Consider the following 56,277-nt stretch of genomic DNA (forward strand, 5'->3'; position numbering starts at 1 on the left):
TCAGGGAGAGTCCGGGCGAAGTTATAACGTGGGCGCGCATAATGAGTGGACGAACCTCGATCTGGTGTATGCGCTCGGCGATCTCGTCGATCGGCGTATGGGGCGTCCGGCGGGAACGGCACGGCAGATGGTGAGTTTTGTGCAGGATCGCCCCGGCCACGATCGGCGCTACGCGATCGACGCCACCCGTATCCGCAGCGAGTTGGGCTGGGAGCCGCGCTGGAGCTTTGAAGAGGCGCTCGCTCACACCGTGGACTGGTATCTGCGCCATATGGAGAGGATCTGGCCCGGGGGAGGGGGATTGTCAGCGGGCAGGCGCGTTTAAGTTCATCAGAGCGCATGGCGAGGCGAATCGGGCCGCGCGACGCTCCGTTTCATGACCAGACGTGACGAATTCAACGCTCGACAGGATGAGCGAAGCCGCGACATCAGGGGGGACTATGAGGGGAGTGGTTCTTGCGGGAGGGACGGGAAGCCGTCTCTTTCCGCTGACAAAAGTCACCAACAAACATCTCTTGCCGGTGGGGCGCCAGCCGATGCTGGTGCACCCGATCTTCAAGCTACGGGAAGCTGGCATCACGCAGGTGCTCATTGTCACGGGTACCGAACATATGGGCGATGTGGTGGGGCTTCTGGGGAGCGGCCGCGACTTTGGCTGCCAGTTTACCTACCGGGTTCAGGACGAGGCCGGAGGCATCGCCCAGGCGCTCTCCCTGGCCGAGAACTTTGCCGGCGGTGAGCCTGTCTGTGTGGTGCTGGGCGACAACATCTTTGAGGACAGCATCGCCGATGAGGCCAGGCGTTATCGTGAGCAGGGGGGCGGGGCGAGGATCTTGCTCAAAGAGGTGCCCGACCCGGAGCGCTACGGGGTGGCCCGTGTGGAGGGCGATCGCGTGGTGGAGATCCTGGAGAAGCCCCAGCGCCCGCCCGGCAATCTGGCCGTCACCGGGGTGTATTTCTTCGACGGGGAGGTCTACGACATCATCCGGGGGCAGCGCCCTTCGGCCCGCGGAGAGTATGAGATCACCGATGTGAATAACGCCTACATTGAGCGCGAGGCGCTGAGCTGGGGGCGGCTGCGAGGCTGGTGGACCGACGCTGGAACCTTTGCTTCGTACCATCAGGCCAACAGCTGGGTGATGGCCGCTGACCGGGAGCGCTTATGAGCCGTCAGGATGATCAGGAATCTCTCTCGAAGATCGTCGGTGTGGTGGTGCGACCGCTGAGCCGCCACCGCGATGGGCGGGGATGGCTGACCGAGCTCTGGCGTCATGATCAGCTTCCTCGCGAGTTCTGGCCGGCGATGACCTACCTCTCTCAGACCGAGGCCGGCGTGGCGCGGGGGCCTCATGAGCACGTCGACCAGGCCGACTACTTCTGTTTTATGGGACCGGGGACCTTCCGACTGCACCTGTGGGATAACCGCGTGCAATCCACAAGCTATGAGCGCTACGAGTCGTTTGAGCTTGGGGAGGAGCTTCCCGCCGCGGTGATCATTCCGCCGGGGGTGGTGCATGCCTATCAAAATATCAGCCGTGGACCGGGCTGGGTGATCAATTGTCCTAACCGGCTCTACCGCGGCGAAGGGTACGCTGAAGAGGTCGATGAGATTCGTCATGAGGACGATCCTCAATCCCCTTTTCAGCTCGGGAGAGCGCGCTAGTTTGAGGCGCTTCAGGGGGGCGCGCGCGCCGGGGGGAGCGCGCGCAACCTGACCGATACGCGTCGGGAGGCCACCCTGTCGGAGCGATCCGATGGGGCGGTCGCCCCGGCGCGTGTTCATCACCTACGATCATCATCGGGGGAGAAGATGCGGGCTGCGCGCTTTGTGATCTCGCTGGATCTGGAGCTTTACTGGGGCGTTCGCGATCACCGCCGTCTGGAAGATTATCGCGTGGCGCTTCTGGGGGTGCGTCGGGCGGTCCCGGCGATGCTCAAACTCTTTGAGGACTACGGGGTGATGGCCACCTGGGCCACTGTGGGCATGCTCTTCTGCGAGCATCGCGACGAGCTGCTCGCCAGCCTCCCCCGACGCATCCCGGCTTACCGAGACGCCTCGCTCTCGCCCTACCCGCATATTGCCTCCATTGGCAAAGACGAGGTCGAAGATCCCTTTCACTACGGGCTCTCCTTGATTCGTCTGATCGAAGCGAGTCCCGGGCAGGAGATCGCCTCGCATACCTTCTCGCACTACTACTGCTGTGAGCCCGGGCAGGATGCTGAGGACTTTGAGGCCGACCTGGAAGCGGCGGTGGCCGTGGCTGCCAGGCGTGGGATGCGCTTGACCAGCCTGGTGTTTCCGAGAAATCAGGTGCGGCGAAGTTACCTGGATATCTGCCGAAACCTGGGGCTGGAGGTCTACCGGGGAAATCCTCCCGGGTGGCTTTATCAGGCGCACGCCCGCGCCCGAAATACCGGGGTGCGCCGGGCCGCGCGTCTGCTCGATAGCCTCACGCCCCTGACCGGGGCGCGCTGCATCTCGGCGGTCTCTCCGCTGGTGCGTCAGCCGGTGAATGTGGCCGCAACGCGCTTTTTGCGGCCGCTGGCCACGCGAAGTCCCTGGCTTGCACGCCGGCAGCGCGCGCGCATCTGCCGGGAGATCGATGAAGCAGTGCGATGCGGAGGCGTCTATCACCTCTGGTGGCATCCCCATAACTTCGGGGTGGGTCTGGAGGCCCATCTCTCGGAACTTCAGTACATTCTTGACCACATGGCGCGTTGGCGCGAGGCCGGGCGTATGGTCACCGCGACCATGGCCGACGTGGCGCGCCAGGGCCTGGGCTATCAGGAGGGACCATGGGTAAGCCCCGCGTTGTGATGTTGGCCGGTCCGGGCGATGTGACGCCGATGCTCTACCACGAACTGAGCGCGCGTTTTGAAGCCCTGCCCGTCATCATGGAAAGCCCGATGTCACGGGTCGACTTTTTGCGTCGTCGTGCGCGCCGGATGGGATGGCTGAAAGTCGGCCACCAGAGCCTCTTTCAGGCCGCGGTAGCTCCTGCTTTGAGACGCCGTGGTCGCCGGCGCATCGAGGAGCTCTTGCGTTCCCACGAACTGCGCCGAGATCCGATTCCACAAGCTCAGCTCATCGCCGTGCCTTCGGTGAACTCCGAGGAGGCCCGCGCCGCGTTGCGTGAGCTTGAGCCCGAGGTGGTGGTGATCAGCGCCACACGCATCGTCAGCAAAGCGACGCTGGGCTGTGTCGAGGCGCCCTTTATCAACCTTCACACCGGTATCACACCCTATTATCGCGGGGTCCACGGAGGGTACTGGGCGCTGCATCAGGGCGAGCCTGAGCGCTTCGGGGTGACGGTCCACCTGGTGGATGCGGGCATTGATACCGGGGCGATTCTGGCGCAGCGGGTGATCGAGCCTTCGAGTGAAGACAACTTCGCGACCTACCCCTATCTGCAGTTCGCCCACGGGGTGCCCATGGTCGGGGGGGCAGTTGAGGGGGTGCTTAGCGGGGAGCAGCCGCGCTGGCGCGCGCCTGCTGTGAGCGGCGGGCTGTGGTCGCACCCCACGGTGCTCTCGTATCTGCGTGGCCGCCGACGCGGCGTGCGCTGAGCATGGGGGAGGGGAGTGCGGCCGGGGTGTTTGATGTATGTGGATTCATGTGGTTGATTTTAAAGAGAAAAACCGACGCCTTGCGGCGTCGGTTTTTTTATTGCTCGATGTGAGCTGGGTCGAGGCGCGGCTCTACCTTCTCAGCGTCCGTAGTACTCGCGGTACCAGGCGACAAAGTTGGCGATACCCTCTTCGATGGGGGTGTCGGGCTTGAAGCCCACGTCGTTGATGAGGTCTTCGACGTCGGCGTAGGTGGCCTGAACATCGCCGGGTTGCATGGGTAAGAATTCTTTTTGAGCTTCTTGCCCCAGGCAGTCCTCCAGCGCCCCGATCATGTCCATGAGCTGCACCGGGTTGTTGTTGCCGATGTTGTAGATGCGGTAGGGCGCGGCGCTGGTGCCCGGGTCGGGTTCATCGCCCGACCAGCTGGCGTTGGGTTCGGCAACACGGTCGGTCACGCGCACCACGCCTTCGATGATGTCATCGATGTAGGTGAAGTCGCGTTGCATATCACCCTTGTTGAAGACCTTGATGGGGCGGCCTTTGAGGATGGCGTCGGTAAAGAGAAAGAGCGCCATATCGGGTCGGCCCCAGGGGCCGTAGACCGTGAAGAAGCGCAGCCCGGTGGTCGGCAGCCCGTAGAGGTGGCTGTAGGTATGGGCCATCAGCTCGTTGGCTTTTTTGGTGGCTGCGTAGAGGCTGACCGGGTGGTCGATATTATCGTGAATGGAGAAGGGCAAGGAGGTGTTGGCGCCGTAGACTGAGCTCGACGAGGCGTAGACCAGGTGCGGGGTTTGCTGATGCCGACAACCCTCCAGGATGTTGGTGAACGCCACGATATTGGAGTCGATGTAGGCGTGCGGGTTCTCCAGCGAGTAGCGCACACCGGCCTGGGCGGCCAGGTGCACCACCCGGTCGAAGTCATGGGCTTTAAAGAGGGCGGCGACGCCCTGACGATCAGCCAGCTCAAGTTTCTCGAAGCTGAAGTTCGGGTTGGTCTGCAGCCGCTCCAGGCGCGCCAGCTTGAGGTTGGGATCGTAATAATCGTTGATGTTGTCGACGCCGACCACAGAGTCGCCGCGCGCGAGCAGGCGCGTGGCGAGGTGGGAGCCGATGAATCCGGCAGCGCCGGTGACCAGGATCTTCATAGAGAGCTCGTCGGGTCGAAGAGGTGAGACTTCTGAGAATAATGAGGATTAGAGGCGAGCGTCGGAGTCGCCGGTGGGCAGGACATATTTGATGTCGTAGACCACCGCGCCTTCTTTGCCGAGGGCGCGAATCTGCTCGGCGCCCATCTCGCGGAACTCGTCATGGGCCACGGCCAGGATGATGGCGTCGTAGTGGCCCGGCTTCGGCTCTTTGATGGGGTCGATGCCGTACTCGTGGCGGGCTTCTTCGGCGTCAACCCAGGGATCGTAGACGTGCACGCGGGCGTGGTAGGTCTCCAACTCACGGATGATGTCGATCACGCGGGTGTTGCGCAGGTCCGGGCAGTTCTCTTTGAAGGTCAGTCCCATCACCAGCACGTTGCTGTCGACGACCTGAAGTCGACGCTGGGTCATGAGCTTGGCGACCTGGTGGGCGATGTGGCTGCCCATGGAGTCGTTGAGTCGCCGGCCGGCCAGGATCATCTCGGGGTTGTAGCCGATCGCCTGGGCTTTATGCGTCAGGTAGTAGGGGTCGACGCCGATGCAGTGACCCCCGACAAGGCCTGGGCGGAAGGGCAAAAAGTTCCATTTGGTGCCGGCTGCCAGGAGCACCTCTTCGGTGTCGATGCCCAGGCGGTTGAAGATCAAGGCCAGCTCGTTGATCAGCGCGATGTTGACGTCGCGCTGGGTGTTCTCGATGACCTTGGCCGCTTCGGCCACCTTGACCGAGCTTGCCTTATGGGTGCCGGCGGTGATGACGGAGCGGTAGAGCGCGTCGACAAAGTCGGCCGCCTCGGGGGTAGAGCCGCTGGTGACTTTGACGATGGTGGTCAGGCGATGCTGCTTATCGCCCGGGTTGATGCGTTCGGGGCTGTAGCCCACGAAGAAGTCCTGATTAAAGCGCAGCCCACTGGTCTCTTCGAGCAGCGGCACGCAGACCTCTTCGGTGGCCCCCGGGTAGACGGTGGATTCGTAGATGACCACATCGCCCTTGTTGAGCACCGCACCGACCGCGCGGCTGGCGCTCTCCAGGGGGCTTAAGTCGGGGCGCTTATGCTCGTCAATGGGCGTGGGTACGGTGACCACGTAGACGTTGCAATCGGCGATGTCGTTGAGCTCGGTGGTGTAGCGCAGGCGTTGTGCGCTGACCAGATCGTCGGGCTCAACCTCCCGGGTGCTATCTCTGCCTTCGCGCAGTTCGTTGACGCGGCGAGGGTTGATGTCGAAGCCGACGGTGTCAAAGCGCCGCCCGAACTCCACGGCCAGCGGCAGGCCGACGTAGCCGAGCCCGACGATGGCAATCTGAGCGGTGTCGAGGGTGGGGGTGCCCATGAGGTCTCCTGCGAAGACGAAGGTTAGCGAGGTTGGGAGCCCGGACGAGGGTCCAGGGCAAGAATGGTCGCCGGATCGCGATTCTCACTGCTGCGGCCGATGGCATCATAATAGAAACCGGCGGCGCGCATCTGGTGCGGATCGTATTGATTTCGGCCGTCAAAGACGACTTTATGGCGCATCAGCCGGGCCATAGCTCCAAGATCGGGATGGCGGAAAGGTTTCCACTCGGTGACCAAAATCAAGGCGTCGACTCCTTCTAACGCGGCATACTGGTGTTCGGCCAGCATAAGATGCTGACGATCAAACCACTCCTGCGGGAAGTGCTCGCGGGCAGCTTCCATAGCCACCGGATCGTAGGCCTGAATGCGCGCACCGCGCGCGATGAGATGCTCGAGCAGGATGCGAGAGGGGGCTTCGCGAAGATCGTCGGTGCCCGGCTTAAATGCCAATCCCCAGAGACCGAAGCTCAACGCGCTTAAGTCCTCACCGTAGCGAGCGATGATCTTCTGCGCCAGCCGTTCCTTTTGAACCTGGTTGCGTCGCTCCACTGCGTCGAGGATCCCCGGCTCGATTCCCCGGTCGCGGGCCATATGGCAAAGGGCGCGCACGTCTTTGGGAAAGCAGGAGCCCCCGTAGCCGCAGCCCGGGTAGATGAAGTGGTAGCCGATGCGTTCATCGGAGCCGATGCCCAGGCGTACATTTTCCACATCCACCCCGAGCGCTTCACAGAGATGGGCGACCTCGTTCATAAAGGAGATCTTGGTCGCAAGCATGGCGTTGGCAGCGTATTTGGTCATCTCAGCGTCGCGCGTGCCCATAAAGAGCAAGCGCTGGTGATTGCGGTTAAAGGGGGCGTAGAGTTCGGCCAGGCGCTCGCGGGCATGCTCATCTTCGGTGCCGATGATGATGCGGTCGGGCTTCATAAAGTCGTCGATCGCCGCGCCTTCTTTCAAAAACTCCGGGTTGGAGACGACGACCACGCGATGGTCGACACCGCGATGCGCCAGATGATGCTCAATGGTCTCCTGGACCATGCGAGCGGTGCCCACCGGCACTGTCGATTTATCGACGACGATGGCGTCGCGCTTCAGGTGCTCGCCGAGCTGGCGGGCAACCTCCAGCACGTGCTGCAGATCGGCCGAGCCATCCTGGTCGGGCGGGGTGCCCACGGCGATGAAGAACACCTCGTCGGACTCCGAGGTTTCGGATAACGAGGTGGAGAATGTCAGTCGTTTTTGGGCGATGTTACGCTGGAGGAGCTCGTCGAGTCCGGGCTCAAAGATGGGGCTTTTGCCCTGACGAAGTTGCGCTACTTTGCGGGCATCGACGTCGATGCAGGTCACCTGATGGCCCATCTCAGCAAAACAGGTTCCGGTGACCAGCCCGACATAACCGGTGCCGATGATCGTGAGGTTCATGGTCTCTCCTGGGGAGGGCGTGGAGCCCCCGGTGAGGGGGCAGCCGGAGCATGGGGATCACCGAGGTCAGGAGCGACGGTGATCACGAGCAACAAGGGGCTCAGCGCGCGGCGCGAAGGCGAGGAAGCTCAAGAACCGTCGCGTCGGTATGCGGGCTCTGGTAGTCGGGGATCAGGTCGGCAAGTAACGCACGGACCCCGGAGTGATCGCCGCGATCGGCAGCTGCCAGAAGCTCGTGGTAGAGCGCGTCGAAGTGTTCGGGAGGCCCGCTGGATGTTTTGCCCACAAAGATCTGGGCGTGTTCGGTTCGATCGACGTCTTCCTCGTCGAGGGTCAGCTCCTCGAAAAGTTTTTCGCCGGGGCGAATACCGGTGAACACGATCGGAATCATGGCTTCATTGGCACCCGAGAGCCGGATCATATCGCGGGCCAGATCGGCGATGCGCACCGGTCGGCCCATATCGAGGATAAAAAGGCTGGCCTGGCTCTCGAAGCTGGCGGCCTGCAAGACCAGCTGCACCGCCTCGGGGATCGTCATGAAGTAGCGGGTCATCTCGGGGTGGGTCACCGTGACCGGACCGCCGCGGCGGATCTGATCGCGGAAGATAGGCACCACCGAACCGTTGGAGCCGAGCACGTTGCCAAAGCGCACCGCGCAAAATCGTGTATCCGGATGCTCCTGGCCCAGGCGCGCCACGATCCACTCGGTGACGCGCTTGGTCGCGCCCATCACGCTGGTGGGGTTGACCGCCTTGTCGGTGGAGATGAGGACGAAGGTCGACACGCCCATCTCCGCGCTGAGGCGAGCGACGATTTCGGTGCCGCGCACGTTGTTTTTGACGGCTTCAGCCGGGCTTTGCTCCATCAGCGGCACATGTTTGTACGCCGCGGCATGAAGCACCACCTGGGGGCGATGCGTCTCAAAGATCGCGCGCATCCGCCCTGCATCGGCCACGCTGGCGACGCAAGGCACGACGGGGCGATCGTCGTTCGGGTTGAGCTCGCGGTGGATCTCAAAGAGAGGGGTCTCCGCCTGTTCCACCAACACCAGGGTGGAGGGCGAGAACCCGGCGATCTGCCGGCAGAGCTCGCTGCCGATCGAGCCCCCGGCACCGGTGACCAGCACGCGTCGATCTTTGAGAAAGCCAGCCAGCGATTCCAGATCAAGCTCCACCGGGTCGCGGCGTAGCAGGTCGGCGATGGAGACCTCACGCAGGCGATCGAGTGAGATCTCCTGATGCAGCATCGCCTCAACCGCTGGCAAAATGCGGGTGTGAACGCCGAGTGGAGCGGCAAGCTCAATGACCCGTCTCACCTGATGCTGCTCTTCGGGCGGAAGCGCGATGATGATCTCCTCAATATCGTGGCGCTCCACCAGCTGTGCGATACGATCGAGAGGCCCTTCCACCGGGATGCCGTGGAGGCGAAGCCCCCGCTTATAGGGGTCGTCGTCCACAAAGAGCAGCGGGCGCAGGCGCAGGTTGGGGCTGCGGTTGATCTCGCGCACCATCAGATCGCCGGCATCGCCCGCTCCTACGATCATCAGATTGCGCGCTCGCCGTGGAGTGGCGCTCAACGCCATTGCCTCGCGCACCAGGCGCAACGCGCCGCGTACCCCGCCCAGAAGAACCAGACTCAGCGTAAAGTCGAGCAGGTAGATCGAGCGCGGAAAGCTCTCCGGGCGTAGCACCAGCGTGTTAATCGCCATAAAGATCAACGCCGAGATCGCCAGCGCGTACGCCAGCGAGATGATGTCGTAGAGGCTGACGTACTTCCACCATCCCTGGAACATCTTGAGGTAGGCAAAGACGATCGTCTTCACCCCCAGCAAAACGAGCAGCCCGCCGCCCAGCGTGGGCAGGTATTCAGCGGGGATACGAAGATCGAAGCGAAAGAGAAATGACCCCAGATAGGCCGCCGAGAAGAAGGCCAGGTGGGCCAGCGCCAGGATTGCGCTGCGCCAGCCGGCTGGCAGTCGACTCAGAGGTTCCATCCACCGCGACAGCGTGTTCATCGCCATAAGCGATGCTCCCATGCGCTGGCCGAGACAGCCTGGCCCAGAGGCGCGTTGCGGCGCGTTACTGCCCGACATCCGGCAGGTTCGCGCGGTTCGAAAGGTTCCCCCCACGCGTTGGTGGGTGCTACGAGCGCCTCGGTCCCCCGGGGCGTTGGCGTTGGTCGCTGAGGACGAACGCCATTAAAATTCGTATGTGGCAGAAGCTAACCCCCCCTCGCCACGGGTCAACGCGCTCAGGGTTGTCGCGCGCACTCCGAGCGCAGCTGTCGCAGAGCCCGCTGGTGAGGCCCCTGGCCGTGGTCGCGAATCACCGCCGCCAGATCAATGCACTTTTTATGGCGGACGAGAAAACGCCCCAGATCGCGAGGCTCATCGTAGTGGCGGACCAGCCGTTCCAGAAGTACCCGGGCGCGTCGAAGATCGCCCTGCGCCTCGGCGATTGCCGCCTCACTGCGCCAGCATACCCCCTGGTCACGGGCGTGCAGCGGGGGAGCACAGCCGATGGCGTAGATCGCGTTGAGCAAGGCCTGGCGGTCGCTTTCGCCTTCGTCGGGGCGATGGTCGGGCGCGGTGACGCGCAGAAGATCGCGCGCCACATCGGCGCTCAGCCAGCCCCCCCGGAGCGCGCGCTCGGCCAGCGCCAGAGCGGCCTCGGGACGCTCCTGACGGTGGTAGATCTGTATCAGCTCTCGCAGCACCTGATCGTGCACCTCCTGCTGGTCTCCAGGATTCATGGCCAGCAGTTGCCCCGCCCACAACTCGCTGAGCTCCCAGAGCTTCTGTTCGCGATAGAGCTGTATCAGCCCCAGGCGCAACGCCGTGCTCTGTGGCCGCTCATCAAGCATCGCCAGCGCGAGCTCGGCTGCCTGCGCCGGCCCCTCCACCCGGGCGCATTCTCGCAGGGCAAAACTCAGCAGGGACTCGCTGGCGCGGCCCAGGGCCAGCGCGCGATGAGGAATGTCGTGGAGATCGCGAAACAAAAATGCACCCAGCCAGCTGGCCGGTGCCAGATGGGGCTCGGCGTAGAGCTCGCGCCAGATCCGGGCGGCCTCTTCGTGCTGGCCGTCGACGACCAACGTCCGCGCCAGCACCAGCCCCTGATGGGGAAATGGGTTGAGCGCGTAGGCCCGTCGGGCCAGGGCGAGCGCGCGCTCGGTGTGACCTGCCTGGCGCAGCTCCACGCTCCGATCGCCGAGGGCAGCAGCGTCGGTGGGGAAGAGCGCCAGCCGCTGCTTCACCTGCTCTTCGGCGTCAGGCGCGTCCGCATCATAAAGCCCCCAGAGCAGTCCGCAGGCCAGCAGTATACCGGCGGCCAGTGCTCCGACCAGCGCGCGGTAGAGCCGCTGGCTCAGGGGGCGATGGTAGCCTGGAGCGCTCGTTTTGGCGCCGGCCACGCAGAGTTCAATAATCATCAACGCCGGCAGCGAGATTCCCAGCGTGAAGAAAGGAAAGTGAAAGAGAGAGGCCACGCTAAGCCCCACAGCCAGGGCCACTGCGATCGCCCCCATGCGAGGGTTCTCGCTGGCCAGGGCCTGTCGCACGAGCAGCACAAGACTCATCCCGAGCAGCGCGATCGCGGCGATGCCGACCGGCCAGCCATAGGCAAAGATCCACTCCACCGGCTCGTTCTCAATGGTGGGCACGCTGTGCATTCCCACGATATGGGGGTCGAGGTAGGCGGGTAAGCCCATTCCCACGGCGCCAGCGCCGGCGCCGGTCAGCCAGAAGTCGCCAGCGGCACGCAGCGCCGCCCCACTCATATGAAGACGCACCTCGAGGCTGGTCTGTGCCAGGGAGTCGGCCACACTAAAGTGCTGCGGTAAGAGAAGGCCGGCGATGACCAGTGCCGCAGCAAGTCCGCCACCGATCCACACCAGGCGGTGATGAGGCGTCTTCTCCCGGGGGGCATCGGACGTGTGCGTGGCGGCATGGCGAAACAGCACCGCCCCGCCGGCCAGAGCGGCCAAACCCAGCGCAAGCAGCGAGCCCTCGCTGCGATGGGCCAGGGTCAGTACGCCGAAGATCGCGCAGAACACCATCATCGTTGCACTCAACGCGCGTTGGCGCCGCGCCCACATCAGCGCTGCACCGGCGCTTACAAGGGTGGCCAGCGCATAGTAGGTTGCGGCGTGGTTGGTGCTCACAAAGGGGGCCCAGGCTCGGGGATGCAAGCTGGCCTGGTAGAGCCCGAGTATTTTGTCGGTCTGGCTGAGCACCTGCATCGCACCGGCCAGCGCGACCACGATCGCGATGATCGAGGCGGCGGCCAGCCCCTGACGGCGCAGCGCGCGCCAGCGCCCCAGATTGCTCACCGCCAGCGCCCCCAGGCTCAGCGCAAACCACTTGAGCGCCATCGCCGCGCTGGCCGGCGCATCAAGTGAGAGCGGGCGAAACGCCGGCAACGCCCTCTCCCCGAACGCCGCTTCCCAGCTCAGCCTCAACGCCTCGCCACTCGCCGGACTCACGAGGTTGATGAGCCCCACCGGCATCGGCAACGCCTGCAGCAGCGAAACCATCCCCAGCATCGCGAAGACCGCCGCCGGAATAGAGCAGCGCCGCAGCCCGGTTGGCCGACCCTCCATCGCGAACTCGCCGATAAGCACGACCACAAGGGCCAGCGTCGCCAGGAGCGCCGCGCTCAACGCATGCACCCCTCCAACCATCAGCGGACTTGCCAGCAGCAAAATGGCGAGCAAGATCGAGGAGACCTTAAGCCAGAGCGGGCGGGATTTTTGTCGGGCCATCAGGCGCCTCGTGGTGTGGCCAAGCCTAAAAATGGGCGGCGTTGACGCCGCAGACTTGAGTCTCTACGATCGCGCGCCGCGTCGTCAAAAGGCCCCCGGGGCCCCCATGACCTGAGAGCACTATGTCGGACCAGTACGGATTCCAAGAGCCACGCCAAAGCAGCGCGCCCGAAGAGCGTGGCGAGTCGCTCGGTGCCCTTATCGGGCGCTACTGGGCGCTCTTTCGACGTTTTTACTGGGTGCTCATCCTCACCTCGATCGCATGCGTGGCGGCGGCCTATTTCTGGACCGATCGACAGCCTCGCATCTATCAGGCTACCAGCAAACTTATCTTTCATGAGTCGCGCCCCAATGTCTTTGGTAAGCAGTTTGAGCGGGTTGAGCTTGTCGATCCGGGCGGCCGCTGGCAGTTCGAGCAGTTCTGGAACACCCAGAAAGAGGTGCTCGGCTCCAAATGGTTTGCCCAGCGCGTCATCGAACGCGAGGGTCTTCTGGACGCCCCGGGCTTTTTATCCCCTTCTGTGCAGCAGTTAGATGAGGATGAGCGCATGAAGCGCGCCGTCAACACCCTGCAGCGCGTGGCGGTTTATTCTCTGCAGCGCGACAGCCGGGTGGGCCTTGTTCAGGTGCGTTTCAAAGATCCGGAGCTTGCTGCCAGTATCGCCGATGGCATCTCGGAGACCTACGTCGAGTACATCCGCGAGTTTCAGACTGGCGGGCTGCGTCAGCTGGCGAACTGGTTTGACGATTACGTCTCCACCAAGCGCGAGGAGCTCGATGAGTCGCGCTCCGAGTTGCAGAAATACCAGCGCGATAACAACATTCTCTCGCATACCTTCGAAGATCGCCGCGAGATGGCTGCGGAGGGCCTGGCCGCCGTCAGCACGCAGCTGCGCGACGTGCAGGCGCGTCTTTTTGCCGAGGAGGCGCTGCTCAATCAGCTCGAGACGATGGAGTCCCGTGGTGATGATCTGCGCGCGCTGGGCGATCTTGTCGATAACCCGGCGCTTAAACGCGGCCTCGATCGCGAGAGCGAACTTCTGGAGCGTCGCGCCGAGCTCAAGACACGCTATCTCGATGCTCACCCTGAGGTGCGCGCCGTTGATGAGCAGCTCGAAGTGGTACGTCGCTCCATCGAAGAGGAGATCGGGCGGATTCGCACCGCGGTGGCCAACCGCGCTGCCGTCACCCGCCGCAACACTGCCAACCTCCAGGAAGAGATCGAGCGCCACAAGGCCGAGATCGCTGAACTCAACCAGATTGGCTTTCGCTACACCGAGATGCGTGACAGCACGGAGACCCTGCGCCAGCACTATGAGACGGTGCTCGGCCGCACCAACGAGCTCGACCTTAACGCCCTCTATGAGAGCGAGATCATTCAGATCCTTGAGAACGCCGATGTTCCCGGTGCCCCGATCAGCCCGCAGGTGCCGCTGAACCTGGCCGTGGGCCTGCTCCTGGGCCTCTTTCTGGGGGGCTCGATCATGGTGCTTATCGATGCTCTCGATACCACGGTCAAGACCGAGGAGCATGTCACCAAATACACCACACGCCCGATCCTGGGCATGCTTCCGGCGGTCAACGCCGGGGCGGTCAAGGGCGTGGAGAAGTTCGGCGACTCCGCGCTCGATACGCTCACGCATACCGCTCCGCGTAGCTCTTTTGCCGAGGCGATCAAGACCCTGCGCACCAACCTGATGTTCATGGCCCCGGACAACCCCCCACGCGTCCTCCTGATGACCAGCCCGGGCCCCGGCGAGGGCAAGACGCTGACGTCGGTGAACATGGCGATCGCGCTGGCGCAGTCGGGCCAGCGCACCCTGGTGATCGACAGCGATATGCGTCGCCCCCGCGTCCACAAAGCCCTGGGCATGGACAACACGGTGGGCCTCTCCGAGGCCATCACCGGCGAACGCACCTACAAAGAGGCGGTTCGCCCCACGGGTATCGAAAACCTCGAGGTGATGACCTGCGGACCGGTGCCTCCCAACCCCTCGGAACTCTTGCAGACCGAGCGATTCCGTAAGCTGGTGCGCGATCTTCGCGAGGACTACGACCGGGTTATCTTCGACTCCCCGCCCCTGGCCGCGGTGGCCGACGCCCTGGTGCTCAGTCATTCGGCGGATGTGGTCTTGTTGATCCTGAAGTTCGGTCAGACCCGCCAGGAGCTTTTGCGCCGCTCCATCGAGCAGCTGGAGTCCATCGGGGCGCCCTTCGGCGGCACGGTGCTCAACGACATCGACGAGAACGCCGGCTACGGCTACGCGTATTATTACCGCTACCGCTACGACGAGCCGGGCGACTCCGGCGACTCGAAGGGCGGGAAGATGGCCAGCTAAGCGGCCTTCCCGTAGATCATATGAACCTTAAAGCGCCCGTTGCTCGCTCAGAGCGCGGGCGTTTTTTGGTGCATGGCCTCGCGCACCGCGTCGGCGATGGCCTCGCGCTCATCGTCACGAAGCTCCGGGAAGACGGGTAGAGCCAGAACTTCCTCACAGGCCCGCTCCGCGTGGGGAAAGTCGCCCCGCTGGTAGCCAAGTTCGCGTAGCGCCGGCTGGGTATGAAGGGGCTCGGGGTAGTAGACGCCGTGGCCGATGCCCCGGGCTTCCAGGTGAGCGATGAGGCGCGCGCGATCGGCAACGCGTACGACATACTGGTTGTAGACGGGGCGATGGCCCGGTGTATGCCGCGGGAGCTTCAGGCCTTCAAGGCCGGCCAGCGCTTCATTGTAGTAGGCGGCGTGGGCGCGTCGGCGCTCGCAGAAGGAGCGAAGATGGGGGAGTTTGGCCGAGAGGATCGCCGCCTGAAGGGCGTCGAGGCGAAAGTTACCGCCCACCTCCACGTGATGGTACTTGGGGTTTGCGCCGTGACGCCCCAGCAGCCGAAGCCGCTGGTGAAACGCGTCGTCATTGGTGAAGACCATGCCGCCGTCGCCGGCCGCCCCCAGGTTCTTGGTGGGGAAAAAGCTCACGCAGCCGGCCAGCCCGAAACTTCCGGCCTGGTGCCCCTCAAAGCTCGCGCCGAGTGCCTGGGCCAGGTCTTCAATGACGGCCACCCCCGGCGCGTTCTGCACCGCCGCCATCACCTGGTCCATCTGCGCGCATTGACCAAAGAGGTGAATCGGAAGCACCGCCCGGGTCTTCTCACCCAGCGCGTCTTCAACCCTGGAGGCGTCCAGGTTGAACCCGTCGGGCTCAATATCGACAAAGACCGGTCGGCCCCCCAGGCGAAGGATCGAGCCGACGGGAGCAAAAAATGTAAAAGGCGACGTGACGACCTCATCGCCGGGCTTAAGATTTAGCGCCATCAAGCTCAGCAGCAATGCGTCCGTACCGCTGGAGACGCCCACCGCGTGCGCCACACCCACATGGCGGGCCAGCGCCTGCTCAAGCTCCGTGACGTAGGAACCGCCGATGCAGCGCTGCGTCCGCAACACCTCGTCGACGGCCGGGCGGATAAGGTCTTCGAGCGCGGCGTACTGACGCGTCAGATCAAAAAAAGGAACACCCATTGCGAACTCCGGGGGGAAGGCGCCCACCAGGCGCCTCAGCACATCATCGACGTCGCTTAAACTGGCTTGAGCGTACCTTCGCTCAAGGTGTAGCGCTGGCCGCATTCTGTGCAGGTGCACTGCGACTCTGGCGCAGGCAGAGTCAGCCCGCAACGGCAACTCCATCCGATCTGACGGGCCGGCTGACCGACCACCAGCGCATAGGGCGCCACATCGGCGGTAACCACCGCGCCCGCGCCCACAAAGGCAAACTCGCCCACCTCCACCCCGCACACTACGGTGGCGTTGGCACCCAGGGTTGCCCCTCGACAGATGCGGGTGGTCTGGTAGGCATGCCGGCGCGAGACGTGCGCGCGGGGGTGGCGCACGTTGGTAAAGACCACGCTCGGGCCGCAGAACACATCGTCATCGAGGATCACCCCGTCGTAGATCGAGACGTTGTTCTGGATCTTCACCCCGTCGCCGATCTTCGCGCTGGGAGCTACGTACACGTTCTGCCCCAGACTGCATCGCTGGCCAATGGTGGCGCCGGCACACACATGGGCAAAATGCCATACGCGGGTGCCACCGCCCAGGTGGGCCCCTTCATCAATGATCGCGCTGGGATGGGCCCAGGCTTCGGCAAGAGCGTCATGATGCGTCATGGTTCAGCGCTCCAGGCGCAGCGGTTGATGCGCTCGCATCGAGGCATACGCCGCGTCGATGATCGCCAGCGAGCGCAGCCCCTCTTCGCCGGTGACAATCGGCGCGTCAGGGACTCCGTTAAGATGCTCAAAAATCGCCCCGAAGACGTGCGCATGCCCCCCCGAGAGGATGTCTTCGACGGAGCTGGCCAGTTCCGCAATCACATCATCTTGTGGGGTATGTTCTGCAAACTCCCAGGCTTCCACACGGTCGCAGCGCGGGCCCCCCAGCCGCACCGTGCCACGCTCACCGAGCACTGTCAGACTGGTAGTGAGGTTGCGGGGGTAGGCCAACATCGAGACATGCACGCTTCCCAGCGCACCACCGGGCCAACGCAGGCTCAGAAGGGCGGTATCTTCCACATCGATACGTCGCCCCAGCGTGCCCCCGGTCGCATAGACTTCATCGGGCTCGTCGAAGATCCAGGCGAGCAGATCCACATAATGGCTGGCCTGATTCATCAGGGCGCCGCCGTCGTACTCGCGCGTTCCCCGCCAGGAGGCCGCGTCATAGTAGGCCTGGTTGCGATTCCAATAGACTTCCAACCCCACGCTGAAGATGCGCCCGAAGCGCTCGTTGCGCACCGCTTCGCGCAGCGCCAGAAAGAGCGGATGATGGCGCAGTTGCTTGATCACAAAGAGTTTGCGCCCGAACTCCCGCACCTGCATGACCATCTGGCGCGCCTCCTCAAGCGAGGTGCTCAGGGGCTTTTCCAGGATGATGTCAGCACCCGCGCCGGCGACTTTCAGCGCCTGAGTGCAGTGCAGCCCGGTCGGTGTGGCGATGCTCACAAGTTGCGGGGAACGCTCGGCGAGCAGCTCATCCAGCGAGGCGAAGGCCGGCGCTTCAAGGAGTGCGCCCAGCGTTTGCCGGCGGTGCGTGTCAGGATCGACCACGCCAACCACGTCAACACGTGGACCGTGCCATTGCAGCGCGCGCGCGTGGCGCTCGGCCACGTGGCCGCAGCCAACCAGCGCAATACGACGGGGAGCAAGAGGGGAGAGGGGGGCTGTATCGCTCAGGGGAGGCCTCATATCGAACATCGTCGGGGCATCAGCCGGCAAGAGATACACCGAAACACGGTCGGCTTCCAGGATCTTCGCCGGGTTGATGGCGTTCGTTGCTCGGGGGTCGTCTCGGCAGTCGACAAGCTCTCTTCAGGCTCGAATCCCGATCTTCTCCCGCCTCGTCCGTACGTCGGAATAACATCGCCAACGTGGTGTATTCACATCGCGTACCCGCGCCGCTTGAGAACTCTGTCGACGACTTGCGCTTCGGGACGCACTTCCCTAGGGTTCGCTTCTGTCGCAACCTCTTCAGTCGACCGGATGCCGTGTCGAAGTTATCGCCTATGAAACGCATCACCTCACAGCGCCTGCAGCTGCGACGCCCCCTCGGGTGGGCGCTCAGTCTTGTGCTCTGGGCGGTGATGCTGGTTCCGACAGGAGCCTCGGCGATGGAAGGGGTGCCCGTGCAGCCAACCTGCACCGGGGGCTTTGAACACCCGATGCAGGCCGCGGCGTCGTCGCAGGCCCGCGAGGCCTTCGATCGTATGGTGTCCTGGGGATTTGGTCCGTTGACACCGGTCGAGCCGGATAGCTTTGAAACTCCGGCTCCGAGCGCGGAGAACGACAAGCCTTGCGGAGCATCGTCAGGCATCGATCCGACCAACCCTGAATACAACATCTGCTTTGAAGGCACGCGAGAGCCCGTTTCTACGCTCCCCGATCTTCTGGCGCGCTATCAGGCTGAAGAGGCCGCCGGCGCGCTCTTTGATGTGGTTGCGAAGATGGGGGTTCAGAGCACCGGGCATATCCCCCGCCATCAGCAGGCCCCGGCCGCGCTCCCCGAGCGCCCATGGCTGGCCGCGCTGGTCGATTCGATGGAGCGCAGCGCTCCCCTTCAACACGAAAGCCCACTGACCTGCTCGGAGTACAGCGAGCTCTGCCGAAGCCTCCCACCGGCCACGGCCGGCACGGCGTTCATCGGGCTCGTGACTGTACGTTCTCCTGTTGAGCTCTACGCGACGCGTTACCCTGTGCTTTCCTCTCCGCCCACGCAGCCCGCGCTGGAGCGCCTGCGTGTTGGCCCCGCTCTTGAGCACCGACGCCTGCTCGAAGAGCCCCCTCAACATAGCTGAGCGGCCTTAGCTACAGCCTGAGTTCGGCTCTATGCATCAAACGCAGCGTTGCGTTTGACGCTTGAGCCGGCGCGCGCGCTGTGCAACAACCTGCGCCCGCAAACGCTGTGGCCGCATCGCGGCTTGAAATCTTACGTATCAACACGTGTTTGTTTCACGATTCGGCGAGCTGTGCGCTTTGCACGGTTTGCCCCCAAACCTGAACATCAGGAGTAAACCCATGGCAGGACATTCCCAACAGAGCAATGGCGTAGGTGCGCTGATGCTCATCGCCGTGGCCGTGATTTGCCTCGGCATCGGCTTCTTCATCGGTACTAAAAACACCACCCCGACCGCCGGAAGCGCCCCCGGCGCCGCCGTCGCGCCCAGCGCTCAGGCCGGCAAAGACAGCACCAAGATTCCGGTGGGCGACAGCCCGACCTACGGCCCGGCCAATGCGCCGGTCACCATTGTTGAGTTCACCAGCATGCAGTGCCCCTTCTGTGGCCGCGCTGCTGGCACGCTCAAGGAGCTGGCTGACAAGTATCCCAACGACGTGCGTCTGGTCTTCAAGAACTTCCCCCTCTCTTTCCAGGCCCAGGCCAAGGACGCCTCGCGCGTCGTGATGGCCGCCGAGCGCCAGGGCAAGTTCTGGGAGATGAAAGAGAAGATGTTCGCTGACCTGCAGGCCTACCGCTCGGGCGATGTGAAAGATCTGGGCGCGAAGTACGCTGCTGAGCTCGGCATGGACGTTGAGAAGTTCAAGGCCGACTACGACGATCCCGCCATCGTGGCTACGATCGACGCAGATCAGAAGCTCGGCGAAAGCCTGGGCGTTCGCGGTACCCCGCACTTCTTCGTCAACGGCGAAGTTGTCAACGGTGCCCAGCCCCTGGCCCGCTTCGAAGAAATCGTCAAGAAGCAGCTCGGCGAAGTCGAAGAGCTGCTGGCCGCCGGTACCAGCCGCGACGGCATCTACGCGGCGATGGTCGACAAGAACTTCAAGAGCGCGCCCGCCCCTCAGCAGGCTGAGCGTAAGGCTGAGCCGGCCACCGAAGTGCACATGGTTCCGGTGCGCGACGCCGACTACGCCAAGGGTGCCAGCGCCGACCAGGCGCTCGTGACCATCATGGAGTTCTCCAGCTTCCAGTGCCCCTTCTGCGCGCGTGGCTCCGAGACCATCAAGCAGCTGGTTGAGAAGTACCCCAACCAGGTCCGCGTGGTCTTCAAGCACTTCCCGCTTGGCTTCCAGCAGCAGAGCGAGCCGGCCTCGCGCGCTTCGGTCGCCGCCGGTAACCAGGGCAAGTTCTGGGAAATGTACCAGCTTCTCTACGACAACCAGCGTTCGCTGGGCGAAGCGAAGTTCGAAGAGCTCGCCGGTCAGCTTGGCCTGAACATGGACAAGTTCAAGGCGGACTACGCCGCTCCGGCCACCGCCGAGATCGTCAAGCAGGCCCAGCGTGACGGCCAGTCGGCCGGCATTCGCGGCACCCCGGGCTTCCTGGTCAACGGCATCAAGGTTGTCGGCGCCCAGCCCCTGGCTGTCTTCGAAGATCACGTCAAGAAGCAGATCGAGATCGCCGAGAAGATCAAGTCCGATCGCAACCTCTCCGGCGAGGCCCTCTACGAGGCCGTGGTCGAGTACAACAAAGAGAACGTCGCCGAAGCTGCTCCTGCAGCTGCCCCCGAGCGTCCCGCGGCCCCCGCGCCCAAGATCGCTGACGACGCCCTCTCGGTCGGTAACTCCTACACCATGGGTCCGGCCAACGCTCCGGTCACCATCTACGAATTCTCCAGCTTCCAGTGCCCCTTCTGCGCCCGTGGCGCCGAGACCCTGGATCGCGTGAAGGAAGAGTACGGCGACAAGGTGCGCGTGGTGTACAAGAACTTCCCGCTTCCCTTCCAGGCTCAGAGCGAGCCGGCCGCTCGCGCGGCGCTTGCCGCCGGCAAGCAGGGCAAGTTCTGGGAGATGTACCACCTGCTTTACGAAAACCAGCGTAGCTTCCGCGAAGACGGCCTCTGGGAGCGCCTCGCCGGTGAGCTTGGCCTGAACATGGACAAGTTCAAGGCGGACTTCGACGATCCCGCCATCGCCCAGCAGGTTAAGGACGAAGCCGAAGAGGGCCGTTCGGTCGGCGTGACCGGCACCCCGGCGTTCTTCGTCAACGGCACCCGCGTGGTCGGCGCCCAGCCCTTTGAGAAGTTCAAAGAGCTGATCGACGCTGAACTCTAAGAGAAGCCGTAGAAGCGCCGAATCTTCGGCGCTTTGACGCGTCGCACCACTCGCCGCCTCCCACCCGGGAGGCGGCGTTTTTTTTGGGGGATCGAGAAACGCCCATGCCTCGGCGGCGCATAGGCCTTTTGGCATGCGACTTTTGCCCGTATGGCCGCCCGTGCTACGACGGGCCGAGATGATGATACCCCTGTGGCACACTCGAAGCGTTTCCCCCCAGGATGAGAAGAAGATGCGCATGCCGACCCTCTTTGAACCGCATAAAACCTCGACCTCTGGCGCGGCCCTGTGCGCCGCGCTGATCGCGATGCTCGCTCTGGTCGGCTGCGCTGCCAGCCCGGCAACCCCCGAAACCCCGGCGGCACCGGACTGGCAGGCCAGCGAGCTGGTCCCCCTGGGCGAGAGCCCGCGTCAGGGCAATCCACACGCGCCGGTGGTCATTGTGGAGTTCTCCAGCCTGCAATGCCCCTTCTCGGCCCGCGCTCGCCAGACGGTCGTGGAGCTTCTTCAGGCCTATCCCGACGAGGTGCAGCTCGTGTACAGGCATCTTCCGCTCTCATTTCAGCCGGAGTCGCATCCGGCGGCGTTGGCTGCCGAGGCTGCTCGTGAGCAGGGGGCCTTCTGGCCGATGGTCGACAGCCTCTACGCCAGCCAGCGCACCATGACCGAGAGCGGGGCCGACGCCGCCGGCCGACAGCTCGCCGCGCGCATCGGATTGGATGAAAGGCGTTATGCCGAGGCCATCGCCAACTCCTCTGAGCTCGACGCGCGTATCCAGCGCGATGTGGAGCTCGCTCGCCAGCTCGGCATTCAGGGCACGCCGACCTTTATGATCAACGGGGAGCTGGTGCGTGGCGCGCAACCCCGGGAAGTCTTCGAGGCGGCCATCACCCGAGCGCTGGAACGCCACGCTTTGCTCGAAGCCGAAGGCGTACCTCAAGCCGAGCGCTACGCGCGATCCGTTGCGCTCGCCAGGGTTCAGGCCCGCGCTCAGGCGGAGCGCGCCCAGAAGGAAGCCGCTCGCGTCGACACGTCCGGCCCAAACTTCGTCGCTGTGCCTGTGGAGGGTGACGAGCTCATTCACCAATCCGGTGAGGACTTTCTGGTGACGATCGTGGAGTTCTCCAGCCTGCAGTGCCCTTTCTGTGCTCGCGCGCTTCCCACGTTGGCAGCGCTCAAGGAGCGCTACGGCGAGAAGTTGCGTGTTGTTTTTAAACATTTTCCCCTTCAATTTCATGGGGATAGTGAGCTTGCTGCGCGGGCAGTGGTCGCCGCCCAGGAGCAGGGCAAGGGGTGGGAGATGCGCGACGCCATTTACGCGCGTCAGCGCGAACTCGGTCCCGAACTCATCGACGAGCTCGCCACCGAGCTGCAACTCGACCAGGCCGCTTTCGCCTCCGCGCTGCAGAGCGAGGAGGTCGCCGAGCGTGTCGCCCGTCAGCAGGAGCAGGGGCTCGACGCCGGTGTGCGCGGCACCCCGTCTTTTTTCATCAACGGCCGCTTTGTGGTGGGCGCACAGCCTCTTGAGAACTTCGAGGCCATCATCGATGACGAGATCGAGCGCGCCCAAAGCCTGCGCGAACAGAGCCCCGAGCTCCAGGGCCAGGCACTCTACGAACGCCTGATCGAAGCTCGTCTGGAGTCGGCCGGCGAATGACGCATGCCGCCCGGTTGCCGGCCTGAATCCAACCAGGATGAACCGGCGTCCGAACGTGAATGGAGAAGATATGCGACATCGCTTTGAATTCAGACGTGGATTTCTCACTCTTGCCTTGAGCCTGACGCTGGCCGCATGCGGCACCACGCCGCCCGCCGACACTCAGGAGCAAAGCGCCGCCGAACGCCCGACCATCGAGATGGTCGACAGCGAACTCTTACCCGTGGAGGGGAGCCCCGTCCGCGGGGCCCCCGACGCCTGGGTCACCGTGGTGGTCTTTGGCGATTTCCAATGCCCCTTTTGCGGGCGGCTCGCGGCAACGCTTGACCAGGTGATGGCCGAACAACCGGAAGGGAGAGCACGGGTCGTCTTTAAACATGTCCCGCTGGACTCCCACCCTCATGCCCGGCTGCTGGCTCAGGCCAGCGAGGCGGCCCGGGAGCAGGGCAAGTTCTGGGAGATGCACGACCTCCTCTTTGATAACGCTGCTGAACTGCGCGAGGGCGACCCGCAGGCCGAGCTTCGCCGTCTGGCCAATGCGCTGGAGCTGGATATGCAGCGCTTCGAGCGCGACCTGGCCGATTCTGAGGTCGCCGAGCGCATCGCACGCGATGAGGCTCTGGCCGAAGAGCTGGGCCTTAGCGCGGTGCCCGCCGTCTATATCAACGGGGGTTACATTCCCGGCGCGCAGCCTCCGGCGGTCTACATGCGCGCGATCTACGATGTGGGGGAGGCCACCCGTGGTGCGGTGGACGATGGCGAAATGAAGCGTGAGGAGGTCTACGCGCACAGCGTCCGAGCGCTTCTGCCGCGCTCACGGCAAGCTCAGGCCGCCCAGGCCGAACACGAAAGTGCGCAGGCCCGCGCCAGTCGTGTGCCGATGTACCACCCCGGCCGTCCGGTGATCGGCGACGACGAGCAGGCCCTGGTGCAGATTGCGCATTTCCACAGCCTGGGCTCGGAGCCCAGCGTTGAGATGCACCGTCGTCTGGCCGAACTCCAGGCTGGCGACCCGCAACGCGTCCGCGTGGTGACCTTTCAACTTCCGCACAGTGACGATGAGGTGCTGGCGTTTGCCCACCGCGCGCTCGCTGCGGCGTCGCTGGATGACAGCTCCCGCGGCCAGCGCTTCCTGGGCTGGCTGGCCGAGCTTCCCGAAGACGCCTGGTCACAGGGCCCTGAGCTACTTGAACGCATGGATGAAAAACTCAGGGAGCTGGGCGTCGATCCCGCACAGGTCAACGCCGAGGAGAGCCGCGCGCGCCTCGACGCTGACCAACGTCTCGCCATCGAACTCGATGTCGTCGGCATCCCCACCGCGTTCATCAATGGTCAGCGCGTGGTGGGGCTGGCTCCGCTGGAGGACCTCCAGCGCCTGGTTGACGAGAAGGCCGCGATCGCCGAGAGGGTCGCACAGGTGCGCAACATCTCCGGGCGAGAGCTCTACGAGGCCATTCTCAACGCGGCTGAGCAGCAGCCCGGCGCGCGTTGAATCAGAGCAGCAAAAACGCCGCCAGCAGCCCCACCGCCATGATCGGCGCGAGCCCCATCGCCACATAGGCCCCCAGGCGTCGCGAGCCGATGATGGCGCTCAGCGCCGCCTTGACCAGACTGTTGGTCAGAATCGCGATGACAATCGCCTGGGTGGCCAGCGGTGCGCTCAACTCGCCGCCGGCCTCCATGCGTGCCACCGCCAGGCTGATGGCGTTGGTTTCGGCCAGGCCACCGAAGATCGCGGTGAGGTAGATCACCTGCGAGCCGTAGAGTTGCCCCAGGCCCTTGGCCACGCCGATGATCACCACCAGCAAGAGCGCGAACTTCAGGGCGGGCACGAGCTCAAAGGGGTTGCGAATCTCCAGAGTCATCCCTTCATCGATCGTCGCTGGCTCATCGCGTCCCTCGGGGCGGTCGCGCACATGGCTGACCAGCGTGACCCACAGCAGCCCGGCTACCACCGAGCCTGGAATGGCCATCAGCACAAAGGGCAACCACAGCGTCTTGACCAGCTCCAGGTTCACCACCGCCACCGCCACGGTCACCCGCGCAAACATAAAAGCGTTGGCCAGCATGATCGCAAACGCTGCGGATAAGAGCACCGTACGCGAGCGCGGGTTCTGATGAACCTGGCGCGACATCGCCAGTGCGACCGCCGTGCTTGACGCCATTCCACCAAGCACCCCGGTGAGCACCAGCCCGCGGCTCGTCCCCAGAAAACGGATCGCAAAATAACCCAGAAAGCTGATCCCGCTGATCAGCACGACCAGTAGCCAGATCTCGCGCAGGTTATAGATCCCCCAGGGGTCCACCGGCTGGTCGGGCAAGAGCGGCAGGAGCACCACCGTCACCAGCAAGAACTTCATCGTCGAGACGATCTCCGCCGGTGTGAGCAGGTGCACAAAGGTCGTGGTGTGGCGCTTGAGCGAGAGTACAATGGCCACGATCACCGCGATCGACGCGGCTACCATCGGCATGCTTGGCACCAGCACGCCCAGCACAAAGACCACCATCGCCGAGATCTGCGTGGTAATGCCCACCTCATGCTCGGTGGCGCGGCGCTCATGCCAGAAAAAAGCCACAAGCAGCGCGAAATAGCCCAGCCCCACCACGTAGGGCAGTCCCGGTAAGATGTTCTGCGCGATCACCGAGACGGTGCCCAGCAGCGAGCTCAGCGCGAAGGTACGCACCCCCACGCTCCCCAGCGGGCTCTCCGGCTCCCGGTGACTCTGGCGCTCCAGGCCGATGATGCCGCCCAGTGCCAGGCTCACAGCCACTGCGCGCACCATCCCAAAATCAAGTACGGTGGAAGGTTCCAAGGTTAAGGCACGCGCTCCATCAGGCGCACCTCGCAGGTGTCGCCCGGGCAGTAGTAGTACGAGACCAACACATGGTCGCGGTGGTCGATGGCGGTGGAGACGCCGTAGGTCGGGCCCTCAAAAACGCGCTCGGAGCTCCACCGCCAGCGGTCTTCGTCGCTGCGAGCGACGCGCAAATCTTGTTCGTCGGCGTTATGGTAGGCCACAAAAAGCGTCTCGTCGCGAGCTTCGATCATCGATGAGAGGTAATAGGTCTGGCCGTTGTTGAAGAACTCGCGTTGCGAGATCGGATCTTCGAAGTCGCCACAGTCGACGACCAGCCCGCTGTTTCCTGAGCCGCTCACGCAGAGCTGCCCGTTTTGACGGTAGACCAGCGCGCTGACCTGGGTGGTGTAGTCTCGCTGAGAGGTCGTCCAGGCATCCTGGCCGACATCATAACGCGAGATCTGGAAGTTCGCGCCCATGCCACGGTGGATCAGGTAGAAATCCAGCGCGTTGCCCGCTTTCAAGCCTTCATCAAAGGCCGCGGAGGTCGCCGGCGAAAGATCGCGCAGGCGTCGCCACAGCGGCGCAGGGCTGGCGGTGTTGTAGGTATAAAACTCCACACGATCTTCGCCCTGCTGCGCATAGCTCAAATAAAAACGCGCCCGGTCATGAGTGATGTCAAAGCCGTCAGCTGCGCTCACTCGCCCCTCGGCGACGCGATCGATGATCCACCCTCCGCCGGGTCGGCGTTGGGCAAGGGCCAGGCTCTGGTCGGGGGCGTCGAGATACACCGCCAGCGGCTCATTGGCGTGAATCACCGAGAGGCCGAAGAGACCTTCATGCTGGTCGATGGACTCAAAGATCCACGACCCACCCACCGGGCGGCGCGCCACCACAAGCTCCGGGTCCGCGCAGGTGCGCTCGGCGCAGCGATGGTACCCAAGCCACACTGTGCCCTGGCGGTCGACGACCACGCTGGTGCGATCGTTGCTCGCAAAGAACCTCGGTAGCCCCTCGGCCACCACCTCACTGCGCCACTCCGTCTCATCCCACTCCGGCGGTTCCGGCTCGATCTCCGGGTCGGGAAACGCCCAGTCCCAATCTTCCGGGTCTTCCGGCTCACCACCGACATCCACAGGTACAAAGCCCTCGTCCGGCGCGCCGATATCTTCAGGAGGTTGCCCCACGTCGATGGACGCCTCCAACGGGGGCTCTTCAAACTCCCAGAAGTAGTCATCCTCGTCATGACAGCTGCAGCCGTTCAGCGTGAGCAATGAGGTGGCCAGCGCATAAATAATCGGGCGGCTGGATGTGATCAGCGTGCGAGACGTCACCCTCGACCTCCATTCAGAATAAGTGCGGCAGCGGGGCTAACTGCCGCCCCGGTCTGGTCAAAGATAAAGTCTCGCAAATTCTCGGGGCGATGGCTATCGCCTCGCCAGCTCAAGAAAAAAATGAGCCCGGGCTGCTTAACATCAGCCCGGGCTCACCCTTACGCGCCCCAGCCGGCACGTTACTACTTCTGGATCACGCCGTGCGCACTTCAATCTTGCGCGGTTTGGCGCTCTCAGCCTTCGGAAGCGTCAGCTTGAGTACACCGTCGGTGATCTCGGCGCTGATCTTCGTCTGATCGATCTGCTGGCCCACGCGGAACTGCCGCATGAAATGCCCCACCCGATACTCCGAGTAGAGGGGCTGCCAGCCCGGCTCGACCTCGCGTACGCTCCCCACAATGGTGAGCAGGTTGTCGCGAAGATCGATCTCAAAATCTTCCGCAGCGGTGCCGGGCACATCGGCCACAAGCGTCAGCGCTTTGGAGGTCTCATAGATGTCGACGTTGGGCCGAAAGTAGGTGCCCTCGCGGGTGCCCTCGGCCTCCTGAAGCTCTTCTTTACGGTGAACTGCAATCTCCTGACTTGTGCCCTGCGTGTTGCCATTGGAGCTTTGAGTGCTTTTGGATGTACGGGCCATGATCGTCCTCCCTGAAAAGTCGGGTGATACAGCGCGTCTATCAACGCTCAGTCCTGAAGGTCGCGGAATCATGTGATGGTGATGCGTCGCGGGCGCACGTCTTCTTTGCGCGGCGCGATGATCTCCAGGATCCCGTGGGTGTAGGTCGCTTCGACCTTCGAGACATCAACGGGCTGAGGCAGCGTGATGGCGCGGCGGAACTGGCCGGCGTCGCGCTCACGGCGATGCACGTCGGCATCTTCCATGCGCTCCAGGTTGCGCTCTCCGCGGATCACAACCTGGTCGGCTTTGGAGCTGACATCCAACGAGTCGCGATCGATGCCCGGCATTTCGGCGCGGATCATGAACGCGTCGCCGTTATCGTAGATGTTGACCGGGGGGAACACGCCCATGGTCCGGCCCCCGGCTGTCTGTCCGTCGCGGCGCTGAAAGGGGAAGACGGAGGTCCCGCCCATCATTGAGCGGAGCTCCTGGCGAAAGAGCTGGTAAGGATCGTCAAACCACGGCGAAGTACTCATCGAATACCTCCACTTGGAGTTACAACTGGGTTCGTAGGAACGACGTTATAAGTCAAAGTGCCGGGGCTCTCCGGAGAAGCCTCTTGCGCTCAAGCAACCTAGGCAGCCGGGAACGAGCGTCAAGCCACTCGCCGCATTTTTGCTCCCCCAACACCGAGAGGCTCCCGTAAAATCGATGCGATCGTGATGTGGGAGGCCCTACCATCGTTCCTCTCACGAGCATGCTTGCCAGCCTTATCCCCCCCCACTAGATTGACCGGCCCGGCCCGGTGCTCACAGTGAGCGGGCCGCTTTTATTGACGCTAACGCCGAGGGAGGCCATGCGCTTTGTCGAGTTGATCCGCAAGAAACGTCAGGGTGGGGAGCTGAGCGAGCAGGAGCTCAAGCGTCTGGTCGATGCCTACACCACCGAAGAGCTGCCCGATTACCAGATGTCGGCGTTTCTGATGGCGGTCTACTTCCAGTCAATGACCTCCAAAGAGCTCTCGGCCTGGACCGAGGCGATGTTGCATTCCGGCCAGGTCCTCGATCTCTCCAGCATCGTCGGTGCCAAGGTCGACAAACACTCCACCGGCGGGGTTGGCGACAAGGTCTCGCTGATCCTGGCGCCGCTGGCTGTGGCCGCTGGGCTCAAGGTGCCCATGATCTCCGGGCGCGGGCTGGGGCACACCGGTGGCACGCTCGACAAGCTCGAGAGCATCCCCGGCTTTAACGTTAACCAGAGCGTCGAGCGCTTCATTGAGCTGGTCGACACCCTGGGGCTGGGGCTTATCGGTCAGACCGGCGAGGTCGCTCCGGCCGATAAGAAGATCTATGCGCTGCGCGATGTTACCGCCACGGTGGAGTGCATTCCGCTGATTGCCAGCTCGATCATGAGCAAAAAACTCGCCGAGGGCATCGACGCGCTCATCCTCGATGTGAAGGTGGGTTCCGGTGCCTTTATGAAGAACATCGACCGCGCCCGCGAGCTTGCGCAGACGATGATCGGCATCGGTAAGGCGATGAACCGCCCGGTGCGAGCGCTCATCACCGACATGGACCAGCCCCTGGGCCTGACCATCGGCAACAGCCTGGAGGTCATTGAGAGCATTGAGACGCTGCGCGGCGAAGGTCCCGAAGATCTTACCGAGATCACCCTTGAGCTGGTCACCGAGATGCTCGATGTGGCCGGGGAAGTCTCCGATCGCGATCAGACCAAGCGCCGCTTGTTCGAGCTTCTGCGCGACGGCAGCGCGCTGGGAGTCTTCGAGAAGATCATCGAAGCGCAAGGCGGCGACGCCTCGGTCTGCGCTGACACTTCGAAGTTGCCCACCGCCAAATACACCACGGTGCTGGAAGCCTGGGAGGGCGGCCATATCAATCGCATGCAGGCCGAATCGGTTGGCATCGCTGCGATGGAACTCGGCGCCGGACGTCGCCGTAAAGAAGACACCATCGACCCGGCCGTGGGCCTGGTGATGAATGCCAAACGCGGCGATAAGGTGGAGCCCGGGCAACCGGTGGTCACCATCCATTACAACGACGATCGCGAGCTTGATAAGGTCAAGCAGATGTTGCGCGATGCGATCGTGATTGGCGAGGCCCCCACCGATGTGCCGCCGTTGATCCTCGATCGCCTTAGCTAAGGTGTTGAAGGTACAGTTGTTATGAGGTTGAGGTGTCTGTGGTTCAGCGGCATGCCAGCACGGTCGTAAGGAGTTCCATGCCATGTCGCCTGGGGCTGATAATGGCGTTGCTCCTGCTTGTTGCCTGCGATCTCCCCGCCGACGCTCCCCTGGATGAGTCGTTGCAGGCACCGGGTGACGAGGTGCCTGGCGACGATCTTCTGATGCCCGAGGCTGAAGAAGGGCAGGGCGGTGGTTTTGCCTTCGACGAGGAGCGTTTGCTGGAAGGCGCCGAATCGTTGAGCGCCCAGGCGCCTCCTGCCGAGTGCGTCGGGGCCACCGAAGAGGAGGCCAGCGCCGAGTCGCATCCGCGTATCCTTCGCGGGTTGGTGCTTGCGCCGCAGGGTAAGTTTGCACGGGGCCCCCACCTCCTCGAACTCCTGATCCCCTCCGCGCACGCTGCCGCGCTGGAGGGGGAGCTCCCGGTGGCCAACGCGCGAGTTGCTCTCTACGAGGGCGATGCACGCGGCGAGCCGGTGGGCGAGCCACTGATCGAGACGGTCAGCGACCGCGCCGGCCAGTGGTGTGTGCGCCTGCCTGATGGGGTCGCGTTTGGCCCGCAGCTTCTGCTCATTGCCAGCGCTGGCGACCACCGCTTGCGTCGTCCGGTGTTGCACGCCGCAGACCTCGATCTTTACTCCCAGCCCGAGGCGCTGATGCGTCTGCTGATCGAGGAGGGCTTGACGCTCGACGCGATCTCGACGGCCTCCTACCTCAACCTCGATGTGATGGCCCAGAGCGCAGTCGACCTCATCGAACCGGTGCGGGTCGAGGGCACAAGCGGGCTGGAGAGTCTGCTGGCGCGTCTGCATAAGACGATGTCGGAAGACGCGCGTTTGAAAGAAGCTATCGGGCGCCTCTATGCCGAATAGGCCGCACCAGGCCTGAACATCTCGGGCATCGGCTCGGCGTTAAAACGACGCAAAAAAGCCCCCGAAGCCAGCTGGCTTCCGGGGGCTTTTTTCGTCTCGCTTTAGCGCGATAAGCCGGGTTTTGTCCCGCGCTCAAGGCGCGGTGACGGTCATTCATCTAGGCCTCATGTTGCCATAAGGCTCAAGCGGTTACCTGAGACCGCGGGGCGGGCACCCCGGAGCGCTCTTAAAGAGCGCTCAGCCTCTGTTTACCTTGCATCGGGTGGGGTTTACCTGGACGAGCGACGTCACCGCCGCCCCGGTGAGCTCTTACCTCACCTTTTCACCCTTACCGCGCTCAAGCGCGCGGCGGTATATCTCTGTGGCACTCTCCCTGGGGTCGCCCCCGGTCGGTGTTACCGACCACCCTGCCCTGTGATGCCCGGACTTTCCTCCCGCCGCCCCTCCGAAGAGAAGCGACCGGCGACCGTCTGCGCTAAAGCGAGACGAACCCGGAGGTAACCCCCCGGGTTCATCTTTTCAACCTGAAACCACCGGCGAGGTGGATTGGGTCGCGCTTTTACTCAAATCAGGCTTCCATCGCGTCGGAGGCCGACGACTCGCCCAGTGCATCTTCCCAGAAGTAGAGGATGCGGTTGCAGCTCGGGCAGATCTCAAGCGTGTTGCCGCGCTGAACCTCAATGTACTGCTGGGGCGGAAGCGCCATAAAGCAGCCTTCGCAATGGCCGTTTTTGCAGGCCACCACCGCAAGCCCCGGGCGGCGGCTGCGGATGAAGTCGTACTTGTGAATCACGCGCTTGGAGACCTGACCGCGGGCCTCTTCCTGACGGTTGGTCAGCTTGTTGATGACCGCGTCGAGCTCGGCCAGGCGCTTCTCGGCCTCGGCCTCATCGGCGGCGATGCCTTCGCGCAGTTGGATGATCTTGTCTTCCTTCTCTTTGATCGACTCTTGAGTCGACTCAATGACTTCAAGCAGGTGCAGCAGCTCTTCTTCGGTTTGCTCGCTGGACTTCTTGAAGCTCTCAATCTCCTTCTCGACGGCGTTGTACTCTTTGGTCGAGCCGATGTCGCGAAGGCGCTTCTGACGCATGGTCAGATTTTCGTTGATCTCCTTGAGATCATCTTTCTTCTGCGACTGAAGGGCGCGAATCTCTTCGAGCTCTTCTTTCTGGGAGTTGAGGTCGTCGACGAGTTTGTCCAGGAAGCCGGTATTTTCCTGGATGCGTCCAACGATCTCTTCTTTCTTGGTGGTGATTTCGTCGAGCTCCAGGTCGATGTTCTGAAGTTCTCGAAGAAGGGCCAGTTGTTCTTTCAAAATTCACCTCGCCGAGTGATGGGTGCCCAATAGAAAAGCGCCTGAGCGAAGGCTCAGGCGCTTTCTTGGAGCGGTGGACATGTTCGTGAAGTTGGTGCGGGGCTGCGTCGGTCGGACCTGTCGCGCGTAGGAGGGGAGTCCCGCCGCCAGAAGGTGGCGTCGAGAGAGGCCCCGTCGAGAGAGGCCGGTGGGTTGTAAACGCGCGACGAGCTGCATGATCTCCTGTCAACCTGACGTCTGACGCGACCTTTGAACGACTCTACAAGAGGCGTCGGGGGTCGCGCGTGTTTGCCCGAGCAAAGTCGGGCGAGTGGGCCCACCTGGGTTCGAACCAGGGACCAGCCGGTTATGAGCCGGCGGCTCTACCACTGAGCTATAGGCCCAGGTAACCGGGCCAGTAAGGCCCTTATCGTGCGTCGAACGAACCCTTAGCAGGGTGTTGCTATTTCGATCCTGCTAAGTCTGCAGCGGTAAATCCTGCGCCGCAGCAGGCCAAGTGTCATAACGAAAGGGCCCCCGGGGTGCAAGCGGCTTTTCGAAGACCTCCCCCCTCCCGGGAATATTCGCGCGGAATCTAAGTGCCCGTAGTTATTGATAAATAATCACACTGTGGGGAGGGTTTAGCGCGACGCATTGATTTTTTGTGGCGCGTACGATCCTCATGCGCAGGGGGATTTGAGGCGATCTTCGGCGCGCGATCACCGGGTGAATCAGGGCCTTTTGAAGCTAAGTTATGGACTTCTCGATGTTTTTCTGACGGGCCGATTCGGGTCCGAAAAAAAAGATGCACAAGGGTGCACAAACACCTTGACGACCCACCGACCCTCTCCTATTGTCCGGCTCCGCTTCGAGGAGAAAGGGTTCACACCCTGGCCCCGAGGCCTCCTGAAACGGGCGCATAGCTCAGCTGGGAGAGCGGCGGCCTTACAAGCCGTAGGTCACAGGTTCGAACCCTGTTGCGCCCATCGCGACCTGTAAGGTTGTTTGAAAAGTAGGAACTACGGGGTAGTAGTTCAGTTGGTTAGAATGCCGGCCTGTCACGCCGGAGGTCGCGGGTTCGAGTCCCGTCTACCCCGCTCACTTAGCGCAAGTTAAGTGACGCAACGCAGTACAATTTGAGAACTACGGGGTAGTAGTTCAGTTGGTTAGAATGCCGGCCTGTCACGCCGGAGGTCGCGGGTTCGAGTCCCGTCTACCCCGCTCATCAAGAGCCACCCACATGTTGTGGGTGGCTTTTTGCGTTGGTACGTCGGTTGACAGCGGGTGGTGCCCGCTCGCAGAGTGGGCCGGCGCGCCGGGCGCGCTTCTTTGCTGAGGTGTCGATGTATCGTTTTCCGACAACGCTTTCTCCCATCGCGATGCTGGCGCTGGCGCTGATGTTGAGCGCGTGCCAGAGCACGCCGACGGCAAGACCGGGGGCCTCCGAGTGGGCCTCCGCGGGTGGAATGCCAGCCGGAGCGCTGGCGCGCGCGTCGATGCCCGAGGGCGGTCCGGCCGGATGGGATGAGGCCGGGGGTGTCGCAACATCGGCCAACTCCGGCATCTTTACCACCGCCTACCGGTTGTATTCGCGGCACCTCACCGCGGTGGACGGGCCGCGCTGCGAACATCGCCCCACCTGCTCGCGTTATGCCTACGAGGCCGTGCAACATCACGGCTTTTTGCTGGGTTCCTGGTTGGCCGTCGATCGTCTGATGCGATCCAACAGCTCCAGCGTCTTGCGGCGCCTGCCGATCGAGAAGATCGAAGAGGGCTCCGTCTACTACCGCGATCCGATCGAAGATAATGACTTCTTCCTCTAGCCGGACACAGAACGAGAAGAGGGCGTATTGCCGCCGGGGAGTGGGCCTGCTGCTGCTGATGGTGCTGGCCGCCGGGGTGGGGTGCGCCGAGTCGGAGCGGGGGGCGGGCACGGAGCCCTTGCGTCCGCTGGTCTACACCGAGCATCCCGATCTCACGCCTGAAGGGGCCGCGGTGCGCGAGGGCCGCCTTCTGCGGGAACTTCGTCAGGGGGCCGAACTCAGCGGCGGGTGGGGGCGCCTGGAGACTGAGAGCGATCGGGAGATGCCCCTGATCTCGGAGGGCGAGGCGTTGGGAGAGGCGATCTTTGAGGCGCTGACCACCCGCGATGAGGCTCTCTGGGATCACCTCTACATCGCGCCCGAAAGCTACGCGCAGCTCGTGAAGGTCAGTCCGGAGAAGGCCCACGAGTTTGTTGATGTGCAGATGGGCGGGGCGCTGCAAACCTGGGAGATTTTCACGCCGACCCGTAGCTCCGAGGGGGCCGACGGGGGGCTGGGCGAACTTCTGGAGCTTGAGGGGCTGGAGCTTGGCGAGGGGCGCACCGTCAACGGGCCTGTCGCAAAGGAAGATGAGCGTGTCGTCCAGCACTGGGGCAACGTGCTGCGTCTGCGCTATGCCGAGGCCGATGTGGTCTTTGAGCTGCGCATCTCGCGCATCTTCCGTGTGCCTTCACCGCAAGACCCCACCCGCGAGGTGCTCGTTCTGGCCTCCCCGGTGGAGGCCGACCGCCGCCTGCGCACGCTGGTAGCGCTGGGATTGCATCTGAAGCCCGAACTTCTGCGCAGTCGCGAGTATCCCTTCCCCCTTAAAGAGGGGAACTTCTGGAGGTTTCGGCGCTACAACCGTGCGCTGGGGCAGGAGGAGGTCGATCCGCTGGAGATCGCCGTGGGTGGGCAGGCGGCTGCCGGCACCCCGCGCAGCCCCGAGGTCATCATGGAGGTGCTCGGGGTGGAACAGTACGGCACCTGGCGACTGGTGCATGTGATGCGCTCGTATGAAGACGCCGATTTTACACGAGCGCACGAGCGCTGGGTGCTCACTCCGCGGCGCATCTACGTGTGCAATACCCGCTGTCAGGCGCGGATCGACGATCTGAGCTATCTGTTGGAGTATTTTGAGTATCAGGTGCCGATTTTCAGTTTTCCGCTTGAGCCGGGTCAGGGTTGGGGGCGAGCAGGGCTGGGGGCGGAGGAGGGCACCTTTGTCGTCGACGAGAGCTGGCATCGTGTGGAGACGCCGGCTGGCGGCTTTGTGGGCACGTACGCCATTGAGGGGACCGGGCCGCTGACGCAGTCGAGCCCGTACTTCCGGCTTCCCGACCAGCGTCGTTATTTTGCGCCGGGACGAGGGGTGGTGCGCCGGGAGCTGCGCGAGCCGGATGCGCGGGGCAATCTCATTGATGTGGTCGAAGATCTGGTCGAATACCGCATCATGCCCTGAGCCGCTCTTCAGTGAGCCGAATCATCGAGAAGTTGGCGCAGGGCGCGCTCGATCGCGAAGACGTGAGGGTCGTCGGCACCCTCGGCGCGCAGGGCGTCGGCCAGGCGCAGCACATACTCGGTGTTCGGGCCGCTGGGGCCGTGGCTGTGCAGCACCTGGTGGGCGATCGCTTCCACCGGGGCTTCTCCCAGGTAGTGGGGGTTGTCGCGGGTGGCCAGGTAGACAAGCGCTTCGTCGATCAGCGGAGCGTCGTGCGCGGGAGAAAAGACCGGCAAAAGATGGCGTTGGTAGCCACCCTGCTCGCGCACATCGAGCTCGCCGAGGATGCGCGCGTGCTCGGCCGCACCGAGCTTGAAAGCCACCCCGAAGGTGGAGGCCCGGGGGTCGGGAAGGAGGGTGACCACGCGTCCCGGGGCGTCGGGGACACCTCGATGGTCGGGCGAGCCCTGGTAGAAGACGCGACGAAAACCGCGAATGATGCCGGGCAGGCGCGCCTCATAGTTAAAGCCGGGGCGCCAGATCAGCGAGCCGTAACCGAAGATCCACATCGTGAATGACCGCGTAAGGGAAAGGGGGAGGGCCGGCGCTGTTGAAGAGGCGGTCGGCCTGTGTCTCCCTGACTTTTAAGGCGCTGCGGGGCGATGTCCAGCGTCGAGGTCGTCGTCGGGGCGAAGCTCATGGAGCAGGCGCTGGCCGTGGGCATCGAGGAAGGCCGCGAGTTCGGCGTACCAGTCGCCGAAGGTATCGAGTTGAAGGCGTTGGAGCTCCAGGTTCTCCAGCACCGAGTAGGATGGGCGTCGCGCCGCCGCTCCCCAACTCGCGGAGTCAACCGGTCGCAGGCGAGGGCGCAGGTCGAGATGGTCGAAGAGGGCGCGGGCGAAGTCAAACCAGGAGCACTGCCCCTGGGCGGTGGCGTGAAAGATGCCGAAATCATCGCGCGTGGACAGGGCGATGGCGACCTCGGCCAGGGTGCGGGCGGGCGTGGGCGTGACGACCTGATCGTTGACGATGGCCACCGGCTCGGGGCCCTGTCCCAGTCGCAGCATGGCGCGTACGAAGTTGGGATGGGAGGGGCCATAGAGCCCACAGCTGCGCAGCACCACCGTGCGCGGGTTATGCTGCAACGCCAGGCGTTCACCCAGAAGTTTGCTGCGTCCGTACACCGAGAGTGGATTGGGCTGGTCATCCTCCTCAATGGGACGGTTGTGGCCGTCGCCGAAGACATAGTCGGTGGAGAAGTGCACCAGGGTGATCTGGCGCTCGGCGCAGGCGTGCGCTAAAAAGCCCACGCCCAGGGCGTTGGTACGAAAGGCGGCCTGGGGCTCGTGTTCGGCCCGGTCCACCTGGGTGAAGGCCCCGGCGTTAAAGATCCGGGTAACCCCAGGATGGCGCTCTAAGGTCGCCTCAATGCTGTGGGGATCGTCGAGGTTGCACTGCTCCAGGTTGACGCCCACAGCGGCTTCGCCGCCGGCTTTCAGCGCGGCCATAAGTTCGCTTCCCAGCTGCCCGGCGCTGGCAATCACGATGGTCGAGACCATAATCTCCCCCCTCCTCAAGATGATGGTGACAGCGCCCCTCGCAGACTCGAAGAGCATAGGATAAACCTAAACACCGTCAGGCCAACCTCCCAGCTCCTCGGCTTAGCCGGCGGCGATTCAGATGCGATGGGGACGTCTCTATGTTTGTGATCAAACGCGCTTTTGCGATGCTGCTCTTACCCCTGGGAATGGTCGCCGCGCTCATCATCGTGGGGCTTGTCGTGTGGTGGCGCTGGCCGCAGAGCCGCCTGGGCCCCCTGCTGATCATCGGGGCAACCGCCGGGCTGCTCTTTGGCAGCTGCTCGCCGGGTGCCAACCTGATGCTGCGCCCCCTGGAGGAGCGCTACCCGCCCCTGCTCGATGTCGATGCTCAGGAGTATACCGGGGTCGATTACGTGATGGTTCTGGGGGCGGGATTTGTCGACGATGAGCGCTATCCTCTGGTCGCTCAGATTCACGAAGAAGGTGTGATGCGCCTGGTCGAAGGCATCCGCATCTTGCGAAAACTTCCCCACGCAAAGCTCGTCGTCAGCGGGGGCACACGCAAAGGGGGGCGCACCAACGCCGAGGCCACCCGCCAGCTCGCCATCGATCTGGGTGTGGCGCCGGAGCGCATTCTGATCGCCAACAGCGCCCTTGATACCGCTCAGGAGGCCGAGGCCTTTGAGGCGATGGCTGGCCCCGGTGCGTCGCTGATCCTTGTGACCAGCGCCTCGCATATGCCTCGGGCGATGCAGCTCTTTGAGCGTCGCGGGCTCAGGCCCACCGCCGCGCCCTGCGCTCACCGCGTGATCGAAGGGCAGGGCGGTGGGCTGTGGCCCAACGCCACCCACCTGCGAAAGACCGAGCGTGCGTTCTACGAGTGGGCAGGTCGGCTCTTTGTGAGCCTCGGGGGAGATTGAGTGTGAGCGGTGGACTGGTTGATGAGTTCGGGGGTGTTTATCATTAGTGAAGGCGCCTCCTTCAGGTCTCTGTGACCAGGCGGGGCGCGCTGCCTGAATCCGAAGGCAGGGGGCACGTTCAGACGCCGTTGGGCGCCGGTCTGCAGCTCTGCTCATCATGGTCGGGTCTTCGGCGAGCATCTTCGCCACATCGTATATTGGGGGGGCCCGGGCTATTGCCAAGGGAGGACGTCGCATGAAGGTGCTCATCACCGGTGCCGGCGCGCTGCTCGGTCAGGGGATCATCCGAGCTCTGCGTGCTACCACGCTTGATGCCACGATCATTGCTGTTGACCCGAGTCCGCTGGCCGCGGGCCTCTACTGGGCGCATCGCGCTCATCTGGTACCACTGGCGGCGGACCCGGAGTTTCTGCCGCAGTTCGAGGCGATCCTCGCCAGCGAGAGCCCCGATGTGGTGTTGGTGGGGACCGATGTAGAACTGCGTCTGCTTGCCGCCCATCGCGCTCGTCTCGAAGAGACCTACCACACCCGGCTGCTCATCAGCCCCGAGCAGGTCGTGGCGATCGCCGAAGATAAATGGCGAACCTACGAGTTTTTGCGCGACCGCGGCCTGGGCTGTCCGGTTTCAGCGCTGCCGGGCGATGTCGGACAACTCATAGAGGCGGTGGGATTTCCGTTGATCGTCAAACCGAGGGTGGGATGTCGCTCGGTCGGGGTCTACAAGGTCAACGACGAAGCCGAATTGGAGCGCGCGCTGGCGTTGGAGCCTGACCCTGTCATTCAGGAGTGCGTTGCCACCCCTTTTGACGAGTACACCGCCGGAGCCCTGGTCTTTGAGGGACGCTGCGAGGCCTCCATTGTGATGCGCCGCCTGCTCCGCGATGGCAACACCTACCAGGGCTTTGTGGCGCCTTATCCCGAGCTCAACGCCCAGGTGCGCGAGATCGCCGAGGCGCTGGGGGCCTTCGGGCCGGTCAATGTTCAGTTTCGTCTCGACGGCGAGCGCGTCAAAGTCTTCGAGATCAACGCGCGCTTCTCCGGCACCACTCCGCTGCGCGCCTGCGCGGGCTTTAACGAAGTGGAGATCGCGCTGCGACATCTCCTCTATGGCGAGCCGGTGGTGCAGCCCCCGGTGCAGTCGATGACGATATTGCGCCACTGGGCCGAGACGATCGTCACCGAAGATGTGGCGCAGGCGACTCAATCCCTGCTCTCACCAAGCCTGGCCGGGATGCGCGCCGCGCTGGGAATCCTCTGGTGAAGTGAGCGCCTGACAGCGCGTTGTTTCGACCTCGAACGCCTGGCACATCAAACAACAGCGCCGCAGCCTCTTGAGGCTGCGGCGCTGTTGTTTGCAGAAGTCTAAGTGTCTGAATGTAGACGTGAATCAGGCGCCTCTGCGTGCCGAGTTGGAAGTGTTGCCGGCGGAGGGGGAGGAGGCTTCGTTGCCCATAAACTCGGGCATGGTCGTGTGTCCACTCTGGTTGATGCCTTCGCGGGCGAAGACTTTGCCGACGGTGCCCAGCAGGATCTTCAGGTCGAGAGACAGCGAGCGGTGGTCGACGTACCAGACATCCAGGGCAAACTTCTGCTCCCAGCTCAGGGCGTTGCGCCCGTTGATCTGCGCCCAGCCTGTGACGCCGGGTCGTACCTCGTGGCGACGCGCCTGCTCCGAGCTGTAACGAGGCAGGTAGCGCATGAGAAGAGGGCGCGGTCCCACAAGGCTCATCTCGCCACGAAGCACGTTGATAAGCGTGGGGAGTTCATCAAGGCTCGTCGAGCGCAGAAACTGCCCCACCGGGGTCATTCGGCTCGCCTCACTGCCGATATCATCCTGGTCGGGAGCCGAGAGGCGCATGGTGCGAAACTTGATCAGCTCAAAGGGCTCGCCACCGAGGCCGGGGCGTTGCTGTCGAAAGAAGAGCGGTCGGCCCATGGTGGCGTACACCGCCGCCGCGCTCGCAGCGAGCACCGGGGCCGTAGCCACCAGCCCGGCGCCGGCGGCGACAACATCGATCGTGCGTTTGAGGTGGTCGTACAGGGGCATGGGCGCTCCTCAGCAAAGGGTCGGGCAGGAGGGTAGCTGATCTTGCACGATGAACAAGAGGCCGCCAGGCGAGACGCACGTCTGGGGCTGACGCTTACTACGCCGTGAGCCAACGTTGACGCCATGTCTGCTGCATGGAGAGCACCCTGAGCAGCGTTGCAACTAAAGCATCGCCTGCGCTTTGCGCCTTGCTCAGATCACTCTCAATCTCGCATCCAAAGGCGTCAACATGGCCACACGGCGTTATAGCTCAAACGTTGAATGTGCGGTTGCGGCGCGGCTAGCCCGCGAGTCGCGGGGGCTGGTGAGCCGCGCCGCGTTCAACGCTCGCCGGCGCGCACCACGCGCTGATCTTCGAGGTTCTGCAGGATGTGGGAGCCGTTGCCCACGACGACATCGGCACCCACGCGCACCCCCAGAAAGATCGTGGCACCCATGCCCACCACAGAACGGGGTCCCACCTGAACCCCCCCGGCCAGGAGCGCGCCGGGGGTGAGGTGGGCGTGGTCTTCGATGATGCAGTCGTGGCTGACGACCACATTGCTGTTGATGATGGTGTTGTCGCCCAGGCGCACGCAGGAGCTGACCACGGCACCGGCGAAGATCTGGTTGCCCTGGCCCATCTGCGCCGATGATTCGACTGCGGCGCGGGGGTGAATGAGGTTGGGCATCAAGAAGCCTTCGCGCTTGAGACGAGCGAAGAGTTCGGCGCGCAGTGCGTTGTGGGTGACCGCGCCGACGCCCAGGGCGGCCAGGCGCACGCCGCGCTCTCGGAGCCCGGCGAACATCGAAGCGTCGCCGAGCACCGGCACGCCCAGCAGCTCGTCGGGGCGGTCGGGGGCGTCATCAATGATGCCGATGATGCGTAGATCGCGTCGACCTTCCCGCACCATATCGATGACCACGCGGGCGTGGCCGCCGGCGCCGTAGATCACGATGGCGTCTCCGCCGCCACCGACCTCGATGTCGGTGTGGGCCCGGGCTGCCTGATCGCCGGGCGCGCGCAGCGCGCCCGGGCCCCGGCCCAGGTGCGCCAGGATATCGCGTTCGGTGAGGATGCCCTCGTGGGGGATGGTGCGAAGATCGACCTCATACTCACTGGCCAGAGCCGCGGCGCGGCGAGTGGCCCGCGGAAGATCGCTCCCGGCCTGGGCCCCGGCATCGGCCTGGGGGGAGGAGAGGTGTACGGGCTCGTCGGCCGTCGCCGTCAGCGCGCAGAGGGGCTGACCGACTTTTGCGCGCTGGCCTTCACGCACCCCCAGCGCGCGCACAAATCCATCGCAGGGGGCCTCCACATCGGCGGTGGCCTTGGTGGACTCCAGGGTGCAGAGCACCTGACCGCGCTCAACCTCCTGGCCTTCGTCGACATGAACTTCAATGACCTCCACTTCATCTTCGTTGGCGTTGAGCATCGGGATGTGTAGCCATTCCATGAGTGTCCTCAGTGCAAAACATCGATGGGGTCAGCGTGGCGGTGTGCTCGGAGCAAGTCTATTTCAGGGGCTCAGCCGGTGGCGCTTCGGGAGGCGGCAGTTGGCAGAACGCGGCGCATCGCTGCGAGAAGATCGTCGACATCGGGAAGGGTTGCCGCCTCCAGCGCCGTGCTGTTGGCGATGGGCAGGTTGAGCGCGGAAACTCGCTGTGGTTGGGCGCGCAGCGCGGCCCAGGCCGCCGCCGGCAGCGCGCTGATGACCTCCGCGCCGAACCCACCGGCTCCCGGCGACTCTTCGGCCACCACGAGATGTCCGCTGCGTGCAACGGATTGCGCAATCGCATCCATCTCCAGAGGTTGAATGGAGGTGGGCATCACCACTTCACAGTAGCGCTCATCTTCGATGAGCAGGCGCTCGGCCGCCTCCACCGCAAGCTCAGCCATCCCGCCGTAGGCAACCAGCGTGACGTCGGCCATCTCAAAGCTCCCGAAACTTAAGCTGACGCTGGGGTAGGGGCCTGGACTGACGCGCGCGTCCATCGCCTCGCAACGCCCCCCCTGGATCGGTCGCTGACGCCGCGCGTACATCTTTTTGTTCTCCACAAAGAGCACCGGACGCCGGTCGTAGCGGGTGGCCGTCTCCAGCAGCCGTCCGCTGTCCACAAAGGGGTTTGTAGCCACGATCGCCAGGCCCGGCGCCCCCAGAAAGTGCTTTTCCAGCGTCTGGCTATGGGTGGGGCCGTAGCCGCGCCGCCCCCCCATGGGCAGGCGCACGACCAGCGGCACATCGACCTTCTCGTTGTATATCCAGGCGTACTTGGCCCCGTGGTTGATCAGCTGATCGGCAGCCAGGAGCACAAAGTCGCCGAACATGATCTCGACCACCGGGAGCAGGCCCCCCATGGCCATGCCGATGGCCACTCCCACAAAACCCGCCTCCGAGATCGGGGTCGTCCACACCCGATCTTCAAACGCGGTGGAAAGTCCCCGGCTCACTTTGAAGGCCCCGCCGTAAGGATCGAGAAGATCTTCACCGATAAGATGCACGCGTTCGTCGGTCTGCATCATGCGATGCAACGCTTGATTTAGAGACTCCAACACAGTCTGGCTCATCGCCGGCTCCCGGTTCGGGTGAAAAGGTTCGGCCTGTTGCCTCGGCGCGCGTTGCGACTCAGGTCTGTGGGCCGGGCATCCCCCGCAGGAGAGGATCGTCGAGCTGCTCCACGGCGGGCTGCGCCTGGGCTTCTGCGGCTTCAAATGCCTCGAATAACCGCGCTTCCACCGCCTCTTCGATGGCCCGGGCGCGCTCCTCACTGACGCGCTGGCGTTGTTTCGGCAGCGGGTCATCGGCACGCCGGGCCTCGATCTCTTCGGCAGGTCGGTGATCATCGCTGCGGGAGTGGTGGCAGAGGCGATAGGTGTGGATCACCTCCAGCCGGGGACGCACGCTCTGGCGAACCTCCTCAATGATGCCCTCAAAATGAGTGTAGATGGCCTCGGCGTCGGTCGATTCGATCGCGCCGGCCTCCATCCCGAAGGCCCGCGCCCGCTCCAGCATAGAGCCGGCGACCTCCCGGTGGCTCGGCGTGGACTGAGCCCAGCCGTTATCTTCCAGCACCACCAAAAGCGGAGCTCCCCACAGACTGGCCATGTTCAGGCATTCGTAGAGCACGCCCTGACCCAGGGTGCCGTCGCCGATAAAGACCACCGCCACCGCATCCTCGCCACGCACCCTCTTTGCCAGCGAGAGCCCCAGCGCTCCGGGAACGATGCCCCCCTGAATGCCATTGGTATAAAAGCCCCCGTCGCAGATGTGCTGGCTGCCGCCGCGCCCGCCCACAAGCCCTCCTGCGCGCCCCATCAGTTCGGCGGCCAGAGCCTCGGGCTTGTCGCCCCAGACCAGATAATGGCCGTGGCAGCGGTGGTTGCTGAAGACGACATCCCCGGCGCGAAGATGATTGATCACCCCCACCGCGTCAGCCTCCTGACCGATGTAGGCGTGGGTCGTGCCCACCAGCAAGCCCCGATCAAAGCGTTCCAGGAGCTGCTCTTCAAAACGGCGGATCAGGCGCATCTGAGCGTAGAGCTTCTCGCTGAGCGGGCCCTCCATCTGCGCAAAACGCGCCCGCGGATCGATACGCTCCTCCTGGTAATCAGACTGCCCCGTACGCTCTCTTGCGACCATCCTCTCCCCCTTGTGGCTTCGGGCACCGAGAAGCCCGCTCTCGTCCCCGTATCCCCGGCGCGGTCCGGGCTGGTGTGCGACTCAAAACAGGGCGTTTGACCGCTTCACATCTGGTGCGACGCCCCTACCTCAAAGCTCTGCTCAGCCTGCGCGCTGGCGACGGCACGCGCTGGCGACGGCACGCGCTGGTCTGCGCCCCCCGCCCTCTGCTACGCTCCTAAATGCGGCGCACCACGGGCACCTCCACAGCACCGCGTTCCGGTCTGCGCCGCCGCGCCACGATCCCACCTCCATCCCGCTCCTCTGGCGCCCATGACGCTCGCCATCTTCATTCACGACAGCATCTTCTACCCCCATCGCCATCAGATGTGGGCCCCCGGCACCCCCGACCGCCGCACCTGGGAGCCCTACCTGGAGGTCTTCGACAGGCTCACCGTCGCCGGCCGCCTGCGACCCACACCCCCGCCTGCGGGGGCCTCGCGCGCCGACCGCCCCGGGGTGAACTTCGTCGCGCTCCCCGATCTGGCCAGCCCCGCTCGCTGGCTCACCCGTATGCCCCGGGCCATCGACACGATCGATGCCCTCATCGCTCCGGCCGACCTGATCATCGCGCGCACCAGCGTGCTGGGCAACCTGGCGGCCTTCTGCGCGCTGCGCGCTCAAAAAAACCTCCTCCTCGAAGTCGTCGGCTGCCCCCTGGGCGCGTACTGGCATCACGGCTCAATCTCCGGAAAAATCTACGCACCGCTGGCCGCCCTTCAAACCCGCGCCCTGGCCGCGCGCGCCCCTTTTGTGCACTACGTCACCCGCCACTACCTCCAGCGCCGCTATCCGGCCACCGGGCATACTCTGGCGCTGAGTGATGCCCGCATTGCGTCTCCCGACAGGGCCGTGTTGCGCCGCCGTCTGGCCCGCATCGACGCCGGGCTCACCTCCCCGGCGCGCGTGGGCATGATCGCCGCCTACGATCTGCACTACAAAGGCCTCGACGTGGTGCTCAATGCCCTGCGCCTGCTCCCCGAGCGCCTGCGCCCCTCGCTGCATATCGTCGGCTGCGGTGAGCCAGCCCCCTGGCTTGCACGCGCCCGAAGGCTGGGACTCGGGGGACGTCTGCATTTTGAGGGCGTGCTCCCCCGCCAGGATGTTTTCGACTGGCTCGACACCCTCGATCTCTATGTACAGCCCAGCCGCGAAGACGCGCTTCCCCGCGCGGTCGTCGAGGCTCTCTCCCGCGCGGTACCCACCCTGGGAAGCAGCGCGGGCGGGCTGCCCGAGCTTCTGCCCGACGACGCGCTTCACCCCCCCGGTGACGCCGAATCACTCGCCGGCGACTTGAGGCGCTACCTCACCTCCCCGGCCCTCTTGCGAGCTGCGGCAACCCGGGGCGTTGAGACCGCCCGCAAAGTTGCAGACCCGGCCCGCGCCGCAGAACATCACGACTTTCTGCGCCGGGCTGCCGGCTTTGCTTAAGCCTGCCCGTCAGGCTCACCCCTCCGAGGCCTCCGGGTGCAGCGCGACCCCGAACTTCATCGCCAGAGCCTCATCGAGCTCCGGGTAGAAGAACTCAAAGCCGGCGTCGATAAGCCTGCGCGGCACGACCCGCTGGCTGGCCAGAGCGGTCTCGCGGGCGGCGTCGGCACCGAGGATTGTCTTGACCGTCGCGCCGGGCACCGGCACCAGCTTCATGCCGCCGAGTACCCGCGCCATCGTCGCCATCACCTCGGCGTTGGTCTGTGCCCGCGGTGCCACAAGATTGACCGGCCCCTCCAGCGTGCGCCCTCGCGTGTCGTTCATCAGAAAGAGGATCGCGCCGAGCACATCATCCAGGTCGATCCAGCTCATGAACTGCGTGCCGCTTGCGATGCGCGAGGCACCCCCTAGCTTCTGCGCGCGTCGAAGCTCGGCAAAGGCACCGTGGCGAGGGTCGAGCACCTGCCCGATGCGCAGATGCACCACCCGGAGCCCGGCGCTCCGGGCCGCCTCGGTGGCCTCTTCCCAACGCTGGCAAACCCCGGCCAGAAACCCCTCGCCGGCCTCCGAATCTTCGTCGAGCGCCTCTTCCCCCCGATCGCCATAAAAGCCGATGGCGCTCGCGCTCAAAAAGACCTTCGGGGGCTCGCTGAGACCGGCCAGAGCCCGGGCCAGCGCCGTGGTGCCCCTGACCCGGCTCTCTTCAATTCGCCGGCGCTTCGCTGTCGACCATCGCTCGCCCAGCACCGGCTCCCCGGCCAGGTGCACCACCGCGTCAAGACCTTCGAGTTTGTCCTGCTCCACCTCGCCAGTCTCCACCGACCAGGCGATCTCATCGGGGTTCATCGCGCGCCGGCGCACGAGCTTATACACCTCATGGCCGCCGGTGCTCAAAAAGGCCACCAGCGCGCGCCCGAGGGTGCCGGAGCTTCCGCTCACAGCCACGCGCAGCGGTGTCGGTGAGAGCGCCTGATGCCGCCGAAGATCATCGCCGGTGCGCCGATGGCGAAACGCAAACATCGACTCCACCAGGGCGTCGGCGAATCCGCCGCCAAAAAAGTTCCCCAACGCCCCCATCGGCAGCGCGTAGTCGACCTCATCGATCAAAAGGCTCTGCTCCGGCCCCAGCGCCTCAAAACGATGGGTGTGTCGCCAGTGTTTAAAGGGGCCGCGCACCTGTTCGTCCACGAACTGATGCCCCTCGATATGATCGCGGTGGTGGGCTTCCCAGATCACACCCACCGGGCCCTGCTGAATGCGCATCACCAGGCGCGCGCCATCGGCGATGCCGCCGCTTTGCTCCAGGACTTCAATCGACTCCCAGGGAGGCACCAGGCGCTCAAAGGCCCCGGGGCGCGCGTGCCAGTTGTAGAGCTGCAGTGAGCTGACCGGATAGCCGGTGCGGCGACTGAATTCAGGCATCTTCGACCTCGGCGGCCCAGCGCTCAATGTAGCCATCGACCTTCATTTTGCGGCGAGTGCTGTCGGAGGTCATGTAGCGTATCTTGCCAAAGATCTCGCGCTCCGGGCCCCAGGCCCGGTCGTAGCGGCCGAGCACCCAGAAGATGCCGCTGTAGGAGTTCGGGTCGCGACCGTCGATGGCGTAGCGGTTGTTGAGCTCAATCATGATCGCCAGGGCTTCTTCCGGCGACGAGCTCCAATGCAGGATCTTTTTGCCCCAGAGCATGCGCAGGTAGTTGTGCATCACCCCGCGGTGGACGAGCTCCATCTGCGCGGCATTCCAGAGCGCATCATGGGTGTGGCCGGCGGCGAATTCCTCCAGCGAATAGAGGTGTTCACGCACGTCATCGCGATGTTCCGCCAGCGTCTGCTGCGCCCAGTCCGGCAGGCTCTCAAAGCGGTCGTAGCCCTCGGGATCGAACACGCAGAAGTTAAAGCCGACCTCCCGCCAGCTCAAAAGCTCGTCGAGAAAGCTCTCCGCGCCCGGGCTCATCCCCCAGAAACCGGCGCGTTTTGACGCGTGTTTGGGCTGCGTATCCGAAGGGCTCCACCCCTCCCGCTCGGTCACCGCCCGAAAGATCGCGTGGGGGCTGATGTGGCCAAAGTGCAGGTAGGGCGAAAGTCCGCTGGCCGCGCCGTCTTCGACGTCGTTGCGGTCGTCGGCGTAGCGGTCCAGCCGCCAGCCTAGAAACGTTTTGAGACGCTGCTGCGCGACCTTCCAGCCTCCGCGCAGCTCCTCGGAGGGGGCGATGGTGTGGTCGATGGGAAGCGCGGCCAACGCGTCATGATCGGCACGCAGCAACGCCGCATCGGCCCGGGGCCAGCGCGACTCCACCTCATCGCCCAGCCCTTCGAGCGTGGGCAACGTCACCCCCTCAAAGGGCGCCTCGCGGGGGAAGTTGTGGACCCAGGCGTTGAGGTTTTTGTGCAGGAATCGGCGAAAGTCGAAGGCGCGCGCAAACTTCTTATCGGGCAGGCGCATCGGCACCACCCCGTTGGAGTCGACGAGCTCCAGACGCACCGCGATCTTCCGGGCGGTGGCCCGATGCATCTCTGGCAGAAAAAAGGCGGGGTAGTCGTCACTGACGATCACAGCGGCGCGCCTGGCCAGCGCTTCGATCAGCCCTTTGCCCGGTGCGTCGTCGCGCTCCACAAAGGGGTAGTAGAGCACCGGCGCGTCGTTGAAAGCCTCGGCCTGGGCAGCCATACCTTCGAGCACAAAGGCGTGAAAACGGTCGCAGGCCCAGCGGTAGCCGTGGCGCAGCGCTTCGAGCACCACCAGGGGCTTATTCAGCGCCTCGGCCAGGGCCACCGCCCGATCCAGGGCGAAGTTCCAGTGGGGGCGGCGATGGGCCACCATCCAGTAGAGCACAAACTCGCCCTGCTCGCGCACAGGAGCGTCGTTGATCGCGCGGATGCGAATCGAAGGCGCGCCGGCGGCGTGCGCGTCAGTGTTGTGTGATGAGGACGGCGTCGACATGGTCACCTCAAAAGTCAATCGAAGTCGAAGCTACAAAAGCAAAGCCCCGCGATGCGGGGAGGTCGCGCCAAGTGTCGCCACCTGCACAAAAAAGCAAGTCGCCGCGACGAAGAGAATTTGGCGCTGGCCATCGCCGGTGGTGTGCTCAGGTTCTGCCCCACACGTGCAGGCCGCCGACCAGGGCGCATCGCCCTGATCGGCGCGACCCCAGACGACTTTTTTTCTACAAGGAGCCCCCTGTGAGCGATCATGTCTATAAGGTCATCACCCTCGTTGGATCCTCGCCAGATGGCATCGAAGCCGCCGTGGATAACGCGCTGAAAAAAGCCGGGGAATCGGTGCGCAACATGCGCTGGTTTGAGGTCAAAGAGACCCGCGGCCACATCACCGATGGGTCGGTCGCCCATTACCAGGTCAGGGTCGATGTGGGCTTTACCCTCGACGGATCGAGCTGATTTTCGGTAGATCGGGGGCGGCGCAATCGCGCGCATTCACGACGTCCGCCGGCGGAGGGACCGATGTCCGAGAAGTACAGCAATCGTCATAAAAAACGCGTGGTGCAGGAGGGCGTGCGCGCCCTCAAAAACAAGCCCGGCTGGGACGTCGAGAACTTCGTCCCGGCCAGCGCCCGCGCGCAGGAGCGGCTGATGGAGCTCGATCAGCAATCACGCGACGAGAAGGTCTACGCTCAGGCCCAACGTTGTGAAGCCTGCGAGGGGTTGCGCGAGCGCAGCGGCGACACCACCGCTCTCTGCGAGACGCATCTGGCCGAGGCCATGGGCTTTTAGAGGCTCGCGCGTCAGCACATCGAAGGGGGATTTGTGTCGGGGGAGGAGGCGGTGGATGACGCATCACGAAGTCAGCTCAGCACATCGTCGCGCGCAGGGCTCTTCGCCCTGGTTGCTGCGCTCTGTGCATTGCCTCAGATTCTGACGGTCCTGGGTGTTCGAGGTGCTGCCGGGCGCGTCGATGAGGTGCTGGTCGAGGTCAATGAGCTCCATGCGTCGCGATCCGGTCCAGCTTTCCTTCGACTTCATGAGTGGATGCTGGAGTTAAGCGTCTACTCCGCGTTGGAGTGGACGGTCGTCTGTCTGACCCTGGCGACCGCCGTGATGGCCGCCACGCGCGTGCGCTCCCAGCCCGACGCAGTCGCGGCCATGATCACGGCCGTGGCGCTCTGGGCCAGTGGTATTACGGGGGTGCACCTGCTGGTGTTGTACGGGTTTTTGGGGCAGGTGGTCAGCCCGGCGGAGTTTATGTTCTACAACGCGGCGATCTCGCAGACCGGGACGGCGGTGATCTTCGTACTGGCGAGCCTCGGGGCGATCTCCATGCGTAGGCACCACGCTTCGATGTCTCGGCGTCTGCGATGCGCCTTGCTCGTTGCAGCAGGTCTGGTGCTGGCAGCGCTGGCCTTTGCGTGCGTCTGGCTTAGCGCCGCCTCGACCAGGCTTCCCCTGGAGCTTTCCCCGGGCCGGCTGCTCTCGCGTCCGATGGATCTTCCCGCGCTCCTGCTCTTTGCGCTCTTGCTCCTGGTGGTCTTTCCCTGGATGGACCGGGTCTACCGCAGCGTGTTTTCCTTTGCGCTCTGGCTCAGCGCGCTACCCTTCTTCGCAAGCCAGCTCTATGCGGCGCTGGCCTCCGAGGCGCTCTTTGACCCGGGTTTTCTGGCCTCCCAGCTCACCCGTGCCGGCGGGTTTGCGATCATCTTTCTGGGCATGGTCTGCCATTACAATCAGCTCTGCGCCGAGGAGGTCGTCTTACGCGGCCAGGTCAGCGATCGCGATATACGCACCCGGACGCTCATCACCAACGCAGCCGAGGCCATCATCGTCTTCGACGCCACGATGGCGATCAAAGAGTGGAACCCGCGCGCCGAAGAGCTTTTTGGCATCGCTCGCAAACATGCTCTGGGGCGCCCGCTCCTGGAATGCATGACCATCGACTCCTCCTCGTTTGATCTTCGCGCATACCTGCGTCGCCTCTTTGCGGATCCCCATGGCGAGGCTTCGTTTCAGGTGCATCCGGCCAGGGTGCGCGACTCGCGGGGGGAGGAGTGGATTCCGATCGAATACACGATCGTGGTGGTACCCTCGCAGCCCGGGCCCATCTTTCTCGCGCTGATCCGAGACGTCTCCGAGATCACCGCCATGCGCGAGCGCATCGCCCAGGTCGATCGCCTGGCGGCTGTGGGCACGCTGGCCGCCGGCGTGGCCCACGAGATCAACAACCCGCTGGCCTACATTACCAGCAATATCGTGTTTGCCCTGGAGGCGCTTGAAGAGCTTCCGGAGCTTCTCGCCCTGCCCGCGGCCGAGCGGGCCAACGGGGCCGGTGAGCGCATCGCCGAGCATCTCGATGAGCTGCAACGTTCGCTGGAAGCGGCGCAATCCGGCAGCGAGCGCGTCGCTCATATCGTACGCGATATGCTCTCCCTCTCGCATCGTACCGAGCCGGCCGAAGCCGAGGTCATCAACCCCATGGAGGCCGTTGAGGCCGCCATGCGGCTGACCCGCGCGCAACTCAACCACCGGGTCACGTTGAGCACCGACCTCAAGCCGACGCCTGCAGTGGTGGCGGATCCGGCGCGCCTGACTCAGATCGTGGTCAACCTGCTGATCAACGCCCTGCACGCCGTCGAGGAGCTTGCCGAGGAGCGTCGGGCCATCACGCTGCGCCTTTTTTCCCGAAAGCAACAGGTCATCATTGAAATCGAGGACCAGGGCCACGGGGTGCCCGAGGAGTTGCGCGAGCGTATCTTTGATCCTTTTTTCACGACCAAAAACGTCGGGGAGGGAACCGGCCTGGGGCTCTCACTCTCGCGCTCGATCGCCCACGAACTCAAAGGGCAACTGCGCCTGTGCCCCTCTCGCCAGGGCGCGCGCTTTCAACTCAGCCTGCCCGTTCATACCGGCGCCGAGCGTCGTGAAGAGTCGCCACCGGCCTGAACTCAATGGCGAGCGAGGCCGGTGTTTCGGAAGGCTCAGCCGCCCTGGGTGCCCAGCTCGATGAGCTCGACTTTATATCCGTCCGGATCTTCGACAAACGCGATCACGGTGGTCCCATGCTTCATCGGGCCGGGCTCGCGCACGACGTTGCCGCCGGCGGCTTTGATGGCGTCGCAGGTTTTGTAGATGTCGTCGACGCCGAGCGCGATATGCCCGTAGGCATCGCCCAGGTCATAGCTGTCGCGATCCCAGTTGTAGGTCAGCTCCAGCGCCGGATGCGTTGACTCGGGGCCGTAGCCCAGGAAGGCCAGCGTGAATTTCCCTTCCGGGAAGTCCTTCTGGCGCAAGAGCGTCATGCCCAGAACGTCGGTGTAAAACGCAATGGAGCGCTCCAGGTTTCCGACGCGCAGCATGGTGTGCAGAATTCGCATAGTCATCTCCGTGGCTTCAATAAAGGTGGCTCTCAGGACTCGCTCCAACCCCGTCTCAGGGGGGGCGAGCGCGGCGCGAAATCTAAGCCCGACTGAGCGCTGCGACAAGCCCCCAGACATATCGCGAGAACTCGGTGCGCTGCGCGCGAAGGTTGCGCCCTGAGGGGCTCATCCGTTAGGCTGCGGCGCAGAAGCGCCGCCTTTTAAGCTGTTTTGTGGATTCAATTTTCCCCAAGGAACACCCTTTATGGACGCACCTAATATCGCGATCTTCGCCGACTTTGAGAACGTCGTCATCGGCGCCAAAGACGCGAAGTACGACGACTTCGACATCCACCTCGTGCTCCAGCGCCTGCTCGATAAAGGCAACATCGTTGTCAAAAAAGCCTACGCCGACTGGGACCGCTACAAGTCCTCCAAAAAGCCGATGCACGAGTCGGCCTTTGAGCTCATTGAGATTCCTCACGTCAGCTACTCGGGTAAAAACTCCGCAGATATTCGCATGGTCGTCGACGCCCTGGACCTCTGCTACACCAAGGCCCACGTCGACCTCTTCGTCATCATCAGCGGGGACTCCGACTTCTCGCCGCTGGTCAGTAAGTTGCGGGAAAATAACAAGAAAGTGATCGGTGTTGGGGTCAAAAACTCCTCCTCCGATCTGCTCATCGAGAACTGCGATGAGTACATCTTCTACGATGATCTGGTGCGCGATAAGCGCAAGTCCAAAAAGGCCGAGAAGAGCAAGGGCCGCGACCGCCAGAGCTCCCGGCCTCGCAGCAGCAGCAGCAGCTCCAACGGCGCGACCAGCCCGTCGAGCCCCCCCGAGAGCGCCCCGAAGAGCGCCCCGGCCACCCAGCATACCAAGGCCGATGAGGTCGGCTCCAAAGAAGAGGCGCTGGACCTGGTGCTCGACACCACCGAGTCGCTCTTCCGCGAACGCGATGAGAATGTCTGGGGCTCGATGGTCAAGCAGACCATCAAGCGCAAAAAGCCCCACTTCTCCGAGACCTTCTACGGCTACCGCAACTTCAGCGACCTTTTGGAAGACGCCGAAAAACGCGGTCTGCTGGAGCTGAAGAAAGACGAAAAATCCGGCGGCTACATCATCCTGGGTTTTGGCCCTCAGGCCTGATTTTTGCGCGAGCTACGACCATGCAAGCCTACCTCGACTTGATGGCCCACGTGCTTGAGCACGGGGTGGTGCGCGACGATCGCACCGGCACCGGCACCCGGGGCATCTTCGGCCACCAGATGCGCTTCGATCTCTCGGAGGGCTTTCCGGCGGTGACCACCAAGAAGCTGCACTTCCGCTCGATCATTCATGAGCTCTTGTGGTTTCTGCGCGGCGACGCCAACATCGCGTACCTCAAAGAGCATAAGGTGCGCATCTGGGATGAATGGGCCGACGAAGAGGGTAACCTCGGGCCGGTATACGGGGTGCAGTGGCGCTCCTGGCCCACCCCCGACGGGGGGCATATCGACCAGATCGCCCGCGTGATTGAGCAGCTGCGCACCAGGCCCCATTCGCGCCGTCATATCGTGAGCGCGTGGAACGTGGCCGACGTCGAGTCGATGGCGCTGCCGCCCTGCCACACGCTCTTCCAGTTCTATGTGAGCCAGGGGCGTTTGAGCTGCCAGCTCTACCAGCGCAGCGCCGACATCTTTCTGGGGCTTCCCTTTAACATCGCCTCCTATGCGCTGTTGACCTCGATGGTGGCACAGGTCGTGGGGCTTCAACCCGGCGACTTTGTGCACACCCTGGGCGACGCGCACCTCTATCTCAACCATATCGAGCAGGCGCAGCTGCAGCTGAGCCGGGAGCCGATGGAGCTTCCCACCCTCTGGCTCAACCCGGAGATCACGGAGATCGACCGGTTCACCTTCGACGATATTCGCATCGAGGGGTACGCGTCCCATCCCAAGATCAGCGCCCCGATTGCGGTCTGAGCCATGGATATTGTGCTTATCGCCGCGCTCGATGAGGGAATGGCCATCGGAGGTCAGAACGATCTTCTCTGGCGGCTGCCCGATGATTTTGCGCATTTCAAAAAGCGCACGCTGGGCCGCCCGGTGATCATGGGTCGAAAGACCTTTGAATCACTGGGAGCTCCGCTGCCCGGCCGCCCCAATCTGGTGCTCACCCGTAACACCGATTACCAGTCGGAGGGCGCCGAGATCTTCGCTCATCTCGACGACGCGCTCGCTGCTGCCCGCGATGATCACCAGGCCGAAGAGGCGATGATTGGCGGTGGTGCCACCCTCTATGAGGCGACGCTACCCATGGCCGATCGCCTGATCCTCACGGTGGTGCATGGCCGTCATCAGGGCGATACGTTCTTCCCCGACTTCGATAGCGATCAGTGGGTGGTGGATTCGTTGGAGCATCACCCGCAGGATGCGCGCCACGCGCTCAGCTTCACGATCGTGGAACTTGTGCCCGCCGGCGATGCTCCGCCGCGGCGAAGCGTGCGCAGAGTAGAAGCGCCGGGAGCAACGCTCCCGGCGATCTTGCAACAGCTCAGCCCTTAAATCACGACATCGTGATCAGAAGGGGGGATTTTCGGTGGTCGGGTCGCGGTCGTCCATCACATCATCCCAGATCTCTTCAAAGAAGTTGCGATCCTCGTGGGTGATGTCGGCGCGGACTTCCCCGTCGCGGTTATCCTCGGTGACGACGTTGACGTAGAAGTCGTCGGCCTTCATCCGAAGGCTCTCTTCGGTGCTCAGGGTGGCGGTGTACCAGAAGCGCACGCTGTTATCGTCGATCATCTCGTAGTCGAGGTTGAAGAGCAGCGGGCCGGTGTTTTCATCATCGTCGGTGTCGTGGAGGTTGACCGCGCCGCCGTTGATCTCGACCGGAGCGCTGGAGAGGTCATCGACCACACCGCTGATAACCAGCGTGTTGTCACGGCGCAAAATGGCCCACATCCAGCCTTCGGCGTCGCTGTCCACGTTATGGGGCTCGGCCTCAGGCGTGAGCATCATGCCCCAGGAGTCGTCAATGCCCGAGACGTCGGGCGCAGACTCGTTGAGCTGAGCACGCAGCTCCCCATCGGGGTACGCCACGCTGTGCACTGTGAGGTAGTAGCGGCCCGCACGGAACGCCTGAAGCTGGTCCGCATTCAGATCGATCGCTTCGGAGAAGTTGCCGCCGCGATCGTCGTCGTCGACCTCCACATCGAAGGTAAAGAGGCTGCGGCCGATCTCATCATCGGTATCTTCACGAAGATGCACCGCGCCGCCGCCGAACGAGCGCAGGTCGGCGACCAGGTTATCAAAGTCGCCTTCAATGCGCAGAGTGTCGTCATCATCGAGTGCAACGTCGATCTTCCCACGTCCGGTGGAGGCGACCGATGGTTCCATGAAGTCGCCGGCCAGCGCGCTGGAGTAGCTCAGCGTGACATCATCGGTGGGATCGAGCTCGGTGCCGCAGCCCCACTGCAGGGTCGCCGCCGCGCCGATGAGGGAGATGCTGATCCATCGCATCGTTCTCATAGTACTGCTCCTTGGTTGGTACGGCCTGCGTCGGTGCTCGGTCCTCTTCGGAGGTCCTGCGCCCTGTGGCAGCCGATGATCAACGCTGGCTCGCCAGGAGGAGTCCATCCAGCCGACGAGGGGAAGCGTTGAGGTGCGAATAGTGTGAATTTCGACATTGATTGGACATGGTCAATGCCACGAGAAGTGAAGGAGCGGCCACCGCCGAGGTGCCAGGCGAAGTTGTTGCGCCTTATCAGGTGCACCGATACACTGCGGCGAGCCTGGCGTGGAAATGCGCTGCGCCCGTTTTGATTGAATGAACGCGCCCGGCCTTGGCGGGCGCACTCTTTGCGATGAGTGCGTTATGAGCACAACGATCACCGCCCGCACCGCCGATCTTCGCGCGGTGTTTGAGTCTCTGGAGCTCTTCCAGACCCTGAGCGCTTCCGAGGTCAGCGAGGTGGTGGGGGCTTGCACCGCCGAGGCTCTGGAGGCTCACACGCTGCTCTTTGAGCAGGGGGATGAGTCGGACGCGCTCTACATCGTGCGCAGCGGCACTCTGGAGGTCTCCGCGGTCAGCCCCCTGGGTGAGAAGGTCGTGCTGGCCACGCTGGGCCAGGGCACGGTGGTGGGGGAGATGAGCCTGATTGAGGGCGGTCCTCGCTCGGCCACCGTCAGCGTGGTTGATGAGGTGGAAGTTCTCAAGCTCTCGCGTGCCTCGTTTGAGGCCATGCGCCGCGCCGGCAGCAAGGCCGCCTATAAGATCATCCTGGGACTGGCACGCACCGTCGGGGAGCGACGTCGCCGGACGGACGAGCGCGTTGAAGAGGTGTTTCTGGACCCGGACGACCATATCGACGCCTTTGAGAGTCAACTTCACGATATGCTCGGTCGCCTCCGTAAGGCCTGAGCTTTTGACGCCGGACTCATCTATGCAGACTGACCGTCACCGCCTGGCCCGCGAAGCGCTGCGCGCGCGACCCTTTTTCGATACGCTGAGCGACGAGGAGTTCGAACGCCTGATCGACGCCTGCGATCTGCGCACCCTCGCTCCGCGCGAGGTGCTCTGGGCGGTGGGGCGCCAGGGGCAGTCCTGTTACGTGCTCATCTCCGGGCGTCTGGAGCAGTCGCTGACCCGTCAGCCGGCAGGGCGCAAGGTCACGCAGATCGACCGGCCCGGCACCTTTATGGCGCTCTCCTATCTGGTCAAACCCTGGCGCCACCACAGCTCGACCATTGCCCTGGAGCGCAGCGTGGTGCTCAAGCTGGACCGCGAGCGTTTTGAAGCCATGTTTGAGGCCGGCGACGCCGTGGCGTTTCGCCTGGTCGATGAGCTGGCCGAGGCGCTGGTGCAGGAGATGCGCGACGCCAATGAGCGTCTCCACGAGGTCTTTGGCAACCCGGCCGAGACCTTGCGCCTGCTTCGCAGGCGCACCCGTAACGCCTGAAACTCTTTTACATTCATACGCTTAAGCGAATGTGTTGGTGAGCTGGAGGTACGCATGAAGATCGGTGTGATCGGAGGTGGTTCCTGGGGAACAGCGCTCGCAAGGCTGCTGGCCGACCAGGGCCATCAGGTGTTGATGTGGGTCCATGAGCCGACCCTGGTCGAGGCGATAAACGGCACGCGCCAGAATAACGTCTACCTCGATGGCATTGATTTGCCCGAGAATCTGGTCGCGACCAACGACATGGAAGAGGCGGTCCGCGGCAAAGAGATGATCGTCTCGGTGCCGCCCAGCCACGTGCTGCGCGAGGTGATGACTCAGGCCGCTCCCTTTTTGTCCGACGGGGTGCCCATTGTGAGCGCCACCAAAGGCATCGAGAATGATTCTCTGATGCTGGTCAGCGAGATCCTCGAAGACGTACTCGCCCCGCGCTTTCACCCCTTCTTATGCTACCTCTCCGGCCCGAGCTTTGCCCGGGAGGTCGCCACCTGCAAACCCACCGCGGTGACCATCGCCAGCTACAACCATCGTCTGGCGGTGAAGGTGCAGCAGGTCTTCAGCAACGGCTATTTTCGGGCCTACACCTCCAACGACGTGGTGGGTGTGGAGATCGGCGGGGCGCTCAAGAACGTCATCGCCATCGC

50 protein-coding genes, 4 tRNA genes and 1 other RNA gene (2 of these 55 running past the window's edge) are annotated in these 56,277 nt (G+C 63.8%); 30 read left to right on the forward strand and 25 right to left on the reverse strand.

Features of this window, described 5'->3' with window-relative positions:
- The 5 genes from rfbB to EA187_RS17585 all read left to right on the forward strand — a co-directional run.
- Nucleotides 1–325 carry the final stretch of a dTDP-glucose 4,6-dehydratase gene (gene rfbB / locus EA187_RS17565; protein ID WP_127781100.1) on the forward strand. 716 nt of this gene lie to the left of the window's left edge, so only the last 325 of its 1,041 coding nucleotides appear in the window; its start codon lies off the left edge, out of view; the stop codon is at nt 323–325.
- Between the two features lie 115 nt (nt 326–440).
- Nucleotides 441–1,166: a sugar phosphate nucleotidyltransferase gene (locus tag EA187_RS17570; RefSeq protein WP_127781101.1), complete on the forward strand. Its 726-nt coding sequence runs from the start codon at nt 441–443 to the stop codon at nt 1,164–1,166.
- Nucleotides 1,163–1,663, forward strand: a complete 501-nt coding sequence (locus EA187_RS17575) for a dTDP-4-dehydrorhamnose 3,5-epimerase family protein (protein WP_127781102.1) — start codon at nt 1,163–1,165, stop codon at nt 1,661–1,663. The genes EA187_RS17570 and EA187_RS17575 overlap by 4 nt, the downstream gene beginning before the upstream one ends.
- Before the next feature lie 147 nt (nt 1,664–1,810).
- Complete coding sequence (locus EA187_RS17580) at nt 1,811–2,818, forward strand: polysaccharide deacetylase family protein (RefSeq protein ID WP_127781103.1); 1,008 nt, start codon at nt 1,811–1,813, stop codon at nt 2,816–2,818.
- Complete coding sequence (locus tag EA187_RS17585; protein WP_115607460.1) at nt 2,797–3,567, forward strand: formyl transferase; 771 nt, start codon at nt 2,797–2,799, stop codon at nt 3,565–3,567. The genes EA187_RS17580 and EA187_RS17585 overlap by 22 nt, the downstream gene beginning before the upstream one ends.
- Before the next feature lie 140 nt (nt 3,568–3,707).
- Here the strand turns inward: EA187_RS17585 and EA187_RS17590 are convergent, their stop codons facing one another.
- The 5 genes from EA187_RS17590 to EA187_RS17610 form a co-directional block, all read right to left on the reverse strand.
- Nucleotides 3,708–4,715 (reverse strand): NAD-dependent epimerase, encoded by a 1,008-nt coding sequence (locus tag EA187_RS17590; protein WP_127781104.1) that lies wholly within the window; start codon nt 4,713–4,715, stop codon nt 3,708–3,710.
- Between the two features lie 48 nt (nt 4,716–4,763).
- Nucleotides 4,764–6,047: a Vi polysaccharide biosynthesis UDP-N-acetylglucosamine C-6 dehydrogenase TviB gene (gene tviB / locus EA187_RS17595; protein WP_115607457.1), complete on the reverse strand. Its 1,284-nt coding sequence runs from the start codon at nt 6,045–6,047 to the stop codon at nt 4,764–4,766.
- A 23-nt stretch (nt 6,048–6,070) separates the two neighbouring features.
- Nucleotides 6,071–7,468, reverse strand: coding sequence for a UDP-glucose dehydrogenase family protein (locus EA187_RS17600; protein ID WP_127781105.1), 1,398 nt, complete (start codon nt 7,466–7,468; stop codon nt 6,071–6,073).
- Between the two features lie 100 nt (nt 7,469–7,568).
- Complete coding sequence (locus EA187_RS17605) at nt 7,569–9,488, reverse strand: polysaccharide biosynthesis protein (RefSeq protein WP_164856374.1); 1,920 nt, start codon at nt 9,486–9,488, stop codon at nt 7,569–7,571.
- A gap of 230 nt (nt 9,489–9,718) precedes the next feature.
- On the reverse strand, nt 9,719–12,229 hold the full coding sequence (locus EA187_RS17610; protein WP_115607452.1) for a hypothetical protein: 2,511 nt from the start codon (nt 12,227–12,229) through the stop codon (nt 9,719–9,721).
- A gap of 122 nt (nt 12,230–12,351) precedes the next feature.
- Between EA187_RS17610 and EA187_RS17615 the strand changes: the two genes are divergently transcribed.
- Nucleotides 12,352–14,568, forward strand: a complete 2,217-nt coding sequence (locus EA187_RS17615) for a polysaccharide biosynthesis tyrosine autokinase (protein WP_115607451.1) — start codon at nt 12,352–12,354, stop codon at nt 14,566–14,568.
- Nucleotides 14,569–14,615: 47 nt separating this feature from the next.
- Here EA187_RS17615 and EA187_RS17620 read toward each other — a convergent pair whose 3' ends face one another.
- The 3 genes from EA187_RS17620 to EA187_RS17630 are packed head-to-tail and all read right to left on the reverse strand — an operon-like array spanning nt 14,616 to nt 17,458.
- Nucleotides 14,616–15,740, reverse strand: a complete 1,125-nt coding sequence (locus tag EA187_RS17620) for a DegT/DnrJ/EryC1/StrS family aminotransferase (protein WP_127781106.1) — start codon at nt 15,738–15,740, stop codon at nt 14,616–14,618.
- 56 nt (nt 15,741–15,796) lie between these two features.
- Entirely contained in the window at nt 15,797–16,384 is a 588-nt protein-coding gene (locus EA187_RS17625) for an acyltransferase (protein ID WP_127781107.1), read from the reverse strand.
- 3 nt (nt 16,385–16,387) lie between these two features.
- Nucleotides 16,388–17,458: a Gfo/Idh/MocA family protein gene (locus EA187_RS17630; RefSeq protein WP_164856375.1), complete on the reverse strand. Its 1,071-nt coding sequence runs from the start codon at nt 17,456–17,458 to the stop codon at nt 16,388–16,390.
- A 317-nt stretch (nt 17,459–17,775) separates the two neighbouring features.
- On the opposite strand from EA187_RS17630, the gene EA187_RS17635 reads away from it, so the two are divergent.
- From EA187_RS17635 to EA187_RS17650, 4 genes are all read left to right on the forward strand, one after another.
- Entirely contained in the window at nt 17,776–18,564 is a 789-nt protein-coding gene (locus EA187_RS17635; protein WP_127781109.1) for a hypothetical protein, read from the forward strand.
- Nucleotides 18,565–18,784: 220 nt separating this feature from the next.
- Nucleotides 18,785–20,776 carry a DsbA family protein gene (locus EA187_RS17640; protein ID WP_115607442.1) on the forward strand — a complete coding sequence of 664 codons (1,992 nt, stop codon included), beginning with the start codon at nt 18,785–18,787 and terminating at the stop codon, nt 20,774–20,776.
- A gap of 232 nt (nt 20,777–21,008) precedes the next feature.
- Nucleotides 21,009–22,433, forward strand: a complete 1,425-nt coding sequence (locus EA187_RS17645) for a DsbA family protein (protein ID WP_164856376.1) — start codon at nt 21,009–21,011, stop codon at nt 22,431–22,433.
- 70 nt (nt 22,434–22,503) lie between these two features.
- On the forward strand, nt 22,504–23,925 hold the full coding sequence (locus EA187_RS17650) for a DsbA family protein (protein WP_164856377.1): 1,422 nt from the start codon (nt 22,504–22,506) through the stop codon (nt 23,923–23,925).
- Between the two features lies 1 nt (nt 23,926).
- On the opposite strand, the gene EA187_RS17655 is transcribed toward EA187_RS17650, so the two are convergent.
- From EA187_RS17655 to EA187_RS17670, 4 genes are all read right to left on the reverse strand, one after another.
- Complete coding sequence (locus tag EA187_RS17655) at nt 23,927–25,246, reverse strand: MgtC/SapB family protein (protein WP_127781112.1); 1,320 nt, start codon at nt 25,244–25,246, stop codon at nt 23,927–23,929.
- A 2-nt stretch (nt 25,247–25,248) separates the two neighbouring features.
- Nucleotides 25,249–26,565, reverse strand: a complete 1,317-nt coding sequence (locus EA187_RS17660; RefSeq protein ID WP_127781113.1) for a hypothetical protein — start codon at nt 26,563–26,565, stop codon at nt 25,249–25,251.
- A 193-nt stretch (nt 26,566–26,758) separates the two neighbouring features.
- Nucleotides 26,759–27,202: an Hsp20/alpha crystallin family protein gene (locus tag EA187_RS17665; RefSeq protein WP_115607433.1), complete on the reverse strand. Its 444-nt coding sequence runs from the start codon at nt 27,200–27,202 to the stop codon at nt 26,759–26,761.
- A 68-nt stretch (nt 27,203–27,270) separates the two neighbouring features.
- On the reverse strand, nt 27,271–27,720 hold the full coding sequence (locus tag EA187_RS17670; RefSeq protein WP_115607432.1) for an Hsp20/alpha crystallin family protein: 450 nt from the start codon (nt 27,718–27,720) through the stop codon (nt 27,271–27,273).
- A gap of 320 nt (nt 27,721–28,040) precedes the next feature.
- Here EA187_RS17670 and EA187_RS17675 point away from each other — a divergent pair, with 320 nt between their 5' ends.
- Together EA187_RS17675 and EA187_RS17680 are read left to right on the forward strand one after the other, a co-directional pair.
- Nucleotides 28,041–29,345, forward strand: a complete 1,305-nt coding sequence (locus EA187_RS17675) for a thymidine phosphorylase (RefSeq protein ID WP_127781114.1) — start codon at nt 28,041–28,043, stop codon at nt 29,343–29,345.
- A 77-nt stretch (nt 29,346–29,422) separates the two neighbouring features.
- Entirely contained in the window at nt 29,423–30,256 is an 834-nt protein-coding gene (locus EA187_RS17680) for a hypothetical protein (protein ID WP_127781115.1), read from the forward strand.
- 94 nt (nt 30,257–30,350) lie between these two features.
- On the opposite strand, the gene rnpB is transcribed toward EA187_RS17680, so the two are convergent.
- The 3 genes from rnpB to EA187_RS17695 all read right to left on the reverse strand — a co-directional run bounded on the left by rnpB (nt 30,351) and on the right by EA187_RS17695 (nt 31,954).
- Nucleotides 30,351–30,738, reverse strand: an RNA gene (rnpB, locus tag EA187_RS17685) — RNase P RNA component class A.
- An 86-nt stretch (nt 30,739–30,824) separates the two neighbouring features.
- A complete protein-coding gene (locus EA187_RS17690; protein ID WP_115607427.1) occupies nt 30,825–31,571 on the reverse strand; it encodes a zinc ribbon domain-containing protein in 747 nt (248 codons plus the stop codon).
- Between the two features lie 311 nt (nt 31,572–31,882).
- Nucleotides 31,883–31,954 (reverse strand) — tRNA-Ile (locus EA187_RS17695).
- Between the two features lie 509 nt (nt 31,955–32,463).
- Between EA187_RS17695 and EA187_RS17700 the strand changes: the two genes are divergently transcribed.
- The 5 genes from EA187_RS17700 to EA187_RS17720 all read left to right on the forward strand — a co-directional run bounded on the left by EA187_RS17700 (nt 32,464) and on the right by EA187_RS17720 (nt 34,814).
- Nucleotides 32,464–32,536 (forward strand) — tRNA-Val (locus EA187_RS17700).
- 37 nt (nt 32,537–32,573) lie between these two features.
- Nucleotides 32,574–32,647, forward strand: a tRNA-Asp gene (locus EA187_RS17705).
- A gap of 50 nt (nt 32,648–32,697) precedes the next feature.
- Nucleotides 32,698–32,771, forward strand: a tRNA-Asp gene (locus EA187_RS17710).
- 122 nt (nt 32,772–32,893) lie between these two features.
- The gene (gene yidD, locus EA187_RS17715) at nt 32,894–33,373 is read left to right on the forward strand and encodes a membrane protein insertion efficiency factor YidD (protein WP_206524413.1); all 480 of its coding nucleotides are present in this window, start codon (nt 32,894–32,896) and stop codon (nt 33,371–33,373) included.
- Nucleotides 33,357–34,814 carry a hypothetical protein gene (locus EA187_RS17720; protein ID WP_127781116.1) on the forward strand — a complete coding sequence of 486 codons (1,458 nt, stop codon included), beginning with the start codon at nt 33,357–33,359 and terminating at the stop codon, nt 34,812–34,814. Before yidD ends, EA187_RS17720 begins: the two co-directional genes overlap by 17 nt.
- An 8-nt stretch (nt 34,815–34,822) precedes the next feature.
- On the opposite strand, the gene EA187_RS17725 is transcribed toward EA187_RS17720, so the two are convergent.
- Both EA187_RS17725 and rfbD read right to left on the reverse strand, forming a co-directional pair.
- A complete protein-coding gene (locus EA187_RS17725; RefSeq protein ID WP_115607423.1) occupies nt 34,823–35,362 on the reverse strand; it encodes a gamma-glutamylcyclotransferase in 540 nt (179 codons plus the stop codon).
- A gap of 75 nt (nt 35,363–35,437) precedes the next feature.
- Nucleotides 35,438–36,352, reverse strand: coding sequence for a dTDP-4-dehydrorhamnose reductase (gene rfbD, locus EA187_RS17730; RefSeq protein WP_164856378.1), 915 nt, complete (start codon nt 36,350–36,352; stop codon nt 35,438–35,440).
- 140 nt (nt 36,353–36,492) lie between these two features.
- Here rfbD and EA187_RS17735 point away from each other — a divergent pair, with 140 nt between their 5' ends.
- Complete coding sequence (locus EA187_RS17735; protein WP_127781118.1) at nt 36,493–37,254, forward strand: ElyC/SanA/YdcF family protein; 762 nt, start codon at nt 36,493–36,495, stop codon at nt 37,252–37,254.
- A 235-nt stretch (nt 37,255–37,489) separates the two neighbouring features.
- Entirely contained in the window at nt 37,490–38,515 is a 1,026-nt protein-coding gene (locus tag EA187_RS17740) for an ATP-grasp domain-containing protein (protein WP_127781119.1), read from the forward strand.
- A gap of 126 nt (nt 38,516–38,641) precedes the next feature.
- On the opposite strand, the gene EA187_RS17745 is transcribed toward EA187_RS17740, so the two are convergent.
- The 4 genes from EA187_RS17745 to EA187_RS17760 all read right to left on the reverse strand — a co-directional run bounded on the left by EA187_RS17745 (nt 38,642) and on the right by EA187_RS17760 (nt 42,918).
- Nucleotides 38,642–39,301, reverse strand: a complete 660-nt coding sequence (locus EA187_RS17745; protein ID WP_127781120.1) for a sugar transferase — start codon at nt 39,299–39,301, stop codon at nt 38,642–38,644.
- 320 nt (nt 39,302–39,621) lie between these two features.
- Nucleotides 39,622–40,734, reverse strand: coding sequence for a NeuD/PglB/VioB family sugar acetyltransferase (locus tag EA187_RS17750; RefSeq protein ID WP_115607414.1), 1,113 nt, complete (start codon nt 40,732–40,734; stop codon nt 39,622–39,624).
- Nucleotides 40,735–40,805: 71 nt separating this feature from the next.
- Nucleotides 40,806–41,846, reverse strand: a complete 1,041-nt coding sequence (locus EA187_RS17755; protein WP_127781121.1) for an alpha-ketoacid dehydrogenase subunit beta — start codon at nt 41,844–41,846, stop codon at nt 40,806–40,808.
- Between the two features lie 58 nt (nt 41,847–41,904).
- Nucleotides 41,905–42,918, reverse strand: coding sequence for a thiamine pyrophosphate-dependent dehydrogenase E1 component subunit alpha (locus EA187_RS17760; RefSeq protein ID WP_115607410.1), 1,014 nt, complete (start codon nt 42,916–42,918; stop codon nt 41,905–41,907).
- Nucleotides 42,919–43,013: 95 nt separating this feature from the next.
- On the opposite strand from EA187_RS17760, the gene EA187_RS21010 reads away from it, so the two are divergent.
- Both EA187_RS21010 and EA187_RS17765 read left to right on the forward strand, forming a co-directional pair.
- Complete coding sequence (locus EA187_RS21010) at nt 43,014–43,139, forward strand: hypothetical protein (RefSeq protein ID WP_283808563.1); 126 nt, start codon at nt 43,014–43,016, stop codon at nt 43,137–43,139.
- Between the two features lie 91 nt (nt 43,140–43,230).
- Nucleotides 43,231–44,388 carry a glycosyltransferase family 4 protein gene (locus EA187_RS17765; RefSeq protein WP_127781122.1) on the forward strand — a complete coding sequence of 386 codons (1,158 nt, stop codon included), beginning with the start codon at nt 43,231–43,233 and terminating at the stop codon, nt 44,386–44,388.
- Between the two features lie 15 nt (nt 44,389–44,403).
- On the opposite strand, the gene EA187_RS17770 is transcribed toward EA187_RS17765, so the two are convergent.
- The gene (locus EA187_RS17770) at nt 44,404–45,810 is read right to left on the reverse strand and encodes a TIGR01777 family oxidoreductase (protein WP_127781123.1); all 1,407 of its coding nucleotides are present in this window, start codon (nt 45,808–45,810) and stop codon (nt 44,404–44,406) included.
- Entirely contained in the window at nt 45,803–47,329 is a 1,527-nt protein-coding gene (locus EA187_RS17775) for a cryptochrome/DNA photolyase family protein (RefSeq protein ID WP_127781124.1), read from the reverse strand. The genes EA187_RS17770 and EA187_RS17775 overlap by 8 nt, the downstream gene beginning before the upstream one ends.
- Before the next feature lie 239 nt (nt 47,330–47,568).
- Here EA187_RS17775 and EA187_RS20860 point away from each other — a divergent pair, with 239 nt between their 5' ends.
- The 3 genes from EA187_RS20860 to EA187_RS17790 all read left to right on the forward strand — a co-directional run bounded on the left by EA187_RS20860 (nt 47,569) and on the right by EA187_RS17790 (nt 50,277).
- Nucleotides 47,569–47,784 carry a dodecin gene (locus tag EA187_RS20860; protein ID WP_115607403.1) on the forward strand — a complete coding sequence of 72 codons (216 nt, stop codon included), beginning with the start codon at nt 47,569–47,571 and terminating at the stop codon, nt 47,782–47,784.
- A gap of 63 nt (nt 47,785–47,847) precedes the next feature.
- A complete protein-coding gene (locus EA187_RS17785) occupies nt 47,848–48,117 on the forward strand; it encodes a hypothetical protein (protein ID WP_127781125.1) in 270 nt (89 codons plus the stop codon).
- A 51-nt stretch (nt 48,118–48,168) separates the two neighbouring features.
- A complete protein-coding gene (locus EA187_RS17790) occupies nt 48,169–50,277 on the forward strand; it encodes a two-component system sensor histidine kinase NtrB (protein ID WP_127781126.1) in 2,109 nt (702 codons plus the stop codon).
- 35 nt (nt 50,278–50,312) lie between these two features.
- Here the strand turns inward: EA187_RS17790 and gloA are convergent, their stop codons facing one another.
- On the reverse strand, nt 50,313–50,708 hold the full coding sequence (gene gloA / locus EA187_RS17795; RefSeq protein ID WP_115607398.1) for a lactoylglutathione lyase: 396 nt from the start codon (nt 50,706–50,708) through the stop codon (nt 50,313–50,315).
- 247 nt (nt 50,709–50,955) lie between these two features.
- Here gloA and EA187_RS17800 point away from each other — a divergent pair, with 247 nt between their 5' ends.
- Genes EA187_RS17800 through EA187_RS17810 form a run of 3 tightly spaced genes read left to right on the forward strand, consistent with a single transcriptional unit; the run spans nt 50,956 to nt 53,237 of the window.
- Nucleotides 50,956–51,840, forward strand: a complete 885-nt coding sequence (locus EA187_RS17800; RefSeq protein ID WP_115607396.1) for an NYN domain-containing protein — start codon at nt 50,956–50,958, stop codon at nt 51,838–51,840.
- Nucleotides 51,841–51,860: 20 nt separating this feature from the next.
- The gene (locus tag EA187_RS17805) at nt 51,861–52,655 is read left to right on the forward strand and encodes a thymidylate synthase (RefSeq protein WP_115607395.1); all 795 of its coding nucleotides are present in this window, start codon (nt 51,861–51,863) and stop codon (nt 52,653–52,655) included.
- A 3-nt stretch (nt 52,656–52,658) separates the two neighbouring features.
- Nucleotides 52,659–53,237, forward strand: a complete 579-nt coding sequence (locus tag EA187_RS17810; protein ID WP_127781127.1) for a dihydrofolate reductase — start codon at nt 52,659–52,661, stop codon at nt 53,235–53,237.
- A gap of 15 nt (nt 53,238–53,252) precedes the next feature.
- Here EA187_RS17810 and EA187_RS17815 read toward each other — a convergent pair whose 3' ends face one another.
- Complete coding sequence (locus EA187_RS17815; RefSeq protein WP_164856379.1) at nt 53,253–54,203, reverse strand: CHRD domain-containing protein; 951 nt, start codon at nt 54,201–54,203, stop codon at nt 53,253–53,255.
- 346 nt (nt 54,204–54,549) lie between these two features.
- On the opposite strand from EA187_RS17815, the gene EA187_RS17820 reads away from it, so the two are divergent.
- The 3 genes in view from EA187_RS17820 to EA187_RS17830 are tightly spaced (at most 54 nt apart) and all read left to right on the forward strand, a layout consistent with a single transcriptional unit that may run on beyond the window.
- Nucleotides 54,550–55,095, forward strand: coding sequence for a cyclic nucleotide-binding domain-containing protein (locus EA187_RS17820; RefSeq protein ID WP_164856380.1), 546 nt, complete (start codon nt 54,550–54,552; stop codon nt 55,093–55,095).
- Between the two features lie 22 nt (nt 55,096–55,117).
- Entirely contained in the window at nt 55,118–55,633 is a 516-nt protein-coding gene (locus EA187_RS17825) for a Crp/Fnr family transcriptional regulator (protein WP_164856381.1), read from the forward strand.
- A gap of 54 nt (nt 55,634–55,687) precedes the next feature.
- Nucleotides 55,688–56,277 carry the 5' portion of an NAD(P)H-dependent glycerol-3-phosphate dehydrogenase gene (locus EA187_RS17830; protein ID WP_127781130.1) on the forward strand. The gene runs 421 nt beyond the window's last position, so 590 of the gene's 1,011 nt are visible here — the first part of the coding sequence; the start codon lies at nt 55,688–55,690; the stop codon falls past the right edge of the window.

This window comes from Lujinxingia sediminis (assembly GCF_004005565.1).
GTDB classification, from domain to species: domain Bacteria; phylum Myxococcota_A; class Bradymonadia; order Bradymonadales; family Bradymonadaceae; genus Lujinxingia; species Lujinxingia sediminis.

Coding starts and splice junctions, on each gene's coding strand:
- EA187_RS17570 (WP_127781101.1), top strand. CDS start 441: ATGAGGGGAGTGGTTCTTGCGGGAGGGACGGGAAGCCGTCTCTTTCCG.
- EA187_RS17575 (WP_127781102.1), top strand. CDS start 1,163: ATGAGCCGTCAGGATGATCAGGAATCTCTCTCGAAGATCGTCGGTGTG.
- EA187_RS17580 (WP_127781103.1), top strand. CDS start 1,811: ATGCGGGCTGCGCGCTTTGTGATCTCGCTGGATCTGGAGCTTTACTGG.
- EA187_RS17585 (WP_115607460.1), top strand. CDS start 2,797: ATGGGTAAGCCCCGCGTTGTGATGTTGGCCGGTCCGGGCGATGTGACG.
- EA187_RS17590 (WP_127781104.1), bottom strand. CDS start 4,715: ATGAAGATCCTGGTCACCGGCGCTGCCGGATTCATCGGCTCCCACCTC.
- tviB (WP_115607457.1), bottom strand. CDS start 6,047: ATGGGCACCCCCACCCTCGACACCGCTCAGATTGCCATCGTCGGGCTC.
- EA187_RS17600 (WP_127781105.1), bottom strand. CDS start 7,468: ATGAACCTCACGATCATCGGCACCGGTTATGTCGGGCTGGTCACCGGA.
- EA187_RS17605 (WP_164856374.1), bottom strand. CDS start 9,488: ATGGCGATGAACACGCTGTCGCGGTGGATGGAACCTCTGAGTCGACTG.
- EA187_RS17610 (WP_115607452.1), bottom strand. CDS start 12,229: ATGGCCCGACAAAAATCCCGCCCGCTCTGGCTTAAGGTCTCCTCGATC.
- EA187_RS17615 (WP_115607451.1), top strand. CDS start 12,352: ATGTCGGACCAGTACGGATTCCAAGAGCCACGCCAAAGCAGCGCGCCC.
- EA187_RS17620 (WP_127781106.1), bottom strand. CDS start 15,740: ATGGGTGTTCCTTTTTTTGATCTGACGCGTCAGTACGCCGCGCTCGAA.
- EA187_RS17625 (WP_127781107.1), bottom strand. CDS start 16,384: ATGACGCATCATGACGCTCTTGCCGAAGCCTGGGCCCATCCCAGCGCG.
- EA187_RS17630 (WP_164856375.1), bottom strand. CDS start 17,458: ATGAGGCCTCCCCTGAGCGATACAGCCCCCCTCTCCCCTCTTGCTCCC.
- EA187_RS17635 (WP_127781109.1), top strand. CDS start 17,776: ATGAAACGCATCACCTCACAGCGCCTGCAGCTGCGACGCCCCCTCGGG.
- EA187_RS17640 (WP_115607442.1), top strand. CDS start 18,785: ATGGCAGGACATTCCCAACAGAGCAATGGCGTAGGTGCGCTGATGCTC.
- EA187_RS17645 (WP_164856376.1), top strand. CDS start 21,009: ATGCGCATGCCGACCCTCTTTGAACCGCATAAAACCTCGACCTCTGGC.
- EA187_RS17650 (WP_164856377.1), top strand. CDS start 22,504: ATGCGACATCGCTTTGAATTCAGACGTGGATTTCTCACTCTTGCCTTG.
- EA187_RS17665 (WP_115607433.1), bottom strand. CDS start 27,202: ATGGCCCGTACATCCAAAAGCACTCAAAGCTCCAATGGCAACACGCAG.
- EA187_RS17670 (WP_115607432.1), bottom strand. CDS start 27,720: ATGAGTACTTCGCCGTGGTTTGACGATCCTTACCAGCTCTTTCGCCAG.
- EA187_RS17675 (WP_127781114.1), top strand. CDS start 28,041: ATGCGCTTTGTCGAGTTGATCCGCAAGAAACGTCAGGGTGGGGAGCTG.
- EA187_RS17680 (WP_127781115.1), top strand. CDS start 29,423: ATGCCATGTCGCCTGGGGCTGATAATGGCGTTGCTCCTGCTTGTTGCC.
- yidD (WP_206524413.1), top strand. CDS start 32,894: ATGTATCGTTTTCCGACAACGCTTTCTCCCATCGCGATGCTGGCGCTG.
- EA187_RS17720 (WP_127781116.1), top strand. CDS start 33,357: ATGACTTCTTCCTCTAGCCGGACACAGAACGAGAAGAGGGCGTATTGC.
- EA187_RS17725 (WP_115607423.1), bottom strand. CDS start 35,362: ATGTGGATCTTCGGTTACGGCTCGCTGATCTGGCGCCCCGGCTTTAAC.
- rfbD (WP_164856378.1), bottom strand. CDS start 36,352: ATGGTCTCGACCATCGTGATTGCCAGCGCCGGGCAGCTGGGAAGCGAA.
- EA187_RS17735 (WP_127781118.1), top strand. CDS start 36,493: ATGTTTGTGATCAAACGCGCTTTTGCGATGCTGCTCTTACCCCTGGGA.
- EA187_RS17740 (WP_127781119.1), top strand. CDS start 37,490: ATGAAGGTGCTCATCACCGGTGCCGGCGCGCTGCTCGGTCAGGGGATC.
- EA187_RS17745 (WP_127781120.1), bottom strand. CDS start 39,301: ATGCCCCTGTACGACCACCTCAAACGCACGATCGATGTTGTCGCCGCC.
- EA187_RS17750 (WP_115607414.1), bottom strand. CDS start 40,734: ATGGAATGGCTACACATCCCGATGCTCAACGCCAACGAAGATGAAGTG.
- EA187_RS17755 (WP_127781121.1), bottom strand. CDS start 41,846: ATGAGCCAGACTGTGTTGGAGTCTCTAAATCAAGCGTTGCATCGCATG.
- EA187_RS17760 (WP_115607410.1), bottom strand. CDS start 42,918: ATGGTCGCAAGAGAGCGTACGGGGCAGTCTGATTACCAGGAGGAGCGT.
- EA187_RS17765 (WP_127781122.1), top strand. CDS start 43,231: ATGACGCTCGCCATCTTCATTCACGACAGCATCTTCTACCCCCATCGC.
- EA187_RS17770 (WP_127781123.1), bottom strand. CDS start 45,810: ATGCCTGAATTCAGTCGCCGCACCGGCTATCCGGTCAGCTCACTGCAG.
- EA187_RS17775 (WP_127781124.1), bottom strand. CDS start 47,329: ATGTCGACGCCGTCCTCATCACACAACACTGACGCGCACGCCGCCGGC.
- EA187_RS17785 (WP_127781125.1), top strand. CDS start 47,848: ATGTCCGAGAAGTACAGCAATCGTCATAAAAAACGCGTGGTGCAGGAG.
- gloA (WP_115607398.1), bottom strand. CDS start 50,708: ATGCGAATTCTGCACACCATGCTGCGCGTCGGAAACCTGGAGCGCTCC.
- EA187_RS17800 (WP_115607396.1), top strand. CDS start 50,956: ATGGACGCACCTAATATCGCGATCTTCGCCGACTTTGAGAACGTCGTC.
- EA187_RS17805 (WP_115607395.1), top strand. CDS start 51,861: ATGCAAGCCTACCTCGACTTGATGGCCCACGTGCTTGAGCACGGGGTG.
- EA187_RS17810 (WP_127781127.1), top strand. CDS start 52,659: ATGGATATTGTGCTTATCGCCGCGCTCGATGAGGGAATGGCCATCGGA.
- EA187_RS17815 (WP_164856379.1), bottom strand. CDS start 54,203: ATGAGAACGATGCGATGGATCAGCATCTCCCTCATCGGCGCGGCGGCG.
- EA187_RS17820 (WP_164856380.1), top strand. CDS start 54,550: ATGAGCACAACGATCACCGCCCGCACCGCCGATCTTCGCGCGGTGTTT.
- EA187_RS17825 (WP_164856381.1), top strand. CDS start 55,118: ATGCAGACTGACCGTCACCGCCTGGCCCGCGAAGCGCTGCGCGCGCGA.